Here is a 57,671-nt window from a genome sequence, read left to right as displayed (position 1 = left end):
GCGTGAAGATGCTATGGCATTACAAAGATTGCGTGAAGCTGCTGAAAAGGCCAAAATAGAATTATCTTCTTCTGCACAGACAGAAATTAACTTGCCTTATGTTACTGCAACGGCTTCAGGTCCTAAGCACTTGGTACGTACTTTGACAAAAGCAAAGTTTGAGCAGTTGATTGAAGATTTGGTAAAGCGCACTATTGAACCATGTCAAGCTGCTTTGAAAGCTGCAAGCCTTTCAAAAAGTGATATTGACGAGATTATTTTGGTTGGTGGTTCTACCCGTATTCCTGCCGTACAAGAAGCGGTAGAAAAATTCTTTGGAAAGAAACCTTCAAAAGGAGTAAATCCCGATGAGGTTGTCGCTGTTGGTGCAGCGATACAAGGTGGTGTTTTGACTGGAGATGTTAAAGATGTATTGTTATTGGATGTTACACCACTTTCTTTAGGTATTGAAACTATGGGTGCTGTGGCAACAAAATTAATAGAGTCCAATACTACAATTCCGACCAAAAAATCACAGGTTTTCTCAACGGCTGCAGACAATCAACCTTCGGTCGAGATTCATGTATTACAAGGTGAGCGGCCGATGGCAGCAGATAACAAGACGATTGGTAGATTTCATTTAGATGGAATTCCACCAGCGCCTAGAGGAACGCCACAAATTGAAGTGACTTTTGATATTGATGCTAATGGTATCATTAAGGTTTCAGCTACAGATAAGGCTACAGGTAAGTCTCAAGATATTCGTATTGAAGCTTCGTCAGGATTGACAGATGAAGAAATTCAAAAAATGAAAGCTGAAGCTGAGGCGAATGCTGAAGCAGATAAGGCTGCGAAGGAAACCGCTGACAAATTGAACGAAGCTGATGGAATGATTTTCCAAACAGAAAAGCAGTTAAAAGAGTTCGGTGATAAATTATCTGATGATAAGAAAAAACCGATTGAAGAAGCTTTAGAAGAATTGAAAAAAGCATATGAAACCAAAGATTTGGCCGTAATTACTCCAGCTTTGGATAAAATTAATGAGGCTTGGAAAGTTGCTTCTGAAGAAATGTACAAAGCACAAGCTGAGGCGCAGCAGGCTGGGGGAGATCCTACGGCAGGTGCAGGTGGTGATGCCACTGATGCAGGAGATTCAGCTGAAGGCGATAATGTTGAAGATGTTGACTTTGAAGAGGTGAAATAAAATTCCTTCTTTAGAATAAAAAGCCCTGACCGTTTTGGTCGGGGCTTTTTTCTTATACCTCTTAATATTTATGAAGCCTCTAGCAATCTTAATTTTTCAAGAGCTTCAGATTTTGAGTTCACATTGAGTTTTAGATAAATATTCTGAATATGGAAGTTCACTGTGCTCGGTGTGACAAATAATTTATCAGCAATGGTTTTATATGTTGCACCTTGACTTAAATACTCTGCAATTTGGTTTTCTCTTTTCGAAAATGAATCATAATTTTTCTTTTGAAAAGTGGCAATCACCATTTTAGCAACATCATGGCTCATTGCAGCACCATTCTCTTTTAAAGAATTTAACGCATGAGAAAGACGTTCTTCAGAAATTGGTTTTGTCAAATAGCCATTGGCACCGGCCTTGAAAGCTTTTTTAATGATATCAAAATCGCTTTTAGAACTGACCATAATTATTTTGACCTTACCATCCTTCTTTCGGAGTCTTTCAATACCATCAATACCAGAAATACCTTGTAACGACACCTCAGATATTACGATATCAGGTAAAGTATTTTTATAGTTAAGTAAAGCTTCACCTACTGATGTATAAGCGTTAACAAGTTCATAATCAATAGAATTAAAAAAATAGGTTTCATACATTTCATTCATTCTTGGGTCACTGTCAATAACAATAATCTTAAGCGGAAAAGTTCTCATAATAATTCGATTTGGGGTTGAAATTTTTTGAGTAATTATTGATGGAATTCTTTTAATAATAGAGCAATGATAAAGCATGCGGTTAGTTATAGGTTAAAGATCACCTAACGGTAAATACCTATACTACAGTCAAGTATATTCAATGTGATTAAGCATTGAATTACCACTGAATAAAAAAGAATCCATTAAAAGGTGTTTGCCACCTTAGGGTCTAATTATGAATGCTTATCAAAAGCGTAGAGGAGGTTTATTTGAACCATTCATAATACTGTGTAATAATGCATTTTTGTAGGAGTTGTAGTAAGATTTCATAATACGGGGTTTTCGGGGTTTGAAAATCTATTTGAGTTATTTTCATTAGCAATATATATTTTTTGATGAACTATCAAAAAAAAATGTAAGTATTTTCGTCCAATGGAAGGTTGTTTTTGCAAAATCCTCGACTAAAAACAAAAGAGACTGTCCAAAAAGACAGTCTCTTGTCAAAAGCATTCGGTACATTATGAAACTAATGCCCTAAAAATCAACCCCGATTTCCGTAAGCTTCTGGTAATGTTATTTTTATTCAAAACTGATATCAGCTGTAGCCATTGGATTATAGACTTCCATAATCCACTTATCTTTTTCATAAGCACCATCTAAGTGGTTAACATGTGCTATTGATGCATCATCTTTTGTTTCAAAATCTGCCAAGTATACATAGTGTAGGCCATTTTCTTTATTGTAAAACTGTCTGGCATCCAATCCATCTTTTTTAAGCTTATCTATGAATGACCTCAGATAAGTTTTATTCTTAAATACATTGGCAATGATATAGTACCCAGATTCCACGCCAATTAAATCAGACCTATTTTGAGCTTTAATCATGGAATCATCGAATAGTTCTTTTCTGTTGTCTTTTGCTTTTTTATTTTCAGTTGAATTTTCTGCTATACCAGTTTCTGCATACCTACTTCGTATTTTTTCTTTAGGAAGTTTCTGTTCTTGCCTCATTTCATGCCTTAGCAGTCTTACCATGGTTTCAAAACGCCTTTCAAACATTCTATCTCTGGCACGTTCAATAGAATCTTGTCTTAAAATCAATTCATCAAGCACCAATCTATTTTCAAATGCCAATGAGTTTTCATCTTTGGGCACAATGCTCTCTTCTTTCATTTGTTGTCTTAATTGAACGATTTGTTCTTCATAGTTGCGAACAATCTCATCGACTCTTTCGTCCTCAGAGCTAACGATATTCACATCTACCCCAAGACCTCGTAATTCATCATTGAAAGAATAAGCAAGGGATAACTCATGATTCCAACCTAAATTATCACCTATAGCATCTAAGTTTTTCTCCATTAAATACCCTAGAGAAAGTTTTTTGTTGAGATTAAACCCAATTCCTGAAGAAAACCCATAGGTATTGTCATAAGTAGATTGTACCCATCCTACTTTTGGCAATTCTAATAGTAACGAGCCAGTATAAGATAGTTCATCATTTACGTTTGTGCCTAATTGAACTAAAGGCATAAACCGTCCATTTTCGAATATACCACCAGCATTTTTGAATTTGTGGGTGTATTGTAACATGGTATTGAGGTTTTTGCTTCCAAAGTTGGTCAGGAGCTCTTCTGTGGTTTGGTTGTAAGAAACCAGGTCTTTAAAGAATACCCCAAAATCGAATTTACCCACAGTCAAGTTAATACCGGGTTCAATATTGATTTTATTCTCTTTTCTAGAATCTTCAATAATTGGGTCACTTTCATTGGTTATAATTCTGTTTTTATCAAGACCTTGACTTAGGTAATTAACATTTGTACCAAAAGCTAAAGCACTTTTTTCACCCAGCTTTACTGCTGTGGCATAATTTGCGTTAAAACCAAATTCTTGTACAATTCCAGACCATCGACCATAAACTCCGAGCCCTAATGCGGTATTTTCATCAAGCTTATTGCTAAATCCTAGATAATAGTTTTGATTATTGTCGTCATAGCCTGAATATTGATTACGCATCAAAACATTTAAATATGATTTATTTTCTCTTACCAAAGAATACGTTGGGTTTATCAAAAATCGATTGAAGAACAATTGATTATGAAATGGACTCTTTACATTATATTGATTAGAAGTTTCTTGAGCTTCTATAACTTGTGGAATGATGGCCAAAGCTACAGCAAGTAACAGGCAAATTTTTGGGATATATATTTTTGAAGGATTCATTTTTTCGGGGTTTTAGGGTAAAAAGGATTTGTTATTGTTTACTCGACAAAGCTAGAAGCCTAGTTGTCAAACACAGTAGAAGAATAATCTGTTTCAGTTTTGTCATTTAGCACTTTCATTAGCTCATTGTCATCTTTTTCGGCTAGAAAACCAGCCCCAGACCTTGAGTATGTTATTGCTACTTGACTTACCTTATTTTTTGAATCTCGGTTAGACATTACATAGCCCATACCATTTTCTGGGGAAAGTGAAAGCGAGAAGTCATCATGAGCGCTATTTATTTGGCTACCTAGGTTTATGGATTTACTAACACTATTTTTTTCAACCTGAACGGCAAACAAATCAAGACCTCCGTAACCTTTTCTGCCATCAGAGGCATAAAAAAGCAGTGAACCGTCTGCAAGGCTAGGGTAAAGATCATTCTTTTTGGTATTTACTTTTGGGCCTAAGTTTTTAGCCAAACCTAAACTTCCGTCTGCTTTAATTTCAGAAACATAGATGTCATATTTTCCATAAGTTCCCGGCATATTAGAAGCAAAGAACAAGCGAGAACCGTCAGCTGATACCGTAGGGTGTTTTGCTGAATAATATTTTGGGCATACAGCAACTTTTTTAAAGTTTTTCCACTCGCCATTTCTATTTTCTGCACGATATATTTCATGCACTATTTCTTTTTTTGAGAAAATACCACACTCTGGTTTGGTCTGCACAGCTTGGCTGAAAAATGCCACTTTTCCGTTTTTGGTTATGCTCATTGCTGGAGAAAAGTCTTCATTCATAGTTTTACCCGGCATGTTCAATGCTACTGCTTGTGCTTCAGACCTTTTCTTTATGGTATAATCTTGTCTTATGCTAGCTTCCCAATCTATATCATTGGTTGTTTTTGTATTTGACGTTGATCTATTTAGAGCAAAATCATAGCGTTCTTTATAACTGTCAGGAATAGTCTCAACTTGTGCGATTTTAAATAGTTTTTCATACCAAAAAGAAGCAGCCTCATAATTTTCAGTTAAAAAGTTAACATTACCGAGATCTTGAAAAATTTCGATTTCTGTATATCCTAACTTTAAAAGTTCGAGGTAATCATCAATTCGCTGTGTAGTTTCGCTATTGTCTTTCTTTTGTGCATTAGAATTTGAAAAAACTAATAACGCCATGAACGCAAAAGCAATTTTGTAAGTAAGGGAACGTTTCATAATTGTAGATTTAGGACGTTAATACCCTACAAATATCTACAAAGGTCAGAGAGAAATACTTATGAATTTTTCATAGGTTTTGCATTTTAACGCAATTATAGGCTTTACATCGATGTTTTGAACAAAAAAAATAGACAGACTAGTCTACTCAAAATAATAACCCTAAAATTAGAGATGTGTCTTAGAAGAATCAGAAACTAACCTATTGATTTCGTGCAATTCAGCTGTTGTCAAGTCACGCCATTTTCCGACTTCAACATCCAGATTAACGTTCATGATTCGCACACGTTTTAATTTTCTCACTCGATAACCTAAATGCTCGCACATTCTTCGAATTTGTCGATTTAGACCTTGAGTTAGAATTATTTTAAATTGTTTTTCGCCAAGTTGCTCTACATCACATTTTCTAGTAATGGTATCAAGAATTGGAACACCATTTCTCATTTTGAGTATAAATTCTCTGGTGATAGGTATGTTTACATTTACGATATATTCTTTTTCATGACCATTTCGAGCCCTAAGAATTTTATTGACGATATCACCATCGTTAGTCATTAAAATAAGTCCTTCACTGGGCTTATCTAACCGTCCGATAGGGAAAATACGTTTAGGATAATTAATAAAATCAATAATATTATCTTTTTCTACCCTAGTATCAGTTGTGCAAACTATTCCCACGGGTTTGTTAAACGCTAAGTAAACCGATTTTTCTTTTGGTTCAGAAATAAGTTGCCCATCTACTTTGAGGATGTCACCTTCAATGATTTTAGTTCCCATTTCGGGTACTTTACCGTTGATGGTTACTCGACCTTGTTCAATTAACTTATCCGCAGCTCTTCTAGAACAGTAGCCAACTTCACTTAAGTATTTATTGATTCGGGTTTCTTTCATTTTAAATTCTTAGATGCAAATTTAAAGACAAAAGCCCTAATGGTTCTGCTTGAATTTCTAAGAAATATGGTAGATTTTTTTAAAAGATGCGATAATATTATCTATATCCATATTTGTTTAACCATATAAAGACTTTCTATTTAAGAATTTTTTCAAACCAAAGATTTCTAACTGCGTCGTTTCTAACATAAAAGCCTTTTACTTCTTGGGTAGCGTCTAAAACGAACTCTATGCTTCCCATATACCACGTATCTCCAGCAAAGATTTCTTGATATATTGGTTTTAAATTGATTGAGGTCGTTTTAACGTTCGAGGCTACTAATCCATTATTTTCTCCTTGAATGGAATAACCTGTTCCTAATGTTTTACAATAATAATCGCCTGCGTATTTTGAGCTTAATACTTCTGTAGGTATTATTTTGGGAGTATACTTTACAAACTTGAATGGCGTAGCTTCTCTAAAGAAATATTCCATTTGAATGTTATTTTTAGCATCTCGAGAAAAAGTGAGGATTATTTTATCATCGAAATCTGTTTTCATTTGAAAAGTATCCCTTGATAAAGGGATTAAGGCTGTTTTATTTCCATTAGGCCTTACATAACGTAAAGTGTCATTGTCAATACGGAGCTCTCGCGATAATTCACCAACAGCATCCCAATACATTCCTTCATAAGTTTTATGATATTTTTTGTCTAATGGTATTGTTTTTAGCTTGCTAAAATTGATAGAGGTCGGTTCTTTAAAAGCGTGTGCCAATAAAGAATGTGCTGACAACATACCGATATAACCGTTATACCCTTCCCCATTGTTACTTAAAGTAATAACGCTAAAGTTTTTACTTGGAAAATTAAATACAGCACTGGCAAAGCCGTCAATACCTCCTGTAGACATTGTCGTTTCAAGCCCCCTCTCTTTATGAATGTTCCGCTGACCGTAAATAAGTGTACCAGATGGAACATTAAATTGAGAACCATCATCTAGTGTCACATAGCTTTTAAAATGGTCCGCAGCTGCTTTGGTCTCTCTTGAAGGAGAAAAGAGGTTCATTTCCCATTTTGTCATATCTTCAATGGAAGATGAAATGTTGATACTTGCATAAGTTTCTTTTTTTGACGGAATTGGCATAACAGTTCCTGTTTCATCAATACGATATGATATTGCTAACTTTTCATTGGTTTGATTTTCTGTGGAAAGCACAAAGGTATTTTTCATTCCTAATGGTAGAAAAACGTATGTCTCCATATAATCGGCAAATTCCATTTGAGATGCTTTTGCTATTACTTGTGAAGCCAAAAGCATATTGGAACGAGAATTAGAAAATTCGTTACCAGGTGCGAAACAAGTTTCACTTTGCGATGCTATTAGTTTTAGTGCATTCTCAATAGAAAAGGAAGAACTATCATCCCAACCAACTATATTTTTCAAAACCTCATAGTCTTGAACACCCGAAGATTGCTGGAGCAAATGTTTTACTTTAAGCTCTTTTGATAGCTTATTCAATTGGGGTAAATAGTTGCTTACATTGTCTTCAAGAGAGATTTTTTTCTGATAGTGAAGCTGTAGTATTGCAAAGGCTATAAAACTATCAGACATTTGAGCTAGTTGAAAAGGAGTTTGGGGTGTGATTGATTTCGCCGTTTTCACATTAGCTTTTCCCACTGTTTTTTGTAGCACTATATCACCATTTTGAATAATGGCCATTGCACCACCTGGATGATTAGGTTTTTTCCAATGTGAAGTGAGACTGTCTATATATGTTTGTTGGATAGCATTTGGGTTTTGTGCATTTAAACTAATACTCCACAGAAGTAGCATTAGAATAATAAGTTTAATGAAGTTCATATCTACTGTTATTTTGTTATTGTAGTGTAATTGTTACTTTAGGTATTAAATCCTTCGTTATCTACTCTTGCTTTAGTCTGCATCTACTAAACTTGAGTTTATGGTGTCGCTTTCATAGAAGAAACTGAAATGCCTTTTCAGTATAACCTATTGTGCATATAAAATGCATGAAAAAAATGTGCCCTCTTCTTTTTTAAGACAAGAATACATCTGAGAAGATAAAAAAGGGGTGTTTTTAATAATTCTGGAGTACGGAATAATAATTTTAAACTCCTAGGCTTTTAAAACTTGGTCTCTGAATTTTGAAGGTGTCATGCCTGTGTGTTTTTTAAAAGCGGCGTAAAAAGTAGATTTTGAATTAAAACCACAATCCATTGCAATAGCTTCAAAGGTGTAATCTCTTTTGTTGTGAACCATTGCTTTTGCTTCTTGAATTCGATACGCATTTACAAAATCATTGAAATTGGTGTGGAGGTATTCATTTAATGCTTGTGATATTTTGCCTCGATGTACATTAAGTAGTTTGGCAACCTGATCAAGAGATAAATTGGCATCTAGAAATAGGCGTTCCTTTTTAAGTATATCTTCAAGTTGAGTACCAAGTTCTTTCGCGTCTTTAGCATTGAGCTGATTACTCTTGTATTTTTTAGTCTTTAAAAAAAGGAGTTCATCCCTTCTTTTATGGAAGGTAAGCAGTAAGATAAGCGCGTAGAACACAAATGAAAAACTGAGCGCTCCAACAATATACGATGTGTAATTTCCAGTATTAAATGCTAAACAAATAATAAGGTTTCCAAAATAGATACTTGCTAACCACAATCTAAAAGGTTTGTTTTTGCTATTAATGAACCATTTGTTTCTATACTTATGCAATATCCATCCTGTAATAACAACAAAACCCAACCATTGTAAATAAATAACCTTAATGAAGTAGTTCCATAAATTATGATATGCCGACCAAGAAAAAAGAACATTAATTGCTATCCCAATAATGGATAATAATAAAATTAAAAGAGTAGCCTCCTTTACTAAAGTTGATTTTGGAGTAACAGCACTCCTTACATAATAAAATAGCAATGGACCAATGAGCCAACAGGCAAAAAGACCAAACTGTATATATACATCTGCAATAGTATCATAAAAATAAAGGAATACTGATTTGCCCACCCGTACACTTAATGCTAGAAACAAAGCTCCTAAAAGCTTGTTCGATAGATTTTTTGGCTTGATGAAGAAAACAAAATAAAGACCAACAAGAAGCCCATTAAATGCTCCTATAGCACTAAAAAAGAATAATAGTTGTTGATTCATACCCATATTGAATTCAGTATACAAAGTACAAATCAATTTGAACATTGAATATTTTTTGAAGGATATTTATGTAACGAAACTGATTACCTCTTAAGCCATTTTCCTTCATCCCGATATCCCTTTTCAGATGCTGTGGAACGAGACATTATATTTTTAATAATAAAGGATAAATCATATCAACTCTGGTAGAAAACTTTTTTTGACTATTTGAAAAAATAGAATGTACGTTATTGCTTAAATATGTAAATATCTAATAATCAAATGATTAAATTTTTAATAACAAGATATAACTTATACTGAATGTTAAATAAAATATAATATAGTACCTTTTTATGCATAGTACTGTAACAAAATGAACTACGCATCGTCTAGTAGATGTATTACAATTTTAAAACGTCAATTAAACATCATTCTTAAAACAAAATATCATGAAAGTATCAAGCAGTAGAACAGCAACAGAATCAAAAACAGGACAGTACTTCTCAACCCTTAGTAGGAGCAAAAGAGCACAATGGGCACAGTACAGAAACTATAATCGCTAAGAATTGTTTGGAGCTAGAAATTAGCAATTGAATCTTTAAAAACTACAATTGAGTAAAAACTATTTCAACCTCTAAACAAGCCGAAGGAAATTTGTACCACTATTGAAAACAATAATATTTAAAACAAAACATCATGAAAGCATCAATCAGCAGAACAATAACAGAATCAAAAACAGGTCAGTATTTTTCATCTTTTGCTACAAGTAAAAGGGCACAATGGGCACAATACAGAAACTATAATCGTTAATCACGATTCTTGACGACACATTAATCAATAGAACATCAATCATGAGAACTTTTATCAATCAATCATCAATAAAATCTAGAAGACTGATATTCCTTTCTAATCAAAAGGAGAGCAAAAGAATTCGTTGGTCAGCACCAAAAGATTTACGCTAGCAAAAACTTGAATATTTAACTTTATGAGATTTTCCTTTCTTATCTCATAAGATTGCTATTTTATTGGATTCAGCACAGAACCGATAGCGATTATTCTTATGGTCCCCTTTTTTATGTTCTTTGGCTCACCTTTTAAGGGTGATTTCTGAACTCATTATTGGTTCACACTTTTTAAGAACTATTTCGAAAGAATTCTTATTTCAATTGATATTACATAATTTCAAAAGTTATTTCCCTAGATATTATTTTATAAAATTTTCAGGATCAATAGAATTTGTGTTGTATTGCCTAAATCTGATAGACAGGAAAAGCAAACCTTGTTTGCGTTTTTTGTGGTGACATTAGGACGAAGAATGTTAAGCAAGAGGATAATGATATTATCCTTTTTAGATATTGTATATTTGCAATAAACGATTACTTATGAGAATCCGGGCATCCATAACAAGCCGATATATCAATGAAGCGGACCTTAAAATGGCAGAAATTGCTAATGCCCTAGCACATCCTCTCCGCGTTGCCTTAGTTCGTTATTTACACGAAAAGAATTCTGGTAAAGGGGTTGATAATGTTACCTGTAATAAGGATTTAGTACAATTATTTGACTATTCTCAATCCACAATTTCACAGCATGTAAAAATTCTTAAAGAGGTTGGGTTATTCCAGACCGAAAACATGGATAAATTTATCTTCTACCACCTTAACAAAGAATTACTACAAGAATTCAGTGATTTCTTGAGATTATATCCATGATTAATTTGATGTTAAAAATAAAGGAATGAGGTCAAAAAATATTACTTTCGTATATCGCTTATAAACGATTTAATAAAAACAATATGTACTCAAGAACAGTTTTTCTACTTTATTTATTTTGTTTCTCACATATGGTTTCCCAGGAAATTCATCCTCTTGAAGCACCGAAGGGACATTACGAAACCTTTATGGCTTTAGATGACGGGCCAAATCCTTCTAATAGTAGACTTGATGAAATAACATTTCCTATGTCCGAAGCAAACTCTGGATACAAGATATATGTAGGCGCAACACCTGTGTATTTAACCGACAATCAAGTGGAAAACTTAAAAAGTTCTATGGAATACCCAGCAAATAGCTCGGTACAAACAAGGGCAGAGCTTAATTTTCTATTAGAATGGCAAGCCAAACGAACTAAAGAACAAGTAAAACGTGTTGCAGATTTTCTAGCACCAATCGGGTATTGGCCTCATATTGATGAAAATAAAGGGCATAGTGGATATGAAAAAAACCTGCAACACCTTTTTTACGAGGGGAGAACAGTATTAGGAGAAAATTGCAACGAAGAGAATTATCCTAATACGTCCAAGCTTCTAAAAGGAATAACCAAAGATATGCGCATTATGGAATTCACGGTGAAATATCATTTGCTTAGAGCTAGACCTTATCATCTTGAACCCAAACTAGAACCTTTAGCGCAGATGGGTTCACCAGCGTTTGCGAGTGGTCACACCCTTTGGGCATACATCCATGCTTTTACTTGGAGCGAACTTGTTCCTCAAAAACGAGAAGAATTTTTAAAAACTGCTTATGAGGTTGGAGAGTCAAGAGAAATTATGGGCATTCATTATCCTAGTGATGAAGAGGCAGCTAGAGTTCTTGCATACCAAATGTTGGTAGCAATGATGGAAAATGACAGTTTTAAGAATGACCTTTATTTGGCAAAAGCAGAATGGGATTAATGAAGTCTTATGCAAGTCTTATTACTATTTCCTTTTTTTATGGGAAAAGTAGAGGAGGGGCTAAAACATGGAATTTATTAAAACCAACTTTTTCTTCAAATTGTAAAAAGCAAACCCTGTAAATTATTGATTTACAGTTTTTTGTTTAAAGGCGATATATCTCAGTGGAGTAAGAGGTTATCTCCAGATTCTTGAAGAAATACTTAGTTCTTGTTATCAATTTGATTAAACGGCTTTATATCTTACCAAATGGCTTTGAAAAGCGAGCAAAATTTTATTTCGCGCTGCAAACCCAAAGTTTGCTAAACTTATTTACTTACAATTCAAATATTAATTTTATTCATAGCCTAAAATTATAACGTACTTTCAGTAAAACCTGTCGATTTTGCAGCTCCCAGGGTTGATTAATATTGTTGAAGGTATTGTTGTTAAAGACCAAGAAGACATCACCTAGAGGTGAGAATATCCAATGGATACGGGCATTTAATCCCAATATGCGACTATCCGTATCGTATTGCAAATAGCTGTTCAATTGTAGATTCGAGGTCACATTAAAGCGTACACGAAGTCCTGCCAAGGTCTGGTCGAAATCTCCGAAGGGCAATCTGGCCCTGTTATGAAGTCCATTGAATTCAAAAGCTAACAGCGCACTTGGGTTCCAATTGAGGGTGAGCTCAAACTCGTTTAAGGTACCTTCATAAAAACTACCGAACCACCATGTAGCTTGCCCACTTACCCGTCGTTTACGAGCAAATTCTCCTTCTAATCGATAGCGCATAAAGTTGTATTCTCCTACAGGAATAGTAACCCCATCAGAAATTTCAAAAGGCTCTAAAATATTCTCACCTACAGGCCTAATATTGGCTTCAATACGGTCGCCACTTTCCAACCGCCAATTGATAGGAGCTGTAAAGACGCTGTAGGATTGCCATGGACCTGAAATGTTGTTGATGTAGGTAACGAAAAATTGATGGAACATTTGGCGTAGCCATGGTGTTTTTGGTCTAGGGGCGAAGGTACCTCCAAAGCGATAGAAATTTACACCGCGTCTAGGCACAAAACCCAAAGATGGATCAAACTGTTCTCCAATTCGGGCATAGGTCATTGCAATATCCCATCGATCATTTGGGTAATCAATTTTGAATCCCGCTGCTGAACGGTCACCCGATAAATCTTCTCGGTCAGCGAATAAAACCCAACCCCCGACCAAAAAGTTTTTATCCCCATTGAATCGGGTAGTCTGAAACGTAAAATCTCCACCCGACATCCAACTACCGTCTCTGCCCAAAGGATCACCAGACGATGCAATAAATCCTATCGAACTTTCTTTCAGTACATTGCGGCGAACTCGAACTACTCCCATATTGGTGGCATCAAAATTGTCATCGCTCAAATTGAAATCATTGGTGCGAATACCCAATCCGCCAAAAGCAGTTTTTCCAATGCGACCGTTGAGTTTGGTTCCCCCAACTACCGGTATTTGCACATTGTTTCGCAAGCCAATTCGGCGACTAAAAAAGGGAAGTACTGTGCTTGTGCCTGTACCAAAGCCAAATTCGAAAATATCAGAACCTTCTAAAAAAAACGTTCGTTTTTCTGGAAAGAACAGAGGGAAACGGGTCAAGTTGGTTTGTCTTGTATCTACTTCGGTTTCACCAAAATCAGTATTTAGCGTAAAGGTGGCGAGAACATTTGGGCCAATACGTTGGTTGGCATCTAAACTAATATCAGGATTTAGGACCATAGCTCCATTGGAGCCCATCTGATTGGCATTAGAAATTAATGATGGGCGTACGTTAATGCCAATTCCATAATTAAATTCAGGCAGTCCGGTAACCAAACCAGCACGACTGGTCTGGGCAATCCATTGGTCGCGTTTGACATTCGACCATCGGACGGTCTCCAAATTACGTTGTATTCTTCGTTCCACATTAAACCCCCACTTGGATAAGCCTTTTTTGAAGGCAATACTTTGAATGGGGATTACGATTTCTGCCGTCCACCCCTTTTCTGTGATTAGTGTTTTGGCATCCCAAACTGCATCCCAATCTTCATTCTCACTTTCACCACGATTCGATACTAAAGCGTCATACCGTGCTCCTAGGGAATTTATGGCAAAAATATAACCCGATTGACCATCTAAAAAAGGATCAATGACCACTTTTACATGATCTTCTTCAGAAATATCAGCATCCCGAAGTTTAGAAAATCGAATAATACCATCTGGATTACTATCGTTGCAGGCAATGCCAATTACCACCGTTTTAGGATTGGCAATAACTTGAATCAAAGTAGTCTGTGAAGGCGTACCCCCTTCTTCAGGAACAGTAGTCTTTAGATTGGTGAGTACTGGAGCATTCTTCCAGTCATCCTCATCTAATGTCCCGTCAAAATCCAAAGACCCGGTCAATTTTCCAGATGCAAACTCAGGTCGCTCAATGGTTTGACTCAAGACCGTCTCATTGAGAACAAGTAACATTATAATAAAGAAAACTAAATTGGGGAAGTATAATAGTCGTCTGGTTGGCATGTTGGGTCGTGAAGACATGACTCAAAGTTAAGAAGTTTAGTCTTAACTTAAAATTAGTTAAATATTCAATTATATATATAACTAAAAAATAAAAGCCTTGTAAATCAACAGATTACAAGGCTTTTGCGGAGAAAGAGGGATTCGAACCCCCGGAGGTGTGACCCTCAACAGTTTTCAAGACTGCCGCATTCGACCACTCTGCCATTTCTCCTAATGCGGGTGCAAATATAATAACCTTTTTTATTCTATGGAACATAAATTTGTGTTCCGTAAAAACAATTTAAAGATTTAGCCATTGCCTGAATTCTGAAGCTCTATTCTTGCTTATAATAATATCAACCTCAGAATTGGGATTCACTAAAATTTTGAGCTGGTTATTCCCATATTTTACTATTTTTTCAATAGCAGAAATAGCTATAATGAATTGTCTATTTGCCCTAAAAAAATAGGTGCTGTCCAAATTAGAAAAAAGCTCATCTAAACTTGAGTTCGAGGTAGAACGTTTTGTATCGATACAAACCACATACGTAATGGTGCTCTCCGTATAAATATAGGCAATATCTTCGGTGGACACGGGTCTCAGTTCATTTCTGTGATAAGTAAGGATTCGTTTTTTAATAGAATCATCGTTAAGATTTACAACTGATTTTTCAACTACTTTTTGTTGATAGGCATCAACTGCACTGTTTAATTTGGCCAAATTCACTACTTCATTAGAAAGTTTTAAATTCTTTGCCTCTAATCGTTTTTCATAGGTGCTACCAATCAATCTTACTGCTAGAACGGAAGAAACGATCATAACCAGTCCCATGATTATTAAAATAGTATAAAACTTACTTCTAAGGTCGCTAATTTGGGCCATAACCAATTGCGTATTAGCATGTGCAGCAATTATCCAGTCAGAATTCTTCACGGGATATAGGTATACCACTTCCGATTCTTGTAAATCATCTTCAAAATCGCGAATACCACCTGCCTCTTCTTTATTCCGTAAGAGGTTATAAAAATCTTTAGAGGTGAGGTTGTCTGAAACTGATGAAACAAATGACTGTTCAGGACTGATACTTTCTCCAATGGTCTTGACATCTGGATGACAAACTATTTTGCCAGACCAATTGAACATACTTACAAAACCAGTTGTTTGATCTGTATTCTCAATACTTTCTTGTAATGCAACAGCTACCGTATCTTTTAGAATGCCATTTTTTAATTGTGTCTCTATTAACGATGCGACTTCTCTTGCTTCTCTCTTACTAAACTCTAATTGTGTTTGAAGCACTTTATCCACACTAAACTTTACAAAGTAACCGACAGCGACACTAGATATGATCAAAAATATCAGAGTCACCGCTAAAAAGGTCAAAAGATAGAGACGGTCTTTACGCATAATTAATTGTTGGCCGCTAAAATAAGAATCTTATAAAACATAATTGGATAAGAAAACTCGCTCAGCCTTGAAATAGCGAAAAGCTTGAATTTTTCAAGCCTAAATATTCCCTATTAAGCCTAAATATTCCCTTTCACCATACTTAATAGTATGTATAACAGAGCGTATTGGTTCATTTGAACTGAGATAACATAAACGCTTAAAATTGAAAAAATGAAAACAACCAAATTATTTGTAATCTTTTTATTCTCCTTATTTGTCTGTAGTTGCACAAATGATAGTGAAGACGATTTGACCGACATTGATCAAGAACAAAGTGATGATGACATTGAAACAACAGATGTTACTTACAACAACACCGTAAAGGCCATAATTGATGGCAGTTGTATTAGTTGTCATGACAGCCCACCCAGAAATGGAGCCCCCTTCGCACTTGTAAATTTTCAACAGGTTAGCCAAAGGGCAAATGCGATTTTTAACGCCATGTCTCGTCAAAATGGTGCTGCTGGAGCTATGCCACCCGCGGGAAGACTACCTCAAAATACTATTGATCAAGTACAAGAGTGGATTGATAATGGGTCACCAGAGAACTAAAATTAAATTCTAACTAATAAAATTTTAATATGAAAAATAACAAAACCCTTTTACTAGCCCTCATACTATTTATCGTTAATGTATTTGTTTATAGCTTACAGGCACAAGAAAGATATATTGATAAATCTGGATATATAAAATTTGAAGCTTCTGAAAAGCTGTTTGAGCCTGTTGAAGCTACAAATAATGTTGTTACTGCAGTTCTAAATGCTGACAACGGTGAGTTTGCCTCCTTAGCACTCGTTACGGGATTTCGTTTTAAGAACTCCTTAATGGAAGAGCATTTCAATGAAAACTATATAGAATCTGAAACCTACCCCAAAGCGATATTCAAGGGTAAGTTACTTGATTTTGATCTTTCAAATTTGTCCGAAACTCCAAAGAAATTTGAAGTAGATGGGAAATTAGAATTGCATGGAAAAGAAAAGCAGGTCAAAACAAAAGTTAGCTTACATAAACTGAATGGAGTCATAGTCATGAAGGGCAACTTTGCCGTTGCCCCTTCAGACTTTGATATTGAGATTCCGTCTATAGTAAAGAACAAAATCGCTAAACAAGTAAATGTTTCTCTCAATTTTAATCTGAAGCAATGAATAAAAAAAGAATTGGATATATCGTATTGGCTTTGCTAGGATTAGGATTAATAACTGGTTTCATAGTTTATAAAAAGGTCATAAACCCTGAGCATAGAGAAATATTTGAAGAATCTACAGATTTTATTATTGATGCCGAAGATTTACAATTCCACTTTCTCAATGACCCTGAAGCAGGCACTCTAAAATATATGAATAAAGTCATCGAAACTTATGGCACTGTGACTGAAGTGGGTTCAAATCTTATCATAATTGAGCAGAAAATACAAGCAAATTTTCTAGAATCAAATACTCAAAAAGTTCTGGTCGGAGATGTTATAAGAATTAAGGGCAGATGCATTGGATTTGATGAATTTCTGCTATTGGTAAAAATAGATCAAGCAACAACAATTAAAACAAACTAATGAAAGCAAAAATATATTTAAGCGCATTTCTTCTTGTAATGGGCATAACAAACGCGCAAGAAGATTTACTTGCAGAATTCGACTCTATACAACCTAGCGCTTTTAAAAGCGCAGCTTTTAAAGGTCTGAAGATTGTAAATTTTGAATCGACAAAAATGATTTCATCAGGGGAACTATACTTTGTGGTATCGCACCGTTTTGGTTCTGTAAAGACTGGTTTTGAAGATTTTTTTGGCTTGGACCAGGCAGTTACACGATTAAACTTTTTATACGGAATAACCGATGGAATCAATATAGGAATTTCAAGAAGCTCTTTCCAAAAAATTTATGAATCCTCATTAAAGTTAAGACTGGTAAGAGAGAAAGTGGACGGCTTTCCTTTCACAATAGTCAGTTCAAACAATATTTTGATCAATACTGCATTGGATAAACAGTTTTTACCTGGATTGAAGTTTGAAAACAGATTAGGATATACCACTCAATTGTTGATTTCAAAAAAATTCAATAAAAACTTTTCCCTACAAGTAATGCCCACCTTTTTTCATGACAATTATGTTGTTATTGATGAGCAAGATAATTCGCAATACGTATTAGGTTTTGGAGGTAGACATAAGTTGACTAAACGATTTTCGCTCAATTTTGATTATGGACTGCACTTAAACAGAGCATCCAATTCACCTTTTGTAAATCCATTTTCCATAGGCGTAGATATTGAAACTGGCGGTCATGTTTTTCAATTGCACTTTACCAACGCTCAACCAATGAATACCAATGGCTTTTTAGGTCAAGGAACTGGAGATTGGGGTAATGGTGATTTTTTCTTTGGGTTTAATCTTTCAAGAGTTTTTAATTAAAAATAGAAAAATGAAAACGCAGTTAGCAAGAATACAAGTTCAGAATGCCTTTTGCACAAATTGTAAAAATTCAATAAAGTCTAGATTGTCAGATATAAAGTCTATTTCGAACATTCAACTTTATGTAACCGATTCTTTAGTTGTTTTTAACTTTTTAAGAGCGAATGAACTATCGGATGTTTTAAACGTTCTTTCAGAAATAGGCCACCCAGAAATTGGTGAACGATATAGTGGTACCAATCAGGTAACATCAAAATTATGTTTGTGTTAATTAGTTTTAAGTAGTTTGAAAAAGGCCTCTCGAAGGGGAGGTCTTTTGAAACAAAAGATTGCTGCAAACAATTAACAATTTCAATTCCCTTTTAAAACCAAATATTCCCTTTCGCACAAGTTTAATCTTTAAAGACAACCATGCGGGTTTTCTTTGACATCATTAATAAATCATAAAAAACAAAAAAATGAAAAAATTATTCTTATTAGTAACCATCACATTTTTAGTGATGAGCTGTAGTTCTGATGATAACGACCTTGGAAATGATCAGAATCAAGATCAAGATCAAAACGCTGGGGGTGATGACGATGACCCAATAGCAGTAGAGAATGCTGTTAGGTTGGTTACAGATGCTACCTTTGGCTCGGTTTTGACCAATTCAGAAGGCTTTACCTTATACTTTTTCGCACCCGATAGTAAGGGCGATTCCAATTGTTTAGATGGTTGTGCAACGACATGGCCAGCATTCAATACCACTGAGCTAACATTAGATTCAGGGCTCAATGCCGCTGACTTTGGTACGATTACCAGAACAGATGGAGGAGAACAAACTACCTACAAAGGATGGCCTTTGTACACTTTTTCAAATGACGCCTCCCCAGGTGATATCAATGGAGATGGAGCAGGGGGTACTTGGTTTGTCGCCAAGCCTGATTATTCTGTGATGTTCACAAGATCTCAATTGATAGGAAGAGATTCAAACGGTGTTGAGACCAACTTAAACAGTTCTTTTGAGCCTGGTGATGAAGAGACGTTTTATATTACCGATGACGAAGGCAATACACTTTACCATTTCAGTAATGATGAAAACGGAACGAATAACTTCACTGCTGCAGATTTTTCAAATAATGAGGTCTGGCCAATTTTCCACACAGAGCTATTGAATGTACCAAGTATCCTAAACCTAGGAGGTTTTGGGGTAATCGATGTTTTTGGACAACCTCAATTAACATATAAGGGCTGGCCACTATATAAGTTTGGGGGTGATGAGAACAGAGGTGACAATTTCGGAGTGGGCTTCCCTGTAGCGGGAGTATGGCCAATTTTAAATCTTGATACTGAAAATGCGCCAGAGCCTGTAGTCGTAGAAAACAATGTTAGGTTGGTTACAGATGCTACCTTTGGCTCGGTTTTGACCAATTCAGAAGGCTTTACCTTATACTTTTTCGCACCCGATAGTAAGGGCGATTCCAATTGTTTAGATGGTTGTGCAACGACATGGCCAGCATTCAATACCACTGAGCTAACATTAGATTCAGGGCTCAATGCCGCTGACTTTGGTACGATTACCAGAACAGATGGAGGAGAACAAACTACCTACAAAGGATGGCCTTTGTACACTTTTTCAAATGACGCCTCCCCAGGTGATATCAATGGAGATGGAGCAGGGGGTACTTGGTTTGTCGCCAAGCCTGATTATTCTGTGATGTTCACAAGATCTCAATTGATAGGAAGAGATTCAAACGGTGTTGAGACCAACTTAAACAGTTCTTTTGAGCCTGGTGATGAAGAGACGTTTTATATTACCGATGACGAAGGCAATACACTTTACCATTTCAGTAATGATGAAAACGGAACGAATAACTTCACTGCTGCAGATTTTTCAAATAATGAGGTCTGGCCAATTTTCCACACAGAGCTATTGAATGTACCAAGTATCCTAAACCTAGGAGGTTTTGGGGTAATCGATGTTTTTGGACAACCTCAATTAACATATAAGGGCTGGCCACTATATAAGTTTGGGGGTGATGAGAACAGAGGTGACAATTTCGGAGTGGGCTTCCCTGTAGCGGGAGTATGGCCAATTTTAAATCTTGATACTGAAAATGCGCCAGAGCCTCAGTCAAGTACTACGGTCTATGAAGTTGGAAATCAAGGGGCTTCAGCGTATATTTTTTCCGGTGAAGGTTTAACGAATGCTGTTAATCCTGACTTTACACTTAAAAGAGGTGAAACATATGAATTCAATGTCAACACACTAGGACATCCTTTTATAATTAAGTCTGTACAAAGCACAGGTACTGGAAATGCTTTTAATGAAGGCGTCACCAATAATGGAATTTCTATAGGGACCATAACTTTTACGGTTCCAATAGATGCGCCAGATACCCTATTTTACAACTGTGAGTTTCACGGCAGTATGACAGGTGTTTTTACAATTATTGATTAGTGTTCATTTTCGAGAAAGCCCCCAAGTTCAATTGGGGGCTTTTCTTTAAATTTAGACTGATGGGTTTCTATAAATCCATCATAAAGTATTAGTTTTATTCATTGTATCTACAAAAGAATATGGTAAGGTTTTCTTCTTTTTTGTTTGCTATAGTTTTTATTTTTTCCATCTTTTTGTTTGTAGGTTGTGGAGGACGCATAAATGAAGATCTTAGTTCTGTTGAACCAACGAAGCGCTATTCGGCTGAAAACCTAATTTCTACTTTACAATCGAATAAGGAATATAACAGTGAAGAAGTTATTGCTGTTTCAGGGATTGTTTATGAAGTCAACTCTATTAATAAGAGAATCACTATTTTACTCGCAGGAGACACCCTTAAGGAACGCTTTGTGATTTGCGATATGAACACCAGCCAAATCAGTATTATAAAAACCATAAGAAAAGGAGATTCCATTTTAATAAAAGGTCTTTTGAAAGGAATTTTAAAAGATGTTATAATGTTAAATTGCGTAATCGAGAAGGATCAATAGAATGATAAGAGTTTTAGCCATTTTTTTTCTAATTGCCGGAAGTACAAACCTTGTAGAAGTAGACGAAAAAGTAATTGCCAGACAAGGAAAGGTTTCATTTTTTTCGTACACCTCGGTCGAAGATATAAAAGCTGAAAACAATCAAGTTCTCAGCGTAATTGATCTTGATCAGAAGAAGATTGCCGTTAGTATGCTCATGAACGCCTTTATATTTGAAAAGGCATTGATGAGAGAACACTTTAATGAAAGCTATTTAGAGTCTGACATCTATCCTAAAGCAGTTTTTGAAGGTGAAATTATAGACTTTGATAGAACTATTACCGGAGAGCAGACCCGAATAATAAAAGGAGTTTTTGCAATGCACGGTAAATCTAAAGAGTTAGAAATAAAAAGTAAGATCGAAAAAAAGGACAATAAATATATAGTATCGGGTGTTTTTGAAACACTTGTAAAAGACTATGATATCAATATTCCGCCATTACTTGCAGGAAATATTGCTAAAAGTATTTCAGTTGAATTTAGATTTGAATATGAGCCCTATGAAGATTAGAATTACAGTTACGATCATAATGGCACTGGTACTGGTCAACAAGTCATTTTCACAAGATTTATTGGACATTTTGGAATTTGAAACTTCACAAGAAACTCAATTTATTCCTGCTACTTTTAATATGACCCGAATAGCCATTGGTCACTCAACTGAAGTAAGGAGTAAAGGTATTCTTGAGGTTTTTGTTGCAAATAGATTTTGGAACTTACCTTTGGAAAGATCGCAAAGCTTTATAGCCGATAGAATGAGCAGTCGTTTGGCATTGGAATATGCCATTTCTGATAATTTAACTTTTGGAGCTGGATCCACTACTTTTGACGGCCTTTTTGATGCCCATCTTAAATATAGAATACCTACAAAAAGTGGTAGTTCGAATGTACTACCTTTTAGGGTAACACTATTTCAAAATTTTAGCTATAACAGCAGTCCAATTGCAAATCAAGGTATTGCTGATGATTTTTCTGATAGAACGGCATTTACTTCTCAAATATTGCTTTCAAAAAAAGTATCCAAAGATTTTTCTTTACAAATTGCCCCAACGTATGTCAATAAAAAATTAGGCCTGCAAGACAATGACTCTACCAATTTTTTTGCTTTTGGTGTTGGAGGCCGTTATAAAATCGGTAGTCATTTGAGTATTGTATCAGAATACTACCATACATTTAATCCTGTTGAATCATTCAATACATACAATCCATTCGCTATTGGTGCAAATTGGGAACTTGGAGATATTATGTTACAGTTTATGCTCACCAATGCGGTTAATATGGTGGAAGACACTTTTATCACCCAGACCAGAAATAACTTCAATTTTCGAAATCCCAACCTAAATTTTGGCTTTAACGCCACATATGTTTTTCACTTTAAGAATAAGCTTAAAGAGAAGTAGTGCAAAATTTTGGATTGGCACTGGTTTAATTACAATTTAAAATTTTCTAGGCCATCTAACGGTAGTATTTTTGCCAGATGCATGAATGGTATCATTTTGCGCTATTGGTCATTGTTGGTTTTGTAGTCGGTTTCATAAATACAATAGCCGGAGGTGCTTCTTTAATCTCTTTGCCAACACTAATATTCTTGGGTTTGCCGCCCGCTGTAGCTAATGGTACAAATAGGGTGGCTATTATTTTTCAGACTGCAATGGCCACAGCGGGCTTTAAGAGCAAAGGCATCAGCACGTATCCGTTTAATGTTTATCTAGGTATTTCTGCTTTGTTTGGAGCTATAATTGGAGCTCGAATTGCAGTAGATGTAGATGGAGAGGCTTTTAACAGAATTCTTGCCATTGTTATGATTGCAGTAGTTTTAATTATCATTTTCAAACCAAAAATCAAATTAAACGATCTGCAAGAAAGGTTAACCGGTAAATACTTATGGATTGGTATAATAGTTTTTTTCTTCTTTGGTATTTATGGTGGATTTATCAATGCAGGTCTTGGGTTTTTAATGCTGCTATTTCTTCATTTTGTAAATAATATGACTCTGATTCGCGCAAATGCCACCAAAGTTGTCGTGGTCTTTATTTATATGTTATCTGCGTTGGCTGTATTCGCTTTTAATGATAAGGTAGAATGGCTAATTGGGTTGGTATTGGCAGTTGGTAATGGTACAGGAGCTTGGGTTGCAAGTAGATTTTCCGTAAAAAAGGGGGATGGATTTATAAAGTCATTTTTAGTGGTCATGGTCATTGCCATGTCAATTAAACTTTGGTTCTTCACATAATTGGAGTTCAATCGTAAATTTGTATTTTTTAAAAGATTAATAAAAGTATGCCAGGATTCGAATTATTCGGAGAAAAAGAAAAAGCTGAAGTGCAAGATGTATTGGACAATGGCGTATTGATGCGCTATGGTTTTGATGGCTTGCGAAATGGGCATTGGAAGGCTAAAGAATTAGAAAAGGCTTTGGCGGTTCGCATGCGGACCAAGTATGCCCAAGTAGTAAGCAGTGGAACATCTGCTTTAACAATAGCATTGGTCAGTGCTGGAATTGGGGCAGGGGATGAGGTTATTATGCCCACATTTACCTTTGTCGCAAGTTTTGAATCTATTTTAGCTATTGGTGCTATACCGGTTTTAGTTGATGTTGATGATACCTTGACATTGAACCCTGAAGCGGTTAATAAAGCAATTACTAGTAAAACGAAGGTTGTAATGCCCGTGCATATGTGTGGTTCAATGGCCGATTTAGATGCTTTAAAATCAATATGTGAGGAACATGATTTGTTGTTAATAGAAGATGCCTGTCAAGCGATTGGAGGTAGTTATAAGGGCAAACCTTTAGGAAGTATTGGCGATTTGGGCTGTTTTTCTTTCGATTATGTAAAAACCATTACCTGTGGTGAGGGTGGCGGAATTATTACGGATAGTGAAAACTATTTTAAAAATGCTGATCATTATTCTGATCACGGACACGACCATGTCGGCAATGATAGGGGAGCAGAGACCCATCCTTTTTTGGGCTATAACTTTCGAATCTCCGAGTTGAATGCCGCTGTAGGTTGTGCACAAATAGAACGCTTGGATGAGTTTTTATCAATTCAAGAAAAGCATTATTCTATTTTGCGTCACACATTAAGTGAAATCCCTGAAGTTACTTTTAGACGAGTGCCCGAAGGCGGTGTAGAAAACTATTCCTTTTTAAACTTTTTTTTGCCTACCGAAGAACTTACTCGAAAAGCTCATAAAGCTCTTGGTGAAGCTGGTGTCGATGGATGTTTTTATTGGTATAATAACAATTGGCACTACTATCGAAAATGGGAACATTTAATTGAGAAAAACGTTTTAGGAAAATTACCTAAGGATGTATTGCAAGGACTCCCGGATTATACCCAGTATGATTTTTCAGCATCGGATTATTGGATTAGCCGCACCATTTCTTGTCTTATAAAATTAAGTTGGACAGAACAAGAGACAAAGGAAAGAGCTGATAAAATGAAAACTGTAATTTCTGGGTTACTATCCTAGGAATTACTGTGAACTTATAACTTAATATTTCACATATTCCACAATCTCTAATCCGTAACCTACAATACCAACACGTTTGGTTTGTTCAGAGTTAGAAAGCAGTCGGACCTTAGTGATGTTAAGGTCGTGAAGAATTTGGGCACCTACACCAAAGTCCTTAGCATCCATATCAATCTTTGGGGCTTTATGAATACCTTCTCCTTGCAGTGCTTTTAATTCTTTTAGCCTGCCCAAGAGATTCATAGCTTTTGGTTCTTGATTGATAAAAACGAAAGCACCTTTTTCTTCGTTGCCAATGGCTTTGAACATATCGTTTAACTTATCATCAGGATTGTTGGTCAACGTACCCAAAATGTCGTTATTGACCAAAGTAGAATTGATACGAGTCAAAATCAATTCATCTTTTTGCCAACTTCCTTTGGTAAGTGCAATATGTACTTGTTCGTTGGTCGTTTGTTTATATGCCCGCAAACGAAACTCCCCAAACCTGGTCCGTATACTGAAATCTTCTTTCTTTTCGATAAGGCTATCATGCTCCATGCGATAAGCAATCAAATCTTCTATCGAAACAATTTTTAAATCAAATTTTTTGGCTACTTCAATCAGCTCTGGTAGTCGTGCCATACTACCATCTTCATTCATGATTTCAACAATCACCCCTGCCGGTTTTAATCCCGCTAAGCGTGCAAAATCGATGGCAGCTTCAGTATGTCCAGTTCTACGTAAAACACCACCTTCTTTAGCAATCAGCGGGAAAATATGTCCTGGTCGCGCTAATTCATGGGATTTGGTGGAATCATTGGTCAACGCCAATACTGTTTTTGCCCTATCCGAGGCCGAAATGCCCGTAGTAACTCCGTTACCTCTTAAATCAACGGATACGGTAAACGCTGTTTCTAATGGATCCGTATTATGCGTAACCATTTTATGCAATCCTAAGGTATTACATCGTTTTTCTGTCAATGGAGCACAAATCAATCCTTTGCCATGAGTGGCCATAAAATTTATGGTTTCAGGTGTTATCAACTCAGCAGCAGCTAAAAAATCCCCTTCATTCTCCCTATTCTCATCGTCAACAACTATAATCACTTTGCCAGCTTTAATATCGGCAATTGCATCCTCTACCGTATTGAGTTTAAACTTAGGTGTGGCGTTTTCAACCATTTAATTTGATTTTTTTTTCTTTTTAAATACAGAAGTAACTTTATCAATTACATTTCCAAAACTCATTAATCCCTTGTCCGCTGTTGCTCGTCTAGTTAACGAAATTCCCAATGGTAGCATAATTAACGTGGATAACCACGCTCCAAAAATAGGGTGCATAGCACCTTTTTTAGCATAATTATCGGCAAACACACCAATAAAATAATATACTAAAAACAGAATTATGGCAACTACCATAGGCAAGCCCAAACCACCTTTTCTAATTATTGCCCCCAATGGCGCACCAACAAAAAATAAAATAATACATGAGAATGCCAGGGCAAACTTTTTATGCAACGATAAAATATGTCTATTATATACTTCGTATCTTTTGTTGAGTTCGGTTTTTTTGCCACGAACAGTATTTAATATATTAGCAATTGAATTTTTCGCATTGTTTATCAACTGACTTTTCTGCCAAACGGGCAGTACTGTTGTAATATCGTTTCTATTAAAAGAAGTATCTATTTTTTTTGACGGGATTGGTTTTTCAGTTTGTTTAATTTTTCTACTCTTTGCAGAATCTACTTTTTTGATGGGGAATGCTCCCATTCTGGCAGTAATATTTTTAGAAAATGCCTTTACTTGTTTAATGTTATTGAGCTTTAAAGAATCAATATCCTTATTTAGGCGAAAAACATTTTTCATTTTATCAGTTGTGATATCTGATTCTTGCTCAATATCTTGATCATTTAAGGTTGAAACATCAATATTCTTAATATAAGTCTCAAATTTTGAACGGGTAAATGGCTTTTTCTTCTTTTCTTTTGATGATTTGGGTTGCATTTCATCATAGTAATACCCATCGTTAAGTACCAATTGAATAATATCTGATTCTTCACTACTTATTAACTCTCCGGTTTTGGCTTTTATGACCGTAGTATTTAGGTTAGAAACAGTTTTTTGGTGAATAATGACATCTTCTAAAAAACGATCTTTCTCTCCTGATTTTCTTGCAACCTTAATGTTCATCTCAGTACCTTCAATATCACTAAACACCCCTTCTACAATAACTGCAGCTGGTTTCACCTTAGCAATATTTCTTCGCATATTGAATATTTTTTGCTCAGAGGCAGGAATTACATTATTGGCAAAAAAGAAGGTTACGCCGCCCAGAATTGTTACAAATACGATTAGGCTTCGCATGGCTCGTTGTAATGAAATTCCGGATGCCTTCATTGCAGCGAACTCATAGTTTTCGGCAAAAGAACCAAAGGTTAAAATAGAGGAAAGAAGAACTGTTAGCGGAAGAACTTTTTCTGTAAGATTGGGCATCAAATAGAATAAGAACTTTCCAATTATTATTAAGTCCAGATCTTTACCTGCTAAGTCATCTATAAAAAGCCAAACCGTTTGAAATATGAAGATGACCATCAGTATTACGAACGAGCTGAAAAAATTGTAAAGAAAACTTGTTAAAATATATCGGTCTAAAAGCTTCAAGACTTTAATTTCTTATGATATAATAGCCATCATTTTTGTATTTGGCCTCATCAAAAGTAAACAAGCTTTTTGACAACGGTTGATTGGTTTTAAAAGAATTAACGGTTATCGTGGTCTTGGTGCTATTTTTTCCTGTTTCAATTAGTTTGTAGATGTGTTTTGTTTCAGCATCAATTCCTAATAATATGGATTTTATTTCGGTATTGGTATCAATAGGAGTAAGCTTTACAAATTGAATTTTTCTTCCTTGTACATTTTGAAGTATATCCCAGTCATAGGTATGCCCTTCTTTATAAAAAGTAAGCATTTTTGAAGGAGTGACTGTATTTTCGCCTTCACTGGGGCTTTCAATAGTTACTTCTTCATTATCAGGGACAATAGTATATACTTTTGAACCATCGAATAGTTGTTTGGCACCAAACAAGTCTACTAAATACCTATCTCCTTGTAAAGACACATTACCTTGGGTTTCACTTTTAGTGTTAGCCTCGGTATTCTCTAAGGCATATTTAAAGTCAATTTGAATATTGTCATACGAATTGACTTTGGAGTATACTTCGTCCAATAGCGCTTTTGCCTTTTGGGAACTTTGTGCAATTGCTGAAAAACTGATTGCCGAAAGCATTAAAATTGTTAGTGTTTTTTTAATCATGGTTTAAATTTTATTCGATAATCGACATTAAAATCATATGTGGATAACCTAAAACTTTATTTTGTCTCGTTTTGTAATAGTTGATCTAGGGCATAAATGTCTGGAACCAGTACTTGGCGAGCTTTACTTCCTTCAAAAGGACCAACAATTCCTGCAGCTTCCAGCTGGTCAATAATTCGACCAGCTCTATTATACCCTAGTTTTAATTTTCTTTGGATTAAAGATGCAGATCCTTGCTGAGCTATAACAATGACTTCTGCAGCATCGCGAAACATCTTATCTCTATCAGCTATATCGTTATCAAGACTCGTGCCAGAATCTTCACCGACATACTCTGGTAATTCATGGGCGCTCGGATATGCTCTTTGTGACCCAATGTACTCCGTGATTTTGGCTACCTCAGGGGTATCTACAAAAGCGCATTGTATTCTTGTAACATCATTTCCTTGAGTATACAACATATCACCTCGACCTATTAGCTGGTCAGCTCCTTGGGTGTCTAAAATAGTTCTTGAATCAATTTTAGAGGTTACTCTAAAAGCAATTCGAGCTGGAAAATTTGCTTTTATAATACCGGTGATCACATTAACTGATGGGCGTTGAGTAGCAATTATCAAGTGTATGCCAATAGCTCTTGCTAATTGTGCTAATCTTGCAATAGGTGTTTCAACTTCTTTACCAGCGGTCATAATAAGGTCGGCAAATTCATCAACGACTAAAATGATGTAGGGCAAGAACTTATGTCCGTCATTCGGATTTAATTTTCGTGCTTTAAACTTGGTATTGTATTCTTTTATATTACGAACCATGGCTAATTTTAATAGTTCGTATCGATTGTCCATTTCAATACAAAGTGAATTAAGCGTATTAATTACTTTGGTATTGTCTGTAATAATTGCCTCATCAGAATCTGGTAATTTAGCCAAATAGTGACGCTCGATTTTATTGAAAAGTGTCAGTTCTACCTTTTTCGGATCGACTAAAACAAATTTGATTTCTGCTGGATGTTTTTTGTAGAGCAAGGAAGTGATGACTGCATTTAAGCCAACAGATTTACCTTGTCCGGTAGCACCAGCCATTAATAAATGGGGCATTTTGGCCAAATCGACAACAAAGGTTTCATTGCTTATGGTTTTACCGAATGCAATAGGTAATTGCATTTCCGCATTTTGAAACTTTTTTGAAGCAATTACGGAGCGCATTGAAACGATGCTTGCATTTTTATTTGGAACTTCAATGCCAATAGTTCCTTTACCCGGAATTGGTGCTATTATACGAATACCTAATGCAGCGAGTGAAAGTGCAATATCGTCTTCAAGATTTTTAATCTTAGATATTCGAATTCCTGCTTCGGGCACAATTTCATATAAAGTTACCGTAGGGCCAATGGTAGCCTTAATTTGTGCAATACCAATTTTATAATTTTTGAGGGTATTTACAATTCGGTTTTTATTTTCTTCTAACTCTTCTTGATTAATGGTTATTCCGCCACTAACCCCGTGTGGGTCCAACAAATCGAGTGTGGGAAATTTATAGTTACCTAGCTCTAGTTTTGGGTCAAACTCCCCAAAATCTTTTACTAACTTATCTGCTTTAATAGTTGCCTCTTCTTTCTCTTCTGCAACCTTACTGACCTCTAAATCAATCGCAGGTTCTTCTTTGGGGAGGTTTACATCCAGTCCTGCTTCGGTATTTAAAGGTGGAATATCTTTTTTATGGGTGTAGGTATCAATTTTTACTTCAGAATCTGGTTTGGTTTCAAGATTAAGCTCTACTTCCCCAGAAGTCACAGTAACAGGTTTAAATTCATCTTTGACTGTTGCTCTCCTTTCCCTAAAATAATTTCCAATAGCTTCTGGCGAAAAATTAAAAAGGCGTACTAGAATTACCACTAAAGCAAAAATTAAGATTAAAAAAACTCCGATTTTACCAATGTAATCCTGAAGAAAATCGTTCATCTCATAACCAATGAGTCCACCTAGTAAGGGTTGCTCGATTGCAAAAAACCCTAGAGCAATTGAAATCCAAATAACACCTATTAGTCCCCAAATCCATTTATTCCATAGGCTTTTACCTTCTAATCCTAAAAAGAGATAAAGACCGGTTATTGCTAGTAATATTGGGAATACAAATGATGCTAAACCAAAACCTTGGTACATGAAGAAATGGCTTACCGCGGCGCCAAATTTGTTCAGCAAGTTAGAAGCCTCGGCATTACGATTTGTAAACTCAGTCAAAAGACTTTGGTCTTCTTGCCAAGTGAAGTAGTAAGATATAAATGAAAAGAAAAGTGCTATGCTTAAAACAATGAGCAAACTACCCAAGATGACCTTGTCTTTTTTAGAAAGCTTAAGCGAACCGCTCTTCTTTTTACTGGTCGTAGGTTTAGATTTTCTGCGCTTTTTGGCCATTAAACAAACTAATAAGGGGCTAATTTACAAATTTACGAAGCTTCTATATGTTTAGGACGTTAGCTCAGATAATTTTAGGCAAATAAATTAAAAGTCCAATGATGACTGCGATTATGGAAACCAGCATCACGGCCCCAGCTGAAATATCCTTTATAAAACCAATTTTTTCATCGTACTCAGGCTGAACATAGTCAGATAGCTTTTCAATAGCAGTGTTCATACCCTCAATACCCATAACTAATCCAATTGAAATACATTGCAGTACCCATTCTGTAGTGGAAATATCTAAATAGAATCCAAGAGCGGTCATTATCAAGGCAATAACCAATTGTATCTTTATGCTGGCCTCAGTAAGCACCAAAAGGAAAAGCCCTTTAAAAGCAAAACCAACACTATTTATACGATTAACTAAAAAAGATTCTTTAGGCATCCATCAAGGCTTCAAGCGCAGCTTTGTAGTTGGGTTCGTCAGCAGTTTCTTGAACCTGTTCTGTGTGCAATACTTTTCCATTTCCATCTAGAACTACAATACACCTTGAGTGTAATCCGCTAAAACCTCCTGTGGCAAATTCAAGCCCATAAGCTTTTCCAAAATCACCGGTCTTAAAATCAGAAAGCATGACAACATTTTCAATGCCCTCAGCGCCACAAAAACGCTGTTGCGCAAATGGAAGGTCACGAGAAATACACAAGACCTTAGTTCCATCCAGTTCCGCTGCTTCTTCGTTGAATTGACGAACCGATTTTGCACATGTACCGGTATCAACGCTAGGAAAGATATTCATGACCACTTTATGTCCACTGAAATCGTCTAAGGTTGTTTCTGATAAATCGGTTTTGGTCAATTTAAAATTTGGTGCCGAAGATGTTATTGAAGGAAGCTCGCCAATTGTAGTAACTGGAGTTCCGCCTAAGGTTATAGATGCCATATTATATTTTTTTAATTTGGTGTGAAGTTATGAAACCGAATTACTAAAACCAATAAGAACAACTTGAAAAGTTTAAGCTTCAATTTTATTAGTCAGTTGCTTAAGTTTAATACCCAAGGCAGCAAATAGTAAGGTCATTATCGGACTCAACCAATTGAAAATAGCATAAACAAAGTACTCAGCCACACTTACTCCTAAAACTCCACTGTGATATGCTCCGCAGGTATTCCAAGGTACTAAGACCGAAGTGACGGTGCCAGAGTCTTCCAAAGTTCTACTCAAATTCTCTGGCGCTAAACCACGTTCTTCATAGGCCTTTGAAAACATTTTACCAGGCACTACTATTGCCAAGTACTGGTCAGAGGCGGTTACATTTAAAGCCAAACAACTACCCACTGTACTAGCAAAAAGACCAAAAGTCGTTTTGGCCATCACTAATAATGATTTGGTTATGCGTTCCAATGCACCTATACCATCCATAATTCCACCAAATACCATAGCGCAAACAATTAACCAAATGGTTCCCAACATTCCAGACATTCCTTTTGAAGAAAATAAATCGTTTAAAGCTGGGTCAGAAGTTTCAATTGAGGTGTTTATTGTAATGGCGTTCAAAATGCCTTTATAGCTTGATTCGAAATCTAAACTAGTACCTCCGCCAATTGTAGTGATAATTTCTGGTTGAAAAACAAGGGCGAAGACAGCTCCTAGAAGGGTTCCGATTAACAAGGCGAGCAATGGAGGGGCCTTTTTTACAATCATAAAAATCACAGCAATTGGAACTAAAAATAGCCATCCGTTGATATTAAAGGTGTTATCAATAGTACTCAAAATGGCATCTGTATCAGCGACTCCTGAAGTATCAATAGTAAACCCTAAAATTATGAACACAATAAGGGTAACTGAGATCGTAGGTATTGTGGTCCAGGTCATGTATTTTATATGAGAGAAAAGCTCACCACCAGCCATGGCAGGAGCTAGATTAGTGGTATCGCTCAAAGGCGATAACTTATCTCCGAAATAAGCACCAGAAAGTACAGCTCCAGCGGTCATGCCCAATGAAATACCCAATGCTTCGCCAATGCCTACTAATGCAATACCTACAGTTGCCGCAGTTGTCCAGCTACTTCCAGTGGCTATAGAAATAATGGCGCAAATAATGACACAAGCAGCTAAGAATATAGTTGGGTTTAAAATTTGCAATCCATAGTAGATCATTGCGGGAATTATACCACTAACTAACCAAGTGCCCGATAAGGCACCTACCATCAATAATATTAATAATGCACCGGTGGTCGAACGGACATTCTCGGCAACTTCTGCAATCATCTGCTTGTAAGATACTTTATTTAAAAAGCCAACAATAGCGGCTACGGCACCTCCTAGAAGTAAAATAAATTGATTGGAACCGCTTAATGCATCATCGCCAAAAACATAAACATTATAGGCTAGCATTCCCACCAAAACAAATACAGGAAGCAGTGCCTCCCAAATATTCAATTCTTTGTTTTCTATGATTTGTTCATTCTCACGGTACTTTGGTTTTTTTGTTTTTTCAGACATCTGCTGTGGTTTGGTTATAGGTAATATTACGATTTTGACCTATGTTCTCCAAACATTAAAAGATTCGGATTACACCATAACGGCGATATCTCTCAGAATTCCCAAAGCAATCATACATTTTTTAATTTCCAAATAGGTCTTGTGAATATCATTGTCAAGGCCAATAGAAAAGCGAATTAGACCATCTGAAAGTCCCATTTCATCTTGTTCTTCTTTAGAAATTTCAGAAGAAGTCGATGTTCCTGGGGTACTAAAAAGTGTTTTGTAAAAGCCTAAGCTTACAGCCAAATAACCAATATTTTTGGCTTGCATCATTTCCATGAGGGCATTGGCCATTTCTAGAGAGCCTACATCTAAAGTCATTAGCCCACCGTAACCATACTCACAGTTCATCTGACTCTTAAAAGTTTTATGGCCATCATGTGATTCAAGCCCAGGATATACGGTCTTTAACCCATCTTTTTCGAATTGTGTTGCCAGATATAAGGTGTTTTCGCTGTGTTTCTTCATGCGAATGTGAAGCGTGCGCATATTTTTTAAAATTGAGGCAGCTCTAAGACTATCTAGAGTGCTACCAAATAACATTCCTGCACCATCATTAACATCTTTTAGGGCAAGACAGAAGTCTGTTGAAGCACAAACTGCCCCCGCAACACAATCACTGGTACCGTTGATGAATTTGGTTAAACTATGAATTACTACATCAGCACCTAATTCTGCCGCACTAATGCTCAAAGGGGAGAAAGTATTGTCAACTACTAATGGGATACCACGCTTTTTGGCAATTTTTGAAAGGGCATTAATGTTTGCTACTTCTAATAGCGGATTGCTAACTGCTTCACAATAAATCATTTTGGTTTTAGCCGTAATGCTTTGCTCCACAACTTCCAAATCGGTGATATCAATGAAAGAGGTTTGGATATTAAATTTCTTCAAGAAATTTTTAATAAAAGCATAGGTGCCTCCATAAATCGTTCTACTGCTAACAATATGATGACCTGAATCACATAATTGCATAATAACGGAACTTATAGCTCCCATTCCGCTAGCATAAACGTTGGCACTTTCGGTGCCTTCCAGTGCAGCAAGCGCTTCACCCAAATAGAGATTTGAAGGAGACGAATGACGACTATATAAATAGCAGCCTTCTGTATTTCCTTCAAAAGTATCAAACATAGTTTTTGCTGATATGAAAGTATATGTAGAGGAATCGGATATGGAGGGATTTACACCACCAAATTCTCCAAAGTACTGTAATTCTTGAATTTTATCAGCTGATTTATGGCTCATTGCTTATATGTTTTAATGTAAAAATAATTCTAAGTAGAGTAAAAATCAATATTTATAAAATTTATTAGATAAAAAAACTATATTTTAAAATAAAAATAGATTTTTAAACTAATTTAAGTATTTTTGATGCTATATTATGATTCTCATTCTTTATGGTATTTGACGAAACCGACCGAAAATTGCTTTCACTTTTGCAAGAAGACTGCAAAAAGACCACAAAACAATACGCCCATGTATTAAATCTTTCTACTACAGCTATTTATGAACGCATACGTAGATTAGAACGTGAAGGTGTAATCACCAGTTATGTTGCGCTTGTTGATAAGGAGAAGATCAACAGAAATTTTACCGTACTCTGTCATGTAAGATTAGTGCAACATACAAAAGACAATGTGTTACGTTTTGAACGGCAAGTACAACAGCTTGATGAGGTTTCTGAGTGTAATCATATTAGCGGTGATTATGATTATATTTTGACCATAAATGTTGAAAACATGGCAGCATACCGAGAATTTATGGTTCATAAACTAACGGCAATTGACCAAATTGGCAGTACACAAAGTGCTTTTGTTATCAATACCGTTAAGAAGTCTACTGCTGTTTTTATATAAACTTTAACCTAATATGCTGTTAAATTACAAGATGTTACACAATGATGTTTTTAATTTCAAGTTCAATCAAAAAACATCTTTTCATGACTGCTCGAAATCGTATGTTGTTAACTCTAGCTGCAACAGTAATTGGTGGGTTTTCACTCGCTGTTTTTAGTAAAATCTCAAAAGACATTCTATTTGACGGGCTTAGTCTATGTTCTTCTACATCTTTAGATATCACTTTAGGTAGTTTGTTATTATTTACCTCTTCTTTATTGGCAGGTTTTATAGCTTCGATTATTGTAGTCAGAGATAATTATCTACCTCATATTTTTATCTCTACCGCTATTTTGGCTAAAATGTCTTTTATTGCCGTTTGTGGTCAAGCAGTAAGCCAGGTATGGTTAGATACTGGCTTGAGTATAACATTGATACTAGGGCTTTGGTTGGGATATTATGCAGCTTTGAAATTTCCGCTAGCACCAATATAGCAATCTTTTTTACCCAAAACATTCGTATTTTTGTATTCCTTTTGGATAATACTAATAAATCAAATTACATAAAAATATGAGTCAATACGACGTAGTTGTTATCGGTTCTGGACCGGGCGGATATGTTGCGGCAATACGATGTGCCCAATTGGGAATGAAAACAGCAATTATCGAAAAATATTCGACCTTGGGAGGTACTTGCCTCAATGTTGGCTGCATTCCCTCTAAAGCTTTGCTAGATTCTTCTCATCATTATGAAGATGCTATAAAGCATTTTGAAGAACACGGTATTGAAATTCCAGGAACGGTAAAGGTCAATTTAGAAAAAATGATTGGCAGAAAACAAGCGGTAGTTGACCAAACTACGAAGGGTATTGAGTTTTTGATGAACAAGAATAAAATTGATGTGTTTAATGGGCTTGGTAGTTTTAAAGATGCTACACATATTAATGTCATCAAAACAGATGGTAAAACTGAAATAATTGAAGCAAAGAAGGTTATCATTGCAACAGGATCAAAACCTTCTAGTTTACCTTTTATTGAAATAGACAAAGAACGAATTATCACCTCTACAGAAGCTTTGGAATTAAAAGAAATACCAAAGCACATGATTGTAATTGGAGGTGGGGTAATTGGTTTGGAGTTAGGTCAGGTATATAAGAGGCTAGGTGCTGAAGTTACCGTGGTTGAGTATATGGATAGAATCATCCCAGGTATGGATGCAGCACTTTCCAAAGAATTAATGAAAGTACTGAAAAAACAAAAAGTCAAGTTCAGTCTTTCCCATAAAGTAAAATCCGTTGAGCGCAAAGGCAATCAGGTCATCGTAAAAGCAGATGATAAAAAAGGACAAGAAGTTGAGTTTGTTGGGGATTATTGTTTGGTATCGGTTGGGCGTAGACCTTATACAGATGGTTTGACTGCTGAAGCCGCTGGAGTAAAGTTAGATGATAAGGGAAGGATAGAAGTTAATGCGCATTTGCAAACTAATGTCTCAAACATCTATGCTATTGGTGATGTTGTCAAAGGTGCAATGTTGGCCCATAAAGCGGAAGAAGAAGGCACTATGGTTGCAGAGATTTTAGCAGGACAAAAACCACATATCGATTATAACTTGATTCCCGGAGTCGTCTACACATGGCCTGAAGTTGCTGCTGTGGGTAAAACAGAAGAAGAATTGAAAGAAGCAGGTATTGACTATAAGGTAGGTCAGTTTCCAATGCGTGCCCTAGGTCGTGCCAGAGCTAGTATGGATATTGATGGGTTTGTAAAGATTCTTGCAGATAAGATCACAGATGAAGTTTTAGGAGTACATATGATTGGGGCCCGTTGTGCCGATTTAATTACAGAAGCAGTTACAGCTATGGAGTTTAGGGCATCAGCAGAAGATATTGCAAGAATGAGCCATGCTCACCCAACCTACGCCGAGGCTGTTAAAGAAGCAGCGCTTGCTGCGACTGAAGATAGGGCATTACATGTATAAGTTATTTTTAAGAGTTGTTTATATAAAAAAGGATGCAAAATTTTACATCCTTTTTTAATGAATTAGCTAAGGTTTAGTTTGCTTGATTGGGGAATCAAGATTTGGGTTACTTTTGATTTTACATTGTAAAAGTACCCAAGCCATAATGTTTTTGAGGGGGTTTATTGCTGGATTACCAAAAAGTGTAGATGAATAGGGGTAAAATATCCTTTGTTGGTAGATTGACAAAGTTTCTGGACAATCTAGTTACGGACAATGCCCAATATTCTATTTATAAATAGACGAACACGACTAAAAACTTCCCTTAATATAGGGTCAACATTCTTTTGAAAAGTTAAGACTTGATATTTTAGATAGATAAATGCAAAAGAAAACTGTTTTTTTAATACTACCTCATACTTGCCATATTGTAAAGCTAAATAGGTACATACAAACATAAATACCAATGCGCCTGGAATGATAATAGAAGGAGATAGTTGATGGTTGAAAAAACTATACAATCCCAAACCTGTAAAACTTCCATATAGAATCACAAAATGAATCACGTAAATAGAAAGCGTACTGGCACCAATTTTTAAAATAGTCTTATTACTCATTATACCGCGCATTAGCATAAAAATTGCAAAAACAACGAAAACATCCCCCAGTCTAATGAATAAATAGTTATTGAGTTCAATTAGTTTAAAAAGTGTAATCCTAGTAGTGTCAAATAAAAACACAAATAAGTCTGACGAAAAGAAAATCAAACTTAACCCACTTACTAAAGCAATGGTAATTGCTGTTGGATATAAATATTTAAATTCTTTAAACCTAGTAAATAGAATAGATAAAAATGCGCCCATGGAGGTGTAGCCTAACCATGGTATGATGGTAAAAACAGAGCCATTCATTTTAGTGAAATAATTGGCTATGGCAGTAGGTAAAAAACCGAATGACCATTGTTTATATAGCGGTTCAAAAAGGAATAACAACAATGTGAAAGAAATCAATAAGGAAGGGAACAGCCATTTTTTTCTTGAAGCAGTAAACACATATATTCCAACGATTGCCAATATTGATATACCAATACAGTGCAATACGTCAACCAAATAAAAGCTGTCGTATATTTTTCCCGAGAACAATCCAAAAAGGTTGAGTCGAAGTAAATATCCAATCAACAACAATTGTAGGCCCCTGCGTATACCTTTTTTTACTCTTGGGTTGGTAAGTCCGCGCTCAGGGTCGCGAACAAGAAGATAGGTAAAAATAAAACCAGAAACGGTAAAAAACACGGGAGCGGTAATCCCTCTAAAATACAACCACGTTGTATAGACCATGTTTTCAGGATTACGAAAGACAGTATCTAATAAACCATCAATGAAATGTCCTTGCAACATCATGAGAATGGCCCATGCACGCATTGCATCTATGAAAAACAATCTAGTCGAACTTGGTTTCATTTTTAACTTCTTAAACCTATATACTTGTGCTCTAGGTCTTTTGGATGTTTTGCGGAGCAAAATTAGGCAAAATTCAGGCAGATGTTCTCTTTTTAAGGTATTTTCGTTGAATAAATAAGATTTTAAGGTTATGGCTAAGATTTTAGTGTTTGCAGGTAGCAATTCTTCAGCATCCATCAACTATGAGCTTGTAAAGTATACGGCTAGTATCATTGAAAATCATGATATACAGCTATTAAATATGGCAAATTACCCATTCGCTTTATATAGTGAAGATATTGAGAAGAAAGAGGGATATTCTAATTCTTTAGTTGAATTAAAGAATGATATACAAAATGCCGATGGTATTATCTTGGCTGTAAATGAGCATAATGGTAATCCATCTGCCTATTTTAAGAACATTTTAGATTGGTTATCACGATTAGAGCGGAAATTCATGTCTGAGACTAAAGTGTTATTAATGTCCACTTCGCCAGGGAAAAGAGGGGGTATAGGCGCATTAGAAATTGTAAATACTATGTTGCCAAGGTTTGGAGCAGAAATTGTAACTACTTTTTCTTTACCATCTTTCCATGATAATTTTAGTCCTTCAAAAGGTATTTCGGATACTGAGCTATCAGATATTTACGAAAAAGCACTCGAAGCGTTTTTAAATTCCCTTTAATCTTCCATTGAGAAAAAGTCACTTTTTTAAAATAGACAATCCCAACCAATTTAGAAAACAGTTGCTCAGATGGGCGCAACAATTTGATGAGCTGGTCTTTTTAGACAGTAATCACCATAAACATAAGTACAATGCTTTTGATATAGCCTTAGCTGTAGGTTCAAAATCTCATATCAAAACCAATAGTAGTACTGCTTTTCAAATGCTATCAGACTATAAATCGAAAACCAAAGATTGGATTTTTGGTTATCTATCCTATGATTTAAAAAATGAATTGGAACAACTTTCATCAGACAACTATGATGGATTGGACTTTTATAGCCTTCATTTTTTTCAACCGAAGAAACTACTTTTTTTAAAGGGAAATAGAGTTGAATTTCAATATCTAGAGAAATATACTCATGAAATAAAAACTGATTTAGAAGATATTCATAAAATCAATTTAAATAGAGGCATGAAAAAGCATTTTGAAACTCCGAAAATCAAACTGCGAATACATAAAGATGCCTATCTAAGCAAAATAAAAAGTGTTCTTGAAAAAATACAATTAGGTGACATTTATGAAGTAAATATTTGCCAAGAGTTTTTTGCACTAAATACAGAGATTGACCCTCTAACAACATTTGAAAAACTGAATACGATTTCTGAATCGCCTTTTGCAGTCTATTTAAAGCTAGACGAGAACTTTGCCCTAAGTGCATCACCGGAGCGCTATTTAAAACGCATTGAAAAAAAAATAATATCACAACCCATTAAAGGAACAGCAGCCCGATCACAGAATTTTGATGAAGATCAGTTTTTAAAAACCGTACTGGAAAAAGACCCTAAAGAGCTATCAGAGAATATTATGATAACGGACTTGGTTCGTAATGACCTTTCAAAAAACGCTCTAAAGGGTTCTGTTAAGGTGGAAGAATTATGCAAAGTGTACTCTTATAAACAAGTACATCAAATGATTTCGACTATTAGTGCAGCAGTTGAAGACAATGTTGATTCTGTTCAATTGCTTAAAAACACTTTTCCCATGGGAAGCATGACTGGCGCCCCAAAAATAGCGGCTATGCAGATAATTGAGGCTTTGGAAGAAACTAAGAGAGGGCTTTACAGCGGAGCAGTCGGTTATTTTGACCCTGACGATAATTTTGATTTTAATGTAATGATTCGCAGTATTTTGTACAATTCTAAAAAGAAGTACGTTTCTTTTTCTGTAGGTAGTGCGATAACTGCAAAGTCCATTCCTCAGAAAGAATATGAAGAATGCCTATTGAAAGCAAAGGCCATGCGCAAGGCACTGGAACAAAAATGATATGATTAATTTTGTCTTGTGTTAACTACATTTAAAAAACATATAGAAACCCAACTTCATTTTTTACAAGAAGCAAAACTTCTTGTTGCATGTAGTGGAGGTTTAGATAGCATGGTATTGACCCATTTGTGTCAATCTTTGAATCTAAATTATAGCTTAGCACATTGCAATTACAATTTAAGGGCGGATGAAAGTGATGGGGATCAAAAATTCGTTGAAGAATATGCCTTAAAGAATGATTGCCAAGCTTATCTGACTTCTTTTAATATGGATGACTATAGAAACAATACCAATAGCTCCATACAGCTGCTTGCTCGTGATTTACGTTATGAATGGTTCAACAAGCTGATGCAAGAACGTAATTTCGACTATGTTTTGACCGCTCATCACGCTGATGATAGTCTTGAAACCTTTCTTATTAACCTTTCGCGAGGAACTGGAATTAAAGGATTGACCGGGATTCCTGAACAGAATGGCAATATTGTTCGGCCGCTGCTGCCATTTTCCCGCGAAGAAATTCTAGCATTTGCCAATAGTCGACAACTAAAATGGCGAGAGGATAGCAGTAATATTGAAACGAAATATTTAAGAAACAAAGTACGACACAAAATTGTTCCACTGCTTAAAGAGTTGCAACCTAATTTTCTAGAAAACTTTAAATTAACGCAACAAAACTTATTTGGGACTTCTAAACTGGTTGACGTTTACGCAACTGAAATTCAAGATGCCCTTTTTACAGATAAAAATGGGGTAAAGAATATCAATATTGAAGAATTAAAAAAAAAGAAACCATTAAAAGACCATTTGCACTTATTGTTTGACCCCTACGGGTTTGGGCAATGGGATGATATTGAACAACTTTTAGATGCTACCAGTGGCAAAAAGATCTACTCTAAAACACACCAGTTGACTAAAAACAGAGATTTTTTATTGTTGTCTGAGTTCAGAGAGACTGACCAAAAAGAGTATTTCTTTTTTGAAGTTGACGACCTAATCAATGAACCCATTTCAATGAAAATCACACAGGTTGACAGTATTTCAAAAAACGATTCTAATGTGCTTTATGTAGATAGTGAAAAGTTAAAATATCCTTTATTGTTAAGAAAATGGAATACTGGCGACTATTTTTACCCATTAGGTATGAAAGGGAAGAAAAAGCTATCAAAGTTTTTTAAAGATGAAAAAATAGACGTCCTTTCAAAAAAAAATATTTGGTTGTTATGCTCAAGTGAGAAAATTGTTTGGGTTGTTGGCAAAAGGGCAGATGAACGTTTCAAGGTTACAGAGAACACCAACAAAATATTAAAATTCGAATTGCATTGAAAAAACAAATAGTAGTAAGTCTCGCTCTTTTTTTGAGTTTTTTAATTGTTCATTCTCAAACAGATGAAGAACCAGCGGTTTGGAGTCACGAAGTTGAAAAATTATCAGATTTAGAATACAAACTTACTTTTAAGGCAGCTATTTTCAAAGAATGGTATATCTATTCCCTTTATACAGCTGAAGGCGGTTCAATGCCAAGTGAGTTTGAATTCATTAATGCAGGGGTAGACTATGAACTCATAGGTAAAACAGTAGAAGGAAAGACATATACTAAATATACGGAGGTATTTGATGTTGACGAGACATTCTTCAAAAACGAAGCACTTTTTGAGCAAAAAATAAAACTCATAGATCCTGATTTAAAACAGATTTCGGTTATTCTGTACTATCAAATATGTAAAGAAGTTTGTGTATTAAGAGAAGAGGTTTTTGAAATTTCTCTAGATGGTAGCACTTTTGTTTCTCAAAAGAAGAAAACCATAGATGAACGAAGTGCTTTAATGTCCTCCGCATTAAAACTGGATTTAAAGAACAAAGAATTATTAGAACAATCAGAGTTGAATTCTACCGAAGGCAGTTCAGCTCTTTGGATGGTTTTCGGATTAGGTTTTTTAGGGGGCTTAATAGCCTTGTTTACCCCTTGTGTTTTTCCATTGATTCCATTAACAGTTTCTTTTTTTACCAAGCAATCCCAAAATAAATCGAAGGGTATTGTCAACGCTGTTTTGTACGGATTTTTTATTGTCTTGATTTATTTCTTGCTGAGTTTGCCGTTTCACATATTTGATTCAGTTGATTCTCAAATTTTGAATACTATCGCAACTAATATCTGGTTGAATATTTTCTTCTTTTTGATTTTTGTGTTTTTTGCTTTTTCCTTTTTCGGTTATTATGAATTGACACTTCCAAATTCTTGGGCAAACAAAATGGATGCTGCTTCCAGTAAAGTTGGTGGTATACTGGGTATCTTTTTTATGGCTATGACTTTGGCTATTGTTTCTTTCTCATGTACGGGACCTATTTTAGGAGGTCTATTAGGAAGTACAACTTTGGCGGAAGGTAGTGTTGCAACAAATTTAACCTTTGGCATGACAGGTTTTGGTTTGGCTCTGGCCCTGCCTTTTGCATTGTTTGCACTATTTCCTGCTTGGCTGAACTCTTTGCCTAAATCTGGTGGATGGATGACAACAGTAAAGGTAACACTTGGGTTTTTAGAATTGGCTTTGGCATTTAAATTCTTGTCCAATGCTGATTTAGTTGGTAATTGGGGCATTTTAAAGCGAGAAATTTTCTTAGCTATTTGGATTCTGATTTTTGTGTTGATGACATTGTACTTGTTCGGTGTTTTTCGTTTTAAGCACGATGGACCAAAACAAAAACTATCTAAAGCAAGAAAGGCATTGGGTTTATTGAGTGTATTGGCAACAATTTATTTGATAATGGGTGTTTTCAATCTAATAAGTCTAAAGACATTGAGTGGTTTTCCCCCTCCTGAATTTTATAGCATCAATGAAAAAGCATCAGATTGTCCATTGGGCTTGAATTGCTTTAAAGATTTTGAAGAAGGCGTTGCTTATGCAAAGACAGAAAACAAGCCCATATTACTTGATTTCACAGGTTGGGCTTGTGTAAATTGTCGTAGAATGGAAGAAAAGGTTTGGAGCAAACCAACCATATACCCCATACTTCGTGACGATTATGTATTGATTTCGCTATATGTAGACGACCGAAAGGAGCTTGAAAAGGAAAAACAATTTGACTTTAAATACGATTCTGGCCGCATTAAAACCATCGAGACCATTGGTCAAAAATGGGGAACTTTTCAGACAATAAATTTTAATTCTGCTTCACAACCTTATTACGCATTGCTAACACCAGATTTGGAAGTCTTGAACTCTGGAGTTCAATATGTTGATGCTGTTACTTATGAAGAGTGGTTAAGACAAGGTTTAAAAAGGTTCCAAGCCAGTTCTGAATAAATTCTAAGTTTTTCTTTACTTTAGATTCTTATTCTATATTCATTTTCTATGCGAAAGTTAAAGAAAACACTACTTGTTTTAGGTGTTCTGCTTTTTATGGCCTTTTTAGGTGTGTTTATTTTCTTGAACACCTTAAAGCCTTCATATTCAGGCGAAAAAACCATGCCTGGTCTTAGCCAAGAAGCTACGGTTTATTTTGATGATTATGGTATTCCACACATCTATGCTGAAAATGAAGCGGATGCTTTTAAAGCCATGGGATATGTTCATGCCCAAGATAGGCTATGGCAGATGGAATTATTGCGTCGCGTCGCAAAAGGTGGACTTTCTGAAGTGTTTGGAAAAGACTTGGTGGAAACAGACAAGCTTTTTCTTTCCTTAGGGATTGATGAGCATACCAAGGAGACCGTTTCTCAATTAGATTCCAATACCGAGGTAGTAAAATTAACGGAAGCTTATTTATCTGGAATCAATGAATTTATAAAAAGTGGACCTACACCTGTTGAATTTTATTTAACTGGTCTCGAAAAAGAACCATTTACTATATCTGATGTATACAATGCTATAGGATATATGGCTTTTAGCTTTGCCATGGCCCATAAAACCGACCCATTGTTGACAAATATTAAAAACAAGCTGGGTGAAGAATATATAAATGATTTGGCAATCAGTTCCGATACCTCTACGGTTTGGATTAGAAATCATAAGAAAAGTAAGTTAGATACATTGTCTAATTCTTTAACAGCTAATGTTTCAAGTGCCTTAAAGGCTTTGCCGATTCCTCAATTTATTGGAAGCAACAGTTGGGTGTTGTCTCCGGAAAAAACAAGGAATGGAAAAGTTATTTTGGCGAATGACCCCCATGTTGGTTTTGCTCAACCGTCAGTTTGGTATGAAGCCCATATCAATACACCTACTTTTGAAAAGTACGGATATTATTTTGCAGGCATCCCATTTCCTGTTTTAGGTCATGATAGAAATCTGGCTTTTGGTCTTACCATGTTCGAAAACGATGATATTGATTTTTATTTTGAAGAAAACCATCCTACTGATAGCACAAAATATAAAACAGAATCTGGCTGGAAAGATTATGAATTTATGGCTAAGACAATAAGGGTGAAAGATGAAGATCCTGTGAAATTTACTTATAAAAAATCACGTCATGGATCCGTTTCTGAGTATATGACAAAAGGATTTGAAGGAGAAAACCCTATTGCGACATCTTGGATTTATACCAAAATAGATAATGAGGTTTTAGATGCGTTGTACCAGATGAACCATGCATCCAATATTACAGAGTTTCAACTGGCTTTACCTAAAATTCATGCTCCAGGACTTAATGTGATGTATGGCGATGCGAAGGGCAATGTTGCATGGTGGGCGACAGCAAAACTATATCAAATGCCAGATAGTGTATCTACAAAATTTATTTTAGATGGAACAAATGGCATTCAAGAACCACTTCGATATTTGGATTTTTCTGAAAATCCACAATCAATCAATCCTCCACAAAACTATGTGTATTCAGCCAATAACCAACCTGACTCTATTGCCGGTATGGTATATCCAGGATACTATCTTCCAGAAAATAGGGCAAAGCGAATAGTAGAATTATTGGATGCCAAGGATGATTGGGATAAAGCCTCTGTATCTGAAATGATATTGGATATAACGTCATCTGTGAATCCTGAGCTTGTTACTGATATGATTAAGCTAATTGATATTTCGGGCTTTAATGAACAACAGCTAATTTTAATGGACGAGTTAAAAAACTGGAAAGGAGATTACCCGAAAGAAAGTATAAGTGCTACCTTTTATCACCGATGTGAATATTTTGTTTTAAAAAACACGTTTGAAGATGAATTGGGCAAAGAACAATTTGAGCAATTTTTGAGCACTCATTTAGTTAAGAGACATATAGCCTGGGGCGTTAAAATGGATGATGGAGTATGGTGGGATAATGTAAAAACGGAAGATATCGTTGAGACAAAAGGCGATATTGCCCTAAAATCACTTCAAGATGCTTGGACTTCTTTGATAAATGATTTTGGCGAGGATACTATGCAGTGGCAATGGGGCAAAGTACACACCTTAGAACATGGCCATCCTATTGGTCGAGTTGATGCCTTAAGAAAATACTTTAACGCGGGCCCATTTCCTGTACATGGCAGTAGGGAAGTTATCAATAATATGGCTTTTCCGTATGATAGTACAGGGCTTTACAAAGTAAATTCAGGGCCATCAACAAGGAGAATAATAGATTTTTCAGATGTTGAAAATAGCATTAGTATTTTACCCACTGGTCAATCTGGAAACCCGCTTAGTGAACATTATAAAGACCAAGCGCAAATGTTTGTGAATGGAGAATTCAGAAAAATGATGATGAACAAAGAAGAGATAATAGAAAAAAGGAAATCAATTCTCAAGTTTTTAAAAAAATAGCAGCAACTCCACTAAAATAAGTTTTTAAACCCTTTTTAACTAAGAAAAAATCAAATATCAGGATAGTTTTTTTGATAATTGTTAATTCTTAATTACTATGTGATATATAGGAATATTAGCCTTATTTTCATTATTCCATATTTTTTAGATGAAGAAGAATAAAGCTGATACTTCAGTTGCCAACAAACCAATCATGAGCCGATTTCCTGTCTTTTTTTTACTATTGCTTATAATTTTTTTTTCAACCAAAAATACCTTTGGACAAGAACAACCCGCGGAGTTTTATAATACCTATTTTGATAAAATAATGGGTATACAAAATACCGGATTATACCAAGGCATAGTATACTCAGAGAAATACAGAACCATAAATGAAGAGACCCAATTTTTCAAAACAAGCCGGTTTTTATCAGGATCGGTGAACTATGAAGGACAAGATTATTATGACCTTGACCTTAAATACGATGTTTATGATGATAAGGTGTTACTAAAGCTTGCAACATCTGTCGGAGGAGGAACTTTACAGTTATTTTCTGATAGATTGAACAGTTTTGTAATTGATGGTCATAACTTCATCAAAATATTGCCCAAAGATACGCCCCAGATTAATCTTTATGGCTTTTATGAGGTTTCTATGTCTGGGACTTACTTCACACTTTTCACGAAGTTGACTAAAAAAAGTTTTCAACGCAATGATCGCAGTTCCATTTATTATGAGTTTGTACCGGGTAAAAGTGAATATGTTTTATTGTATGATGGAGCTTATCATGTAATAGGCTCAAAAAAAGATGTGACCAAACTTTTCCCAAATCAAAAAAAACCGATAGATAAGTTCTATAATCTAGCTAGGAGATTAAGAAGTTCAGACCTAGATGCCTTTCAAGTCGCATTGATGAAACGCATCGGCGTGCTGTTATCTCAAACCAACAATCAATAAAGTAGATGAAAAAAATTTGTATCTTATTTCTCTTGGTATTTTTAAGGCATGGAATTGCCCAAGAAACGGATTCCAAAATATCGATTGCTTTTGAGAATGTAAAAATGGCGGATGCCTTAAAAAGAATTGAAGATAAAACCAATTATCAATTCTTTTATTTAGAAGAATGGATAAGCGCTGAAAGGGTTTCTGGAAGTTATCAAAATGCAGAAGTAACATCAATTCTCGAAGAAATTTTCAAGAATACGGTCATCAACTTTTATATCATGGATGACAAAAGCGTTGTCCTTACCCAAAATAGTTTGGTGTATGATACCCTACCCGATGATTATTTCGGTAAAGAAGAAGCCGAAGTCGTAGATTACGAACAGCTTGAAGAATTAGGTCCTCTCTTTTTAAATACCAAAGAAAATACTGCACAGAGAACGATGGAAACGGTTCGCATTGGCAAGGAAAATAGGAACAGTACCTCACGAACTTTCACTTTACGTGGCAGGGCCATAAATTTTATTGATCAAAAACCCATAGCTGATTTGGCAATCATCGTAAAGGGCAAGGATATTGGCACCTCAACCGATGCTAATGGCAGTTTTACCATCGAGCTTCCCGCTGGCGAAAATATCATAGAAACAAGGGCATTGGGTATTCAAGATTCAAAAACCCGGATTATCATATATAACAATGGAGTATATGACTTTAAATTAAACGAAAGTTTTGAGGCATTGGACGAAGTTGTTGTACAGGGCAATCGGAACAGAAATGTAGAAACAGCCTTGACCGGGGTTACACTTATTGATGTTGAAACAATTAAAAATATCCCTTTGGTACTTGGCGAGCGCGACATTTTAAAAGCCGCTATTACCTTACCAGGCGTTTCAAATGCTGGTGAAGGGGCATCGGGATACAATGTGCGTGGAGGCCGTACGGATCAAAACTTAATTTTATTGGATAACGGAGTTGTCTATAATCCTGCCCATTTTTTTGGTATTTTTTCGGCATTGAACCCTTTTTCAACTGAAACTGCTGAAATTTATAAGGGAAACATTCCTGCCGAGTTTGGGGGCAGACTATCATCGGTGTTCGATATAAAAACAAAAGATGGAAATAATGAAAAATTTTCTGGCGAGGCCTCTATAGGGCCTGTGACAAGTAATGTTGTTCTTGAAACCCCCATTGTCAAGGGTAAATCCGCTTTACTATTAGGGGGTCGCGCGACATACTCAGATTGGATATTACGCTCGTTAGATGACGAACAACTACAGGACAGTAAAGCTTCTTTCTTTGACGTCGTGGCCAAGTACAACCATACCATAAATGAAAATAATGAGATTGAGGCGACAGGTTATTATAGCCGTGACGCTTTCAGCATTACATCTGATTCGATTTTCGATTATAGCAATCGATTGGTTTCCCTAAAATGGGACCACAAATTCAATGACAAGAACGCGATGGATGTTATCCTTTCAAACAGCGAGTACCGATTTGGTATTGAATTTGACGGAGAATCAAATGATGATTTTGATTTGGGTTATAAAAACAATGAAACTGAGCTAAAGCTCAAAATGAAGTATATATATAATGATAAGCATACGTTTGATTATGGTTTTGCCAGCAAATTATACAATGTTTCTCCTGGTAATATAAATCCATTAGGTAACGAATCCGAAATCATACCGTTGGCGATACCCGAAGAACGCGCATTGGAATCAGCCGTTTTTCTATCTGATAGTTATAAAGTAAGTGATAAACTATTAATTGATATGGGTCTTCGATATTCCTTTTATTTTGCACTTGGTGCAGGAATCCAGCGTACCTATCAAGAAAATGCACCACTCAATAATGGCACTCAAACGGGAACAGAGGAATTTGATGATAATGAAATCATTGAAACGTATGGCGGGCCAGAAGCAAGGTTTTCGGCACGGTATTTTTTAGATCCAACCTTCTCGATTAAGGCAAGTTATAACAATGCGTATCAATATATTCATACACTTTCAAACAATACTACGGTATCGCCTACGGATACTTGGAAACTTTCTGATCTGAATATTGAACCTCAACAAGCAAATCAAGTTTCTCTTGGATTGTACAAAAACTTTGAGGGAAATAAATATGAGCTAAGCCTCGAGGGGTATTATAAAAGGCAAAAAAACTTATTGGATTATAAAGTAGGTGCCCAGTTATTGTTAAATGAAGCTATTGAAACTGAAGTTATACAAGGTGATGGAAAAGCGTATGGAGTGGAATTTTTATTGAAAAAAAATGAAGGTAAATTGAATGGTTGGTTGGGTTACACCTATTCTCGTTCTTTTGTTAGGTTAGATAGCGAATTCAGCGAAGAAAGGGTCAATAACGGCGAATTTTTCCCATCTAATTTTGACAAGCCACATGATGTGAGCGTGGTTGCCAATTATAAGTTTACAAAGCGATTGAGTGCTTCTGCAAATTTTGTATATCAGACTGGTCGTCCAGTTACTTTTCCTATTGGTAGTTTTGAGTTCAACAATTCAGAGTTTGTATTTTATAGTGACAGAAACAAGTTCAGGATTCCAGATTATTACAGGTTGGATTTAAGCTTCAATATGGAGGGGAATCACAAAATCAAAAAATTTGCCCATAGCTTTTGGAGCTTTTCAATTTATAACGTTTTGGGAAGGAACAATCCGTATTCCGTATTCTTTGTCACAGAAGATGGGGATATCAAGGCTTTTCAAAGTTCAATCTTTGCGATTCCCGTACCTACAATAACCTATAATTTTAAATTTTAATACCAATGATGATGCAGTGGGTAAAAAAAAGTATGAAATTATGGTCTTTAATTTTCATCATAAGTCTTTGCTTTTATGGGTGTATTGAGCCCTTTGAAGCTGAATTCAGCGATTTTGAAAGCGCTATAGTGGTCGAGGCTACCATTACCAATGAGATGAAGCAACAGCAGGTGTTTCTGACCCGTACGTTTGAATTTGAAGCAGATGGTCCCTCTGCCGAATCAAATGCCAATGTAAGGGTTATTGCAGGCAGTGTCACGTTCAACTTTGAAGAGACGAATCCTGGCGTTTATGTGTCGACGCAAGCCTTTGCCGCCCTGCCGAACACGGCTTATCAATTGCGCATAGAGACACAAGATGGTAGATCCTATAGTTCTAATGAAATACTATTACCCCCAGCTACTCAAATAGATGGGGTAAGGGCTGAACGTATGACCAATGATGATGGCGACGATGGTATTGCAATTTTGGTCGATAGTTTTGACCCTACCGGCAGTTCGGTGAACTACCGTTATACCTACGAAGAGACTTATCGAGTTATTGCTCCTGATTGGTCGCCTTTTGATTTGGAAGAAGCATCAGAAGGAAGCTGTGAGATGGTAAAAGTAGCCAAAGAGAATGAAGAACGTACTTGTTATGGCACGGATTTTTCCAATGAAATTATCCTGACCAACACCAGCGATTTACAAGAGGATAGGGTCAGTAATTTTATGGTCCGGTTTATTAATCGGAACAATTATATCATTTCACATCGCTACACCATTCTAGTGCGACAGCTCATACAGTCCAACGTTGCTTTTTCTTTTTATGAAACGTTGGGGCAATTCTCTGGCAGCGAAAGTCTTTTCTCAGAGACACAGCCCGGTTTTTTGGAAGGAAACGTTTTCTCTGAGCAAGATGAAGAAGAGAAGGTCCTTGGCTTTTTTGATGTGGCCTCCGTAACGGAAAAGCGCATATTTTTTAATTATACGGACTTTTATCCAGATGAACCTTTGCCACCCTATGTAAGCCCTTGTCGTAGATCTGCTCCGGTTCTTTCCGAATTTGGCAGTTGTATTTTACTACCAATTTATGAAACAAATGCTGTTCGTTTTGCTGCCGATAATGATACACCTCAGGCCGGTGAAGGACCATTTTTTATTGTACAACGAGCATGTGGTGATTGTACTGTTTTGGGTGGCGCCGAAGTGCCAGAATTTTGGACGGAATAAATATGAAATATTATGATGCAGTTAGTAAAACATAGTGTAAAGTTATGGTCTTCAATGGCCATGATGAACCTATGTTTTTATGGTTGTATTGAGCCTTTTGAAGCTGAATTTATTGATTTTGAAAGTGCCATAGTAGTAGAAGCTACCATTACCAATGAGATGAAGCAACAGCAAGTATTTCTGACCCGTACTTTTGAATTTGAGGCCGATGGCCCCACTGCCGAATCAAATGCCAATGTGAGGGTAATTGCCGGTAGTGTTACTTTCGATTTTGAGGAGACCGACCCAGGTGTTTATGTGTCGGCACAAACCTTTGCCGCCCAATCCAATACGGCTTATCGATTACTCATAGATACACAAGACGGCAGATCATATAGTTCTAATGAAATACTATTGACCTCCGCCACTCAAATGGATGAGGTTAGGGCAGAACGCATCAACAATGATGACGGTGAAGATGGTATCGCCATTTTGGTCGATAGTTTTGACCCTACGGGCAATTCGGTAAACTACCGCTATACCTACGAAGAAACCTATCGCATCATCGCCCCTAAATGGGCGGATTTCACTTTGATACCCGATCCAGAGGGACCAACAGGTTGCGAAATGATGGCAGTAAACAGAGAGATTGACGATCGTGTTTGTTATGCCACAAATCTTTCCAATGAAATTATTTTGACAAACACCAGCGATTTGCAAGAGGATAGGGTCAGTAGTTTTATGGTACGTTTTATTGACAGAAACAATTACATCATTTCGCACCGCTACACCATTTTAGTACGACAGTTCATACAGTCCAATACCGCCTTTACGTTTTATGAGACCTTGGCGCAGTTTTCTGGCAATGAAAGTCTTTTTTCAGAGACTCAGCCAGGTTTTTTGGAAGGCAATGTGTTCTCTGAGCAAAATGAAGAAGAAAAGGTCCTCGGTTTTTTTGATGTGGCCTCAGTAACGGAACAACGCATATTTTTTAATTATTCAGACCTTTATCCAAATGAACCTTTACCACCTTTTGTAGACCCTTGTAATCAATTTGCACCTCCTTTAGCCATTATGGGTGCTTGTATTTTACGACCGGCTGTTGAACGCGGTGACGTCCGTTTCTTTGACGATAATCCAAATCCTCAACCCGGCGCGGATGGAGGTGAAGGACCATTTTTTGTTGTACCCCGGGTATGTGGTGCTTGTACCGTTTTGGGTGAATTGGAGGTTCCTGAATTTTGGACAGAATAAAATAATATGATACAGTCGGTAAAACAAAATATGAAATTATTGTCTTTACTATGCATAATGAGTTTATGCTTTTATGGGTGTATTGAGCCTTTTGAAGCTGAGTTCGTCGATTTTGAAAGCGCCATAGTGGTAGAGGCGACCATTACCAATGAGATGAAGCAACAGCAAGTATTTCTAACCCGAACGTTCGAATTCGAAGCGGATGGGCCCTCTGCCGAATCAAATGCCAATGTACGGGTCATTGCTGGAAATCTTACGTTCAACTTTGAAGAGACAGATCCCGGTGTCTATGTATCCACACAAGCCTTTGCTGCTCGACCTGACACGGCCTATCAATTACGCATAGATACGCAAGACGGTAGATCGTACCGTTCTGATGAGACCATTTTACCTCCAATCAACCAATCATATGGGGCTAGGGCAGAACGTATGACCAATGATGACGGTATTGATGGCATCGCCATTTTGGTTGATAGTTTTGACCCTACGGGTAATTCGTTGAACTATCGCTATACCTATGAAGAAACTTATCGCATCATTGCCCCTAAATGGTCGCCTTTTGATTTGATACCAGTCCCATTACCAGGCCCACTTGAAGAACGCCTAGAAAGACCTTGTGCTATGATTAAGATACTTAAAGATATAGAAGAAGAAAGTCGTATTTGCTATGCCACAGATTTTTCCAACAAAATCATTTTGACCAATACCAGCGATCTGCAAGAGGATAGGGTCAGTAATTTTATGGTACATTTTATCAATCGCAACAATTACATCATTTCACATCGTTACTCCATTCTGGTTAAGCAGTTCGTACAGTCGAACACCGCCTTTACGTTTTATGAAACTTTAGAACAATTTTCAGGTAGCGAAAGCCTTTTTTCAGAAACACAGCCAGGTTTTTTGGAAGGGAACGTGTTCTCTGAGCAAGATAGAGAAGAAAAGGTGCTTGGCTTCTTTGATGTGGCCTCGGTAAAGGAACAGCGCATATTTTTTAATTATACCGACCTTTACCCTGGTGAACCTTTGCCACCTTTTGTCAGCCCTTGTAGGGAAATTGCTCCACCTGAGGAAACTATTGACCGCTTTTGTTTATTACAAGATCTTTATGCGCTGAATACCACGCGTTTCTATGACGATAATATTAATCCACAAATTGGTGTGGATGATGTTGAAGGACCATTTTTGCTTGTACCAAGGGTATGTGGAGATTGCACCGTTTTGGGTGAACCTGAAGTACCTGAATTTTGGACAGAATAAAATATGAAATACAAAATGAAATAGAATGAAAAACCTTACTACACTGCTTCTTTTAATAACGACATGCTCTTTTGGTCAAATGGCTTCCCAGAACGCATTGGCCAACATTCCTCAAGAAAGTATTTATATACACCACAACGCCTCATTATTATTTTCGGGTGAGCGCTTAGCATATAAGATGTATTGCTTAAACAATAGTGATAGGGCTTTAAGTGCTATTAGTAAAATGGCATATGTCAGTTTAGTAGCAAATGATGGAACAATTGTTTTTAACCATAAAGTGAGATTACAAAATGGCGAAGGATATGGAGACTTTTTTGTGCCCACATCCGTAGCCACTGGCAGTTATAAACTTTTAGGGTATTCAGAATGGATGAAAAACGGTAAAACTGCAGATTTTTTTCAATCAGATGTTCGAATTATTAACCCTTATCAGCCCATACCAGAACCCTATTTGGAAAAAATAGTGGTAAAGGATTCTTTGGACACTATTGCCTCAATAAAAACCCCCAAAGAGATTTTGGTTGACAAAAAGTTGACAAATATTACCAGTCCCTTTGTTACTATGACTGTAGAAAAATCAGCCGCAGAAAAGCGTGACAAGGTCGGTTTAAAAATTTCGGGGCTTACTGAATCAGCAAAAAAAGGAACATACTCGCTTTCAGTTCGACATAATGGTAACATTGAAAGCCCTAAAAACAACTCACTGAATGATTTCTTCACTGGTTTTTTGAAAAAAGGCACAACAGGCGAATCTCAAAAAAATGGGATTAACCATTTACCCGAGCTGAGGGGAGAAATCATTTCAGGTAGGGTTATAAACAAAGAAAAAAACATTGCTGAAGCGGGTAAAAAGGTATCCCTTTCCCTTCCCGGAAAAGACTATCTTTTAAAAGTTACAACCACTAGCAGTGATGGTAGGTTTTATTTTAATTTTGACAGGGCCTATGACAATCTTTCTGCGGTTGTACAATTACTGGATGAAGATTGGGACACCTACCAAGTTGAAATAGATAAACCTAACCTTGATTTTGGCCAATTCGTTTTTAACGATTTCAAGATTTCAAAAGAACTCGAAGAGGATATCTTAAGAAGGAGCGTTCAGAACCAGATTGAGAACGCTTATGTTTCTGTTCGCTCAGATTCCATTGTTCCGGCTAAACATGCAGCTCCTTTTTATAGAGATCTTGAGACCGTCTATGTTTTAGATGATTATACCCGTTTTAATAGTATTCAAGAAACTATCATTGAAATTGTGGATCAGGTATCTATTAAAAATTTAGGCAACGGTAAACGAGTATTTCAGGTACGCCCTCCGGAAGGATTGGCTGACTCTGGCGTTTTGCCTATGGTTTTTGTAGATGGCCTTTTTTTAAAAGAACATGAAAATGTCATGGACTTCAGTGCCAAAAAACTAAAATCCATTAGTTTTTCAAGAAATAAATATCTTTTGGGCACTGCGGTTTTTCAAGGTATTATCTCTTTCGAGACCTTGGAGGATGATTTTGTTGACACATTTTATGCACCACACATTCAAAAAATTGATTTGTTCAAACCCGAACCTCAAAAAGAGTACTTTGCACAGCACTATGGTTCTGATGAGCAAAGTGATAGGATTCCAGATTTTCGACACCAATTGCTTTGGATACCAAAACTATTTCTTGACGCCGATGCTCAAATAGATATTTACACCTCAGACGTGCCAGGGGATTGCGAAATCGTTCTTGAGGGATTCACAGCTGATGGCAAACCTGTTTTCATAAGAAATTGGATCAAAGTCGAATAGAATCAGCTTCTTTTTTATAGATTAGTTGCTTAACATTGGCAAGATTCACTTATGCTCATTAAGGTTTTTGGAAGTGCCGTTTTTGGCGTTGAAGCTACTACTATTGTTGTAGAAGTTAATATTGATAAGGGTATTGGATACCATTTGGTAGGTTTACCTGATAATGCAATAAAAGAAAGCAACTATCGCATTGCTGCCGCACTTCAGAATAATGGGTACAAGATTCCTGGTAAAAAAATTACCATCAATATGGCCCCAGCAGATCTTCGTAAAGAAGGTTCTGCTTATGATTTAACCCTTGCACTTGGAATTTTAGCAGCTTCTAATCAAATACAATCTGAGGATATTGAAAAGTATCTTATCATGGGAGAACTTTCATTGGATGGTAGTGTACAGCCAATAAAGGGGGCTTTACCTATTGCCATAAAGGCTAAAGAAGAAGGTTACAAAGGTTTTATATTACCAGTTCAAAATGCAAAAGAGGCTGCTATTGTCAGTGATTTAGAAGTTTATGGCGTTGAAAATATTAAGCAAGTCATTGACTTCTTTGATTCGGGAAAACCTTTGGTTCAAACAATTATAGATACCCGTGCAGAATTTTACAAAAGCCTAGATTTTCCTGAGTTTGATTTTTCCGATGTGAAAGGGCAAGAGAGTATTAAACGCTGTATGGAGATTGCTGCAGCCGGTGGACACAATATTATTTTGATTGGTCCGCCCGGAGCTGGTAAGACCATGTTAGCGAAACGACTACCTTCTATTTTACCTCCCATGACTTTGCATGAAGCACTAGAAACTACCAAAATACATAGTGTGGTTGGTAAAATAAAGAATATGGGACTAATGAGTCAACGGCCATTTCGTTCGCCACACCATACCATTTCAGATGTGGCCTTAGTGGGCGGTGGAGCATATCCACAGCCAGGTGAAATTTCACTTTCTCATAATGGGGTTTTATTTTTAGATGAATTACCAGAGTTTAAGCGAGGTGTCCTAGAGGTGATGCGCCAACCTTTAGAAGATAGGGAGGTGACTATTTCGCGTGCAAGATTTACTGTCACCTATCCAAGTAGTTTTATGTTGGTGGCAAGTATGAACCCAAGCCCAGGAGGTTATTTTAATGACCCAGATGCTCCAGTTACTTCTTCACCGGCAGAAATGCAACGCTATTTGAGCAAAATCTCAGGACCGCTATTGGATAGAATTGATATACATATAGAAGTGACTCCTGTCCCTTTTGAAAAACTTTCTGAGGAAAGAAAAGGAGAGGGTAGTGTTGAAATTAGAAAAAGAGTAACTGCAGCTCGAGAACTACAAACCAAGCGTTTTTTAGAATTTGAAAACGTGCATTATAACGCCCAAATGAATACCAAACAGATTAGAGAACATTGTAAATTAGATGATACTTCGAAAAACTTGCTTAAAAATGCCATGGAACGATTAAATCTTTCAGCGCGTGCGTATGACCGTATCTTAAAGGTTGCAAGGACAATTTGTGATCTAGCCAATGAAACTGATATAAATGGAAATCATATAAGTGAAGCGATACAATATCGTAGTTTGGATAGAGAAGGCTGGTTGGGGTAGTGAGTCCAATACCGTTAATCTGTATTTTTAGCATAAACAATTTCTCCATCATAAATTGTCATCATTACTTGAGTTTCCAAGAATTTTTCTTCCGGTACAGTCATTAAGTCCTGGTCGTATATCGTAAAATCTGCAAGTTTTCCTGCAGTAATGGAACCTTTGATGTTTTCTTCAAAAGCACCATAAGCAGCATCTAAGGTATAGGATTGCAATGCTTGTCCTCGGGTCATCCGTTCTTCGGGTTCATAACCTTCTTCTGGTAATCCTTTTAAAGTCTTTCGGGTAAAACTTGCATACAAACTTGCTATGGGGTTTAATGGTTCAACTGGCACGTCGGTTCCATTTACAATAGGAACTCCACTTTTTAAAAGTGTTTGCCACATATAAGCACCATCCTTAATCCGCTTTTCGCCCAAGCGATCAATTGCCCAAGGTCTATCAGAAGATAAATGCACGGCTTGCATTGCAGGAATTACACCTAATTCTGCAAAACGTGGTATGTCATCAGGATGTAAATGTTGAGCATGCTCAATTCTAAAACGATGGTCGCTGGTCAAATCAGGAAGCTCGTTAAAAGCAAACTCATAGCGGTCTAGTATTTCTTTATTTGCCCGATCTCCAATGGCATGTGCACAAACTTGAAACCCGTTTCGTAAACCGTTTAATGCCGTTTCTTTTACAAAAGGCATAGGTAAAGTTTCATGACCAAAATGCCCAGGCCTATCAGAATATTCTTCCAATAACCAAGCCCCCCGAGAACCCAAAGCTCCATCACAATTCAATTTTACCGAGCGTATGGTCAATCGATTGTCGGGGTCTACCATAGGCCCTTTTTCGTACCATTCCATTAATAAA

47 protein-coding genes and 1 tRNA gene (2 of these 48 cut by a window edge) are annotated in these 57,671 nt (G+C 36.3%); 29 read left to right on the top strand and 19 right to left on the bottom strand.

Annotated elements, in window-relative coordinates:
- Nucleotides 1–1,183, top strand: partial view of a molecular chaperone DnaK gene (dnaK, locus tag RM706_RS12125; RefSeq protein ID WP_311351854.1) — the 3' portion only. Its footprint begins 737 nt before the window's first position; only the last 1,183 of its 1,920 coding nucleotides appear in the window; the start codon falls outside the window, past its left edge; its stop codon occupies nt 1,181–1,183.
- Between the two features lie 68 nt (nt 1,184–1,251).
- On the opposite strand, the gene RM706_RS12120 is transcribed toward dnaK, so the two are convergent.
- The 6 genes from RM706_RS12120 to RM706_RS12095 all read right to left on the bottom strand — a co-directional run bounded on the left by RM706_RS12120 (nt 1,252) and on the right by RM706_RS12095 (nt 9,369).
- Nucleotides 1,252–1,881 carry a response regulator gene (locus RM706_RS12120; protein WP_311351852.1) on the bottom strand — a complete coding sequence of 210 codons (630 nt, stop codon included), beginning with the start codon at nt 1,879–1,881 and terminating at the stop codon, nt 1,252–1,254.
- A 561-nt stretch (nt 1,882–2,442) separates the two neighbouring features.
- On the bottom strand, nt 2,443–4,083 hold the full coding sequence (locus tag RM706_RS12115; RefSeq protein WP_311351850.1) for a PorP/SprF family type IX secretion system membrane protein: 1,641 nt from the start codon (nt 4,081–4,083) through the stop codon (nt 2,443–2,445).
- 59 nt (nt 4,084–4,142) lie between these two features.
- Nucleotides 4,143–5,279: a TolB family protein gene (locus RM706_RS12110; protein WP_311351847.1), complete on the bottom strand. Its 1,137-nt coding sequence runs from the start codon at nt 5,277–5,279 to the stop codon at nt 4,143–4,145.
- A 168-nt stretch (nt 5,280–5,447) separates the two neighbouring features.
- On the bottom strand, nt 5,448–6,170 hold the full coding sequence (gene rluF / locus RM706_RS12105) for a 23S rRNA pseudouridine(2604) synthase RluF (protein ID WP_311351843.1): 723 nt from the start codon (nt 6,168–6,170) through the stop codon (nt 5,448–5,450).
- Between the two features lie 136 nt (nt 6,171–6,306).
- A complete protein-coding gene (locus RM706_RS12100) occupies nt 6,307–8,013 on the bottom strand; it encodes a serine hydrolase domain-containing protein (RefSeq protein ID WP_311351841.1) in 1,707 nt (568 codons plus the stop codon).
- Nucleotides 8,014–8,286: 273 nt separating this feature from the next.
- Nucleotides 8,287–9,369 (bottom strand): helix-turn-helix domain-containing protein, encoded by a 1,083-nt coding sequence (locus RM706_RS12095; RefSeq protein ID WP_311351839.1) that lies wholly within the window; start codon nt 9,367–9,369, stop codon nt 8,287–8,289.
- Between the two features lie 1,316 nt (nt 9,370–10,685).
- On the opposite strand from RM706_RS12095, the gene RM706_RS12090 reads away from it, so the two are divergent.
- Nucleotides 10,686–11,015 carry an ArsR/SmtB family transcription factor gene (locus RM706_RS12090; protein WP_311351836.1) on the top strand — a complete coding sequence of 110 codons (330 nt, stop codon included), beginning with the start codon at nt 10,686–10,688 and terminating at the stop codon, nt 11,013–11,015.
- Between the two features lie 83 nt (nt 11,016–11,098).
- Entirely contained in the window at nt 11,099–11,977 is an 879-nt protein-coding gene (locus RM706_RS12085) for a phosphatase PAP2 family protein (RefSeq protein ID WP_311351834.1), read from the top strand.
- 340 nt (nt 11,978–12,317) lie between these two features.
- Here the strand turns inward: RM706_RS12085 and RM706_RS12080 are convergent, their stop codons facing one another.
- The 3 genes from RM706_RS12080 to RM706_RS12070 form a co-directional block, all read right to left on the bottom strand.
- Entirely contained in the window at nt 12,318–14,429 is a 2,112-nt protein-coding gene (locus RM706_RS12080) for a carbohydrate binding family 9 domain-containing protein (RefSeq protein WP_311351832.1), read from the bottom strand.
- 204 nt (nt 14,430–14,633) lie between these two features.
- Nucleotides 14,634–14,718 (bottom strand) — tRNA-Ser (locus tag RM706_RS12075).
- A 69-nt stretch (nt 14,719–14,787) separates the two neighbouring features.
- On the bottom strand, nt 14,788–15,894 hold the full coding sequence (locus RM706_RS12070; RefSeq protein WP_311351830.1) for a LytTR family transcriptional regulator DNA-binding domain-containing protein: 1,107 nt from the start codon (nt 15,892–15,894) through the stop codon (nt 14,788–14,790).
- Nucleotides 15,895–16,107: 213 nt separating this feature from the next.
- Here RM706_RS12070 and RM706_RS12065 point away from each other — a divergent pair, with 213 nt between their 5' ends.
- The 11 genes from RM706_RS12065 (at nt 16,108) to RM706_RS12015 (ending at nt 24,826) form a co-directional block, all read left to right on the top strand.
- On the top strand, nt 16,108–16,488 hold the full coding sequence (locus tag RM706_RS12065) for a hypothetical protein (RefSeq protein ID WP_311351828.1): 381 nt from the start codon (nt 16,108–16,110) through the stop codon (nt 16,486–16,488).
- Between the two features lie 29 nt (nt 16,489–16,517).
- Nucleotides 16,518–17,081, top strand: a complete 564-nt coding sequence (locus RM706_RS12060; protein WP_311351826.1) for a YceI family protein — start codon at nt 16,518–16,520, stop codon at nt 17,079–17,081.
- Nucleotides 17,078–17,485, top strand: coding sequence for an OB-fold protein (locus tag RM706_RS12055; protein ID WP_311351824.1), 408 nt, complete (start codon nt 17,078–17,080; stop codon nt 17,483–17,485). Before RM706_RS12060 ends, RM706_RS12055 begins: the two co-directional genes overlap by 4 nt.
- Nucleotides 17,485–18,339: a DUF5777 family beta-barrel protein gene (locus RM706_RS12050; protein ID WP_311351822.1), complete on the top strand. Its 855-nt coding sequence runs from the start codon at nt 17,485–17,487 to the stop codon at nt 18,337–18,339. The genes RM706_RS12055 and RM706_RS12050 overlap by 1 nt, the downstream gene beginning before the upstream one ends.
- Nucleotides 18,340–18,349: 10 nt before the next feature.
- Nucleotides 18,350–18,610 carry a cation transporter gene (locus RM706_RS12045; RefSeq protein ID WP_311351820.1) on the top strand — a complete coding sequence of 87 codons (261 nt, stop codon included), beginning with the start codon at nt 18,350–18,352 and terminating at the stop codon, nt 18,608–18,610.
- A gap of 187 nt (nt 18,611–18,797) precedes the next feature.
- A complete protein-coding gene (locus RM706_RS12040; protein ID WP_311351819.1) occupies nt 18,798–20,780 on the top strand; it encodes a hypothetical protein in 1,983 nt (660 codons plus the stop codon).
- A 119-nt stretch (nt 20,781–20,899) separates the two neighbouring features.
- Nucleotides 20,900–21,310 carry an OB-fold protein gene (locus tag RM706_RS12035; protein WP_311351817.1) on the top strand — a complete coding sequence of 137 codons (411 nt, stop codon included), beginning with the start codon at nt 20,900–20,902 and terminating at the stop codon, nt 21,308–21,310.
- 1 nt (nt 21,311) lies between these two features.
- Nucleotides 21,312–21,860 (top strand): YceI family protein, encoded by a 549-nt coding sequence (locus tag RM706_RS12030; RefSeq protein ID WP_311351815.1) that lies wholly within the window; start codon nt 21,312–21,314, stop codon nt 21,858–21,860.
- On the top strand, nt 21,850–22,749 hold the full coding sequence (locus RM706_RS12025; RefSeq protein WP_311351813.1) for a DUF5777 family beta-barrel protein: 900 nt from the start codon (nt 21,850–21,852) through the stop codon (nt 22,747–22,749). The genes RM706_RS12030 and RM706_RS12025 overlap by 11 nt, the downstream gene beginning before the upstream one ends.
- A 77-nt stretch (nt 22,750–22,826) precedes the next feature.
- Nucleotides 22,827–23,582 carry a sulfite exporter TauE/SafE family protein gene (locus tag RM706_RS12020; RefSeq protein ID WP_311351811.1) on the top strand — a complete coding sequence of 252 codons (756 nt, stop codon included), beginning with the start codon at nt 22,827–22,829 and terminating at the stop codon, nt 23,580–23,582.
- Between the two features lie 47 nt (nt 23,583–23,629).
- Entirely contained in the window at nt 23,630–24,826 is a 1,197-nt protein-coding gene (locus RM706_RS12015) for a DegT/DnrJ/EryC1/StrS family aminotransferase (RefSeq protein WP_311351809.1), read from the top strand.
- Between the two features lie 21 nt (nt 24,827–24,847).
- Here the strand turns inward: RM706_RS12015 and ribB are convergent, their stop codons facing one another.
- From ribB to RM706_RS11975, 8 genes are all read right to left on the bottom strand, one after another.
- Nucleotides 24,848–25,990, bottom strand: coding sequence for a 3,4-dihydroxy-2-butanone-4-phosphate synthase (ribB, locus tag RM706_RS12010; RefSeq protein ID WP_311351807.1), 1,143 nt, complete (start codon nt 25,988–25,990; stop codon nt 24,848–24,850).
- Complete coding sequence (locus tag RM706_RS12005) at nt 25,991–27,403, bottom strand: LptF/LptG family permease (RefSeq protein ID WP_432264974.1); 1,413 nt, start codon at nt 27,401–27,403, stop codon at nt 25,991–25,993.
- Between the two features lie 73 nt (nt 27,404–27,476).
- On the bottom strand, nt 27,477–28,124 hold the full coding sequence (gene lolA1, locus RM706_RS12000; RefSeq protein WP_311351805.1) for an outer membrane lipoprotein periplasmic chaperone LolA1: 648 nt from the start codon (nt 28,122–28,124) through the stop codon (nt 27,477–27,479).
- A gap of 56 nt (nt 28,125–28,180) precedes the next feature.
- Nucleotides 28,181–30,535 (bottom strand): DNA translocase FtsK, encoded by a 2,355-nt coding sequence (locus tag RM706_RS11995; protein WP_311351803.1) that lies wholly within the window; start codon nt 30,533–30,535, stop codon nt 28,181–28,183.
- A 64-nt stretch (nt 30,536–30,599) separates the two neighbouring features.
- Entirely contained in the window at nt 30,600–30,965 is a 366-nt protein-coding gene (locus RM706_RS11990) for a diacylglycerol kinase (protein ID WP_311351800.1), read from the bottom strand.
- Nucleotides 30,958–31,464, bottom strand: a complete 507-nt coding sequence (gene tpx, locus RM706_RS11985) for a thiol peroxidase (RefSeq protein WP_311351798.1) — start codon at nt 31,462–31,464, stop codon at nt 30,958–30,960. The genes RM706_RS11990 and tpx overlap by 8 nt, the downstream gene beginning before the upstream one ends.
- 72 nt (nt 31,465–31,536) lie before the next feature.
- Nucleotides 31,537–33,027, bottom strand: coding sequence for a Na+/H+ antiporter NhaC (nhaC, locus tag RM706_RS11980; protein ID WP_311351796.1), 1,491 nt, complete (start codon nt 33,025–33,027; stop codon nt 31,537–31,539).
- 69 nt (nt 33,028–33,096) lie between these two features.
- Entirely contained in the window at nt 33,097–34,317 is a 1,221-nt protein-coding gene (locus tag RM706_RS11975; RefSeq protein ID WP_311351794.1) for an aminotransferase class I/II-fold pyridoxal phosphate-dependent enzyme, read from the bottom strand.
- A 152-nt stretch (nt 34,318–34,469) separates the two neighbouring features.
- On the opposite strand from RM706_RS11975, the gene RM706_RS11970 reads away from it, so the two are divergent.
- The 3 genes from RM706_RS11970 (at nt 34,470) to lpdA (ending at nt 36,884) form a co-directional block, all read left to right on the top strand.
- The gene (locus tag RM706_RS11970; protein ID WP_311351792.1) at nt 34,470–34,928 is read left to right on the top strand and encodes an Lrp/AsnC family transcriptional regulator; all 459 of its coding nucleotides are present in this window, start codon (nt 34,470–34,472) and stop codon (nt 34,926–34,928) included.
- 83 nt (nt 34,929–35,011) lie between these two features.
- Nucleotides 35,012–35,401, top strand: a complete 390-nt coding sequence (locus tag RM706_RS11965) for a hypothetical protein (RefSeq protein ID WP_311351789.1) — start codon at nt 35,012–35,014, stop codon at nt 35,399–35,401.
- 76 nt (nt 35,402–35,477) lie between these two features.
- Nucleotides 35,478–36,884, top strand: a complete 1,407-nt coding sequence (gene lpdA, locus RM706_RS11960; protein ID WP_311351787.1) for a dihydrolipoyl dehydrogenase — start codon at nt 35,478–35,480, stop codon at nt 36,882–36,884.
- Between the two features lie 242 nt (nt 36,885–37,126).
- On the opposite strand, the gene RM706_RS11955 is transcribed toward lpdA, so the two are convergent.
- Nucleotides 37,127–38,323 (bottom strand): heparan-alpha-glucosaminide N-acetyltransferase domain-containing protein, encoded by a 1,197-nt coding sequence (locus RM706_RS11955; RefSeq protein WP_311351785.1) that lies wholly within the window; start codon nt 38,321–38,323, stop codon nt 37,127–37,129.
- Between the two features lie 130 nt (nt 38,324–38,453).
- On the opposite strand from RM706_RS11955, the gene RM706_RS11950 reads away from it, so the two are divergent.
- The 12 genes from RM706_RS11950 (at nt 38,454) to RM706_RS11895 (ending at nt 56,816) form a co-directional block, all read left to right on the top strand.
- Nucleotides 38,454–38,987: an NADPH-dependent FMN reductase gene (locus RM706_RS11950; RefSeq protein ID WP_311351783.1), complete on the top strand. Its 534-nt coding sequence runs from the start codon at nt 38,454–38,456 to the stop codon at nt 38,985–38,987.
- Nucleotides 38,988–38,994: 7 nt separating this feature from the next.
- Nucleotides 38,995–40,293 carry an anthranilate synthase component I family protein gene (locus tag RM706_RS11945; protein ID WP_311351781.1) on the top strand — a complete coding sequence of 433 codons (1,299 nt, stop codon included), beginning with the start codon at nt 38,995–38,997 and terminating at the stop codon, nt 40,291–40,293.
- An 18-nt stretch (nt 40,294–40,311) separates the two neighbouring features.
- Nucleotides 40,312–41,616 carry a tRNA lysidine(34) synthetase TilS gene (gene tilS, locus RM706_RS11940; RefSeq protein ID WP_311351779.1) on the top strand — a complete coding sequence of 435 codons (1,305 nt, stop codon included), beginning with the start codon at nt 40,312–40,314 and terminating at the stop codon, nt 41,614–41,616.
- The gene (locus tag RM706_RS11935; protein ID WP_311351777.1) at nt 41,613–43,595 is read left to right on the top strand and encodes a protein-disulfide reductase DsbD family protein; all 1,983 of its coding nucleotides are present in this window, start codon (nt 41,613–41,615) and stop codon (nt 43,593–43,595) included. Before tilS ends, RM706_RS11935 begins: the two co-directional genes overlap by 4 nt.
- A 48-nt stretch (nt 43,596–43,643) precedes the next feature.
- Nucleotides 43,644–46,037 (top strand): penicillin acylase family protein, encoded by a 2,394-nt coding sequence (locus tag RM706_RS11930; protein ID WP_311351774.1) that lies wholly within the window; start codon nt 43,644–43,646, stop codon nt 46,035–46,037.
- A 148-nt stretch (nt 46,038–46,185) separates the two neighbouring features.
- A complete protein-coding gene (locus tag RM706_RS11925; RefSeq protein WP_311351772.1) occupies nt 46,186–46,974 on the top strand; it encodes a hypothetical protein in 789 nt (262 codons plus the stop codon).
- A 5-nt stretch (nt 46,975–46,979) separates the two neighbouring features.
- Nucleotides 46,980–49,742 carry a carboxypeptidase-like regulatory domain-containing protein gene (locus tag RM706_RS11920; RefSeq protein ID WP_311351770.1) on the top strand — a complete coding sequence of 921 codons (2,763 nt, stop codon included), beginning with the start codon at nt 46,980–46,982 and terminating at the stop codon, nt 49,740–49,742.
- A 32-nt stretch (nt 49,743–49,774) separates the two neighbouring features.
- The gene (locus RM706_RS11915) at nt 49,775–50,953 is read left to right on the top strand and encodes a DUF4249 domain-containing protein (RefSeq protein WP_311351768.1); all 1,179 of its coding nucleotides are present in this window, start codon (nt 49,775–49,777) and stop codon (nt 50,951–50,953) included.
- 12 nt (nt 50,954–50,965) lie between these two features.
- Nucleotides 50,966–52,186: a DUF4249 domain-containing protein gene (locus RM706_RS11910; RefSeq protein ID WP_311351766.1), complete on the top strand. Its 1,221-nt coding sequence runs from the start codon at nt 50,966–50,968 to the stop codon at nt 52,184–52,186.
- A gap of 57 nt (nt 52,187–52,243) precedes the next feature.
- A complete protein-coding gene (locus RM706_RS11905; RefSeq protein WP_311351764.1) occupies nt 52,244–53,443 on the top strand; it encodes a DUF4249 domain-containing protein in 1,200 nt (399 codons plus the stop codon).
- A 25-nt stretch (nt 53,444–53,468) separates the two neighbouring features.
- Nucleotides 53,469–55,229 carry a hypothetical protein gene (locus tag RM706_RS11900; RefSeq protein WP_311351762.1) on the top strand — a complete coding sequence of 587 codons (1,761 nt, stop codon included), beginning with the start codon at nt 53,469–53,471 and terminating at the stop codon, nt 55,227–55,229.
- 51 nt (nt 55,230–55,280) lie between these two features.
- Entirely contained in the window at nt 55,281–56,816 is a 1,536-nt protein-coding gene (locus RM706_RS11895; RefSeq protein WP_311351760.1) for a YifB family Mg chelatase-like AAA ATPase, read from the top strand.
- 14 nt (nt 56,817–56,830) lie between these two features.
- Here RM706_RS11895 and RM706_RS11890 read toward each other — a convergent pair whose 3' ends face one another.
- Nucleotides 56,831–57,671 carry the 3' portion of an amidohydrolase gene (locus RM706_RS11890; protein WP_311351758.1) on the bottom strand. It continues 800 nt past the right edge of the window, so only the last 841 of its 1,641 coding nucleotides appear in the window; its start codon lies off the right edge, out of view; its stop codon occupies nt 56,831–56,833.

Origin of the sequence: Croceitalea rosinachiae, assembly GCF_031846445.1 — a bacterium.
Classification (GTDB): domain Bacteria; phylum Bacteroidota; class Bacteroidia; order Flavobacteriales; family Flavobacteriaceae; genus Croceitalea; species Croceitalea rosinachiae.
Note: the sequence above shows the minus strand (reverse complement) of the source record. Positions and strands in the feature narration are given on the sequence as shown.

Coding starts and splice junctions, on each gene's coding strand:
- RM706_RS12120 (WP_311351852.1), bottom strand. CDS start 1,881: ATGAGAACTTTTCCGCTTAAGATTATTGTTATTGACAGTGACCCAAGA.
- RM706_RS12115 (WP_311351850.1), bottom strand. CDS start 4,083: ATGAATCCTTCAAAAATATATATCCCAAAAATTTGCCTGTTACTTGCT.
- RM706_RS12110 (WP_311351847.1), bottom strand. CDS start 5,279: ATGAAACGTTCCCTTACTTACAAAATTGCTTTTGCGTTCATGGCGTTA.
- rluF (WP_311351843.1), bottom strand. CDS start 6,170: ATGAAAGAAACCCGAATCAATAAATACTTAAGTGAAGTTGGCTACTGT.
- RM706_RS12100 (WP_311351841.1), bottom strand. CDS start 8,013: ATGAACTTCATTAAACTTATTATTCTAATGCTACTTCTGTGGAGTATT.
- RM706_RS12095 (WP_311351839.1), bottom strand. CDS start 9,369: ATGTTCAAATTGATTTGTACTTTGTATACTGAATTCAATATGGGTATG.
- RM706_RS12090 (WP_311351836.1), top strand. CDS start 10,686: ATGAGAATCCGGGCATCCATAACAAGCCGATATATCAATGAAGCGGAC.
- RM706_RS12085 (WP_311351834.1), top strand. CDS start 11,099: ATGTACTCAAGAACAGTTTTTCTACTTTATTTATTTTGTTTCTCACAT.
- RM706_RS12070 (WP_311351830.1), bottom strand. CDS start 15,894: ATGCGTAAAGACCGTCTCTATCTTTTGACCTTTTTAGCGGTGACTCTG.
- RM706_RS12065 (WP_311351828.1), top strand. CDS start 16,108: ATGAAAACAACCAAATTATTTGTAATCTTTTTATTCTCCTTATTTGTC.
- RM706_RS12060 (WP_311351826.1), top strand. CDS start 16,518: ATGAAAAATAACAAAACCCTTTTACTAGCCCTCATACTATTTATCGTT.
- RM706_RS12055 (WP_311351824.1), top strand. CDS start 17,078: ATGAATAAAAAAAGAATTGGATATATCGTATTGGCTTTGCTAGGATTA.
- RM706_RS12050 (WP_311351822.1), top strand. CDS start 17,485: ATGAAAGCAAAAATATATTTAAGCGCATTTCTTCTTGTAATGGGCATA.
- RM706_RS12045 (WP_311351820.1), top strand. CDS start 18,350: ATGAAAACGCAGTTAGCAAGAATACAAGTTCAGAATGCCTTTTGCACA.
- RM706_RS12040 (WP_311351819.1), top strand. CDS start 18,798: ATGAAAAAATTATTCTTATTAGTAACCATCACATTTTTAGTGATGAGC.
- RM706_RS12035 (WP_311351817.1), top strand. CDS start 20,900: ATGGTAAGGTTTTCTTCTTTTTTGTTTGCTATAGTTTTTATTTTTTCC.
- RM706_RS12030 (WP_311351815.1), top strand. CDS start 21,312: ATGATAAGAGTTTTAGCCATTTTTTTTCTAATTGCCGGAAGTACAAAC.
- RM706_RS12025 (WP_311351813.1), top strand. CDS start 21,850: ATGAAGATTAGAATTACAGTTACGATCATAATGGCACTGGTACTGGTC.
- RM706_RS12020 (WP_311351811.1), top strand. CDS start 22,827: ATGCATGAATGGTATCATTTTGCGCTATTGGTCATTGTTGGTTTTGTA.
- RM706_RS12015 (WP_311351809.1), top strand. CDS start 23,630: ATGCCAGGATTCGAATTATTCGGAGAAAAAGAAAAAGCTGAAGTGCAA.
- ribB (WP_311351807.1), bottom strand. CDS start 25,990: ATGGTTGAAAACGCCACACCTAAGTTTAAACTCAATACGGTAGAGGAT.
- RM706_RS12005 (WP_432264974.1), bottom strand. CDS start 27,403: ATGGTCATCTTCATATTTCAAACGGTTTGGCTTTTTATAGATGACTTA.
- lolA1 (WP_311351805.1), bottom strand. CDS start 28,124: ATGATTAAAAAAACACTAACAATTTTAATGCTTTCGGCAATCAGTTTT.
- RM706_RS11995 (WP_311351803.1), bottom strand. CDS start 30,535: ATGGCCAAAAAGCGCAGAAAATCTAAACCTACGACCAGTAAAAAGAAG.
- RM706_RS11990 (WP_311351800.1), bottom strand. CDS start 30,965: ATGCCTAAAGAATCTTTTTTAGTTAATCGTATAAATAGTGTTGGTTTT.
- tpx (WP_311351798.1), bottom strand. CDS start 31,464: ATGGCATCTATAACCTTAGGCGGAACTCCAGTTACTACAATTGGCGAG.
- nhaC (WP_311351796.1), bottom strand. CDS start 33,027: ATGTCTGAAAAAACAAAAAAACCAAAGTACCGTGAGAATGAACAAATC.
- RM706_RS11975 (WP_311351794.1), bottom strand. CDS start 34,317: ATGAGCCATAAATCAGCTGATAAAATTCAAGAATTACAGTACTTTGGA.
- RM706_RS11970 (WP_311351792.1), top strand. CDS start 34,470: ATGGTATTTGACGAAACCGACCGAAAATTGCTTTCACTTTTGCAAGAA.
- RM706_RS11965 (WP_311351789.1), top strand. CDS start 35,012: ATGACTGCTCGAAATCGTATGTTGTTAACTCTAGCTGCAACAGTAATT.
- lpdA (WP_311351787.1), top strand. CDS start 35,478: ATGAGTCAATACGACGTAGTTGTTATCGGTTCTGGACCGGGCGGATAT.
- RM706_RS11955 (WP_311351785.1), bottom strand. CDS start 38,323: ATGAAACCAAGTTCGACTAGATTGTTTTTCATAGATGCAATGCGTGCA.
- RM706_RS11950 (WP_311351783.1), top strand. CDS start 38,454: ATGGCTAAGATTTTAGTGTTTGCAGGTAGCAATTCTTCAGCATCCATC.
- RM706_RS11930 (WP_311351774.1), top strand. CDS start 43,644: ATGCGAAAGTTAAAGAAAACACTACTTGTTTTAGGTGTTCTGCTTTTT.
- RM706_RS11925 (WP_311351772.1), top strand. CDS start 46,186: ATGAAGAAGAATAAAGCTGATACTTCAGTTGCCAACAAACCAATCATG.
- RM706_RS11920 (WP_311351770.1), top strand. CDS start 46,980: ATGAAAAAAATTTGTATCTTATTTCTCTTGGTATTTTTAAGGCATGGA.
- RM706_RS11915 (WP_311351768.1), top strand. CDS start 49,775: ATGAAATTATGGTCTTTAATTTTCATCATAAGTCTTTGCTTTTATGGG.
- RM706_RS11910 (WP_311351766.1), top strand. CDS start 50,966: ATGATGCAGTTAGTAAAACATAGTGTAAAGTTATGGTCTTCAATGGCC.
- RM706_RS11905 (WP_311351764.1), top strand. CDS start 52,244: ATGAGTTTATGCTTTTATGGGTGTATTGAGCCTTTTGAAGCTGAGTTC.
- RM706_RS11900 (WP_311351762.1), top strand. CDS start 53,469: ATGAAAAACCTTACTACACTGCTTCTTTTAATAACGACATGCTCTTTT.
- RM706_RS11895 (WP_311351760.1), top strand. CDS start 55,281: ATGCTCATTAAGGTTTTTGGAAGTGCCGTTTTTGGCGTTGAAGCTACT.